The sequence below is a fragment of the Pseudomonas persica genome (genome assembly GCF_900291015.1).
Taxonomy (GTDB): domain Bacteria; phylum Pseudomonadota; class Gammaproteobacteria; order Pseudomonadales; family Pseudomonadaceae; genus Aquipseudomonas.
Genome location: NZ_OLKL01000022.1, coordinates 56084 through 112968 on the forward strand (window position 1 = coordinate 56084; position 56885 = coordinate 112968).

At 63.4% G+C, this 56885-nt stretch carries 51 protein-coding genes, 1 tRNA gene and 1 pseudogene (2 of these 53 running past the window's edge); 26 read left to right on the top strand and 27 right to left on the bottom strand.

What is annotated here, in order from left to right:
- Positions 1-548: the 5' portion of a 3-deoxy-7-phosphoheptulonate synthase gene (locus FQ664_RS11615; RefSeq protein ID WP_025338433.1), read on the bottom strand. Its footprint begins 529 nt before the window's first position; the window shows 548 of its 1077 coding nt (coding positions 1-548); its start codon is at positions 546-548; the stop codon falls past the left edge of the window.
- Between the two features lie 231 nt (positions 549-779).
- Between FQ664_RS11615 and FQ664_RS11620 the strand changes: the two genes are divergently transcribed.
- The 3 genes from FQ664_RS11620 (at position 780) to cysB (ending at position 3452) form a co-directional block, all read left to right on the top strand.
- Complete coding sequence (locus FQ664_RS11620) at positions 780-1727, top strand: putative 2-dehydropantoate 2-reductase (protein ID WP_144172041.1); 948 nt, start codon at positions 780-782, stop codon at positions 1725-1727.
- 124 nt (positions 1728-1851) lie between these two features.
- A complete protein-coding gene (locus tag FQ664_RS11625) occupies positions 1852-2349 on the top strand; it encodes a universal stress protein (RefSeq protein WP_015269711.1) in 498 nt (165 codons plus the stop codon).
- 128 nt (positions 2350-2477) lie between these two features.
- Positions 2478-3452 carry an HTH-type transcriptional regulator CysB gene (gene cysB, locus FQ664_RS11630; protein WP_144172042.1) on the top strand — a complete coding sequence of 325 codons (975 nt, stop codon included), beginning with the start codon at positions 2478-2480 and terminating at the stop codon, positions 3450-3452.
- Between the two features lie 128 nt (positions 3453-3580).
- Here the strand turns inward: cysB and FQ664_RS11640 are convergent, their stop codons facing one another.
- The 5 genes from FQ664_RS11640 to rloA all read right to left on the bottom strand — a co-directional run bounded on the left by FQ664_RS11640 (position 3581) and on the right by rloA (position 9089).
- On the bottom strand, positions 3581-4315 hold the full coding sequence (locus tag FQ664_RS11640; RefSeq protein ID WP_144172043.1) for a phosphoadenylyl-sulfate reductase: 735 nt from the start codon (positions 4313-4315) through the stop codon (positions 3581-3583).
- 176 nt (positions 4316-4491) lie between these two features.
- On the bottom strand, positions 4492-5835 hold the full coding sequence (gene pabB / locus FQ664_RS11645) for an aminodeoxychorismate synthase component I (RefSeq protein WP_144172044.1): 1344 nt from the start codon (positions 5833-5835) through the stop codon (positions 4492-4494).
- 196 nt (positions 5836-6031) lie between these two features.
- The gene (locus FQ664_RS11650) at positions 6032-7012 is read right to left on the bottom strand and encodes an alpha-L-glutamate ligase-like protein (RefSeq protein WP_063914025.1); all 981 of its coding nucleotides are present in this window, start codon (positions 7010-7012) and stop codon (positions 6032-6034) included.
- Entirely contained in the window at positions 7012-8547 is a 1536-nt protein-coding gene (gene rloB / locus FQ664_RS11655) for an osmotic stress tolerance membrane protein RloB (RefSeq protein WP_144172045.1), read from the bottom strand. The genes FQ664_RS11650 and rloB overlap by 1 nt, the downstream gene beginning before the upstream one ends.
- 5 nt (positions 8548-8552) lie before the next feature.
- Positions 8553-9089, bottom strand: coding sequence for a retropepsin-like aspartic peptidase RloA (gene rloA, locus FQ664_RS11660; RefSeq protein ID WP_144172046.1), 537 nt, complete (start codon positions 9087-9089; stop codon positions 8553-8555).
- A 329-nt stretch (positions 9090-9418) separates the two neighbouring features.
- Here rloA and FQ664_RS11665 point away from each other — a divergent pair, with 329 nt between their 5' ends.
- The 6 genes from FQ664_RS11665 to prpD all read left to right on the top strand — a co-directional run bounded on the left by FQ664_RS11665 (position 9419) and on the right by prpD (position 17960).
- Complete coding sequence (locus FQ664_RS11665; protein WP_144172047.1) at positions 9419-10135, top strand: GntR family transcriptional regulator; 717 nt, start codon at positions 9419-9421, stop codon at positions 10133-10135.
- The gene (gene prpB / locus FQ664_RS11670; protein ID WP_144172048.1) at positions 10132-11022 is read left to right on the top strand and encodes a methylisocitrate lyase; all 891 of its coding nucleotides are present in this window, start codon (positions 10132-10134) and stop codon (positions 11020-11022) included. The genes FQ664_RS11665 and prpB overlap by 4 nt, the downstream gene beginning before the upstream one ends.
- A 179-nt stretch (positions 11023-11201) precedes the next feature.
- On the top strand, positions 11202-12329 hold the full coding sequence (gene prpC / locus FQ664_RS11675) for a bifunctional 2-methylcitrate synthase/citrate synthase (RefSeq protein WP_144172049.1): 1128 nt from the start codon (positions 11202-11204) through the stop codon (positions 12327-12329).
- A gap of 169 nt (positions 12330-12498) precedes the next feature.
- A complete protein-coding gene (acnD, locus tag FQ664_RS11680) occupies positions 12499-15087 on the top strand; it encodes a Fe/S-dependent 2-methylisocitrate dehydratase AcnD (protein ID WP_144172050.1) in 2589 nt (862 codons plus the stop codon).
- Positions 15088-15220: 133 nt separating this feature from the next.
- Complete coding sequence (gene prpF / locus FQ664_RS11685) at positions 15221-16411, top strand: 2-methylaconitate cis-trans isomerase PrpF (RefSeq protein WP_144172051.1); 1191 nt, start codon at positions 15221-15223, stop codon at positions 16409-16411.
- A gap of 64 nt (positions 16412-16475) precedes the next feature.
- On the top strand, positions 16476-17960 hold the full coding sequence (gene prpD, locus FQ664_RS11690) for a 2-methylcitrate dehydratase (protein WP_144172052.1): 1485 nt from the start codon (positions 16476-16478) through the stop codon (positions 17958-17960).
- Positions 17961-18135: 175 nt separating this feature from the next.
- Here the strand turns inward: prpD and acnB are convergent, their stop codons facing one another.
- Positions 18136-20745 (bottom strand): bifunctional aconitate hydratase 2/2-methylisocitrate dehydratase, encoded by a 2610-nt coding sequence (acnB, locus tag FQ664_RS11700; protein WP_144172114.1) that lies wholly within the window; start codon positions 20743-20745, stop codon positions 18136-18138.
- Positions 20746-21151: 406 nt separating this feature from the next.
- On the opposite strand from acnB, the gene FQ664_RS11705 reads away from it, so the two are divergent.
- Positions 21152-21631: a DUF1289 domain-containing protein gene (locus FQ664_RS11705; RefSeq protein WP_177342386.1), complete on the top strand. Its 480-nt coding sequence runs from the start codon at positions 21152-21154 to the stop codon at positions 21629-21631.
- Between the two features lie 128 nt (positions 21632-21759).
- Here the strand turns inward: FQ664_RS11705 and queD are convergent, their stop codons facing one another.
- A complete protein-coding gene (queD, locus tag FQ664_RS11710; RefSeq protein ID WP_003256551.1) occupies positions 21760-22116 on the bottom strand; it encodes a 6-carboxytetrahydropterin synthase QueD in 357 nt (118 codons plus the stop codon).
- Between the two features lie 253 nt (positions 22117-22369).
- Here queD and FQ664_RS11715 point away from each other — a divergent pair, with 253 nt between their 5' ends.
- From FQ664_RS11715 to FQ664_RS11740, 5 genes are all read left to right on the top strand, one after another.
- Positions 22370-22681, top strand: coding sequence for a PepSY domain-containing protein (locus FQ664_RS11715; protein WP_144172054.1), 312 nt, complete (start codon positions 22370-22372; stop codon positions 22679-22681).
- On the top strand, positions 22681-22995 hold the full coding sequence (locus FQ664_RS11720) for a PepSY domain-containing protein (RefSeq protein ID WP_144172055.1): 315 nt from the start codon (positions 22681-22683) through the stop codon (positions 22993-22995). Before FQ664_RS11715 ends, FQ664_RS11720 begins: the two co-directional genes overlap by 1 nt.
- Positions 22996-23664 carry a response regulator transcription factor gene (locus FQ664_RS11725; RefSeq protein ID WP_144172056.1) on the top strand — a complete coding sequence of 223 codons (669 nt, stop codon included), beginning with the start codon at positions 22996-22998 and terminating at the stop codon, positions 23662-23664.
- The gene (locus FQ664_RS11730; RefSeq protein WP_144172057.1) at positions 23661-24980 is read left to right on the top strand and encodes an ATP-binding protein; all 1320 of its coding nucleotides are present in this window, start codon (positions 23661-23663) and stop codon (positions 24978-24980) included. The genes FQ664_RS11725 and FQ664_RS11730 overlap by 4 nt, the downstream gene beginning before the upstream one ends.
- 372 nt (positions 24981-25352) lie before the next feature.
- Positions 25353-26507, top strand: coding sequence for an HPP family protein (locus FQ664_RS11740; protein ID WP_144172059.1), 1155 nt, complete (start codon positions 25353-25355; stop codon positions 26505-26507).
- Here the strand turns inward: FQ664_RS11740 and FQ664_RS11745 are convergent.
- A complete protein-coding gene (locus FQ664_RS11745) occupies positions 26481-27347 on the bottom strand; it encodes a LysR family transcriptional regulator (RefSeq protein ID WP_144172060.1) in 867 nt (288 codons plus the stop codon). The genes FQ664_RS11740 and FQ664_RS11745 overlap by 27 nt on opposite strands.
- Before the next feature lie 180 nt (positions 27348-27527).
- Between FQ664_RS11745 and FQ664_RS11750 the strand changes: the two genes are divergently transcribed.
- Positions 27528-29417 (top strand): propionyl-CoA synthetase, encoded by a 1890-nt coding sequence (locus tag FQ664_RS11750; protein WP_144172061.1) that lies wholly within the window; start codon positions 27528-27530, stop codon positions 29415-29417.
- Positions 29418-29536: 119 nt separating this feature from the next.
- Here the strand turns inward: FQ664_RS11750 and zapE are convergent, their stop codons facing one another.
- Positions 29537-30604, bottom strand: coding sequence for a cell division protein ZapE (gene zapE, locus FQ664_RS11755; protein WP_144172062.1), 1068 nt, complete (start codon positions 30602-30604; stop codon positions 29537-29539).
- A 158-nt stretch (positions 30605-30762) separates the two neighbouring features.
- Between zapE and FQ664_RS11760 the strand changes: the two genes are divergently transcribed.
- Positions 30763-31188, top strand: a complete 426-nt coding sequence (locus FQ664_RS11760) for a DUF1810 domain-containing protein (RefSeq protein ID WP_144172063.1) — start codon at positions 30763-30765, stop codon at positions 31186-31188.
- Position 31189: 1 nt separating this feature from the next.
- Here FQ664_RS11760 and FQ664_RS11765 read toward each other — a convergent pair whose 3' ends face one another.
- Positions 31190-31432, bottom strand: coding sequence for a hypothetical protein (locus FQ664_RS11765; RefSeq protein ID WP_144172064.1), 243 nt, complete (start codon positions 31430-31432; stop codon positions 31190-31192).
- A 260-nt stretch (positions 31433-31692) separates the two neighbouring features.
- Between FQ664_RS11765 and FQ664_RS11770 the strand changes: the two genes are divergently transcribed.
- A tRNA-Gln gene (locus FQ664_RS11770) sits at positions 31693-31767 on the top strand.
- 438 nt (positions 31768-32205) lie between these two features.
- On the opposite strand, the gene FQ664_RS11780 is transcribed toward FQ664_RS11770, so the two are convergent.
- The 6 genes from FQ664_RS11780 to FQ664_RS11810 all read right to left on the bottom strand — a co-directional run bounded on the left by FQ664_RS11780 (position 32206) and on the right by FQ664_RS11810 (position 38638).
- Positions 32206-33354, bottom strand: a complete 1149-nt coding sequence (locus FQ664_RS11780) for a M14 family metallopeptidase (RefSeq protein ID WP_144172066.1) — start codon at positions 33352-33354, stop codon at positions 32206-32208.
- Between the two features lie 134 nt (positions 33355-33488).
- Complete coding sequence (locus tag FQ664_RS11785) at positions 33489-34262, bottom strand: AraC family transcriptional regulator (RefSeq protein ID WP_144172067.1); 774 nt, start codon at positions 34260-34262, stop codon at positions 33489-33491.
- A gap of 36 nt (positions 34263-34298) precedes the next feature.
- Positions 34299-35531 carry an MFS transporter gene (locus FQ664_RS11790; protein WP_144172068.1) on the bottom strand — a complete coding sequence of 411 codons (1233 nt, stop codon included), beginning with the start codon at positions 35529-35531 and terminating at the stop codon, positions 34299-34301.
- Between the two features lie 142 nt (positions 35532-35673).
- Positions 35674-36138 carry a nuclear transport factor 2 family protein gene (locus tag FQ664_RS11795; RefSeq protein WP_144172069.1) on the bottom strand — a complete coding sequence of 155 codons (465 nt, stop codon included), beginning with the start codon at positions 36136-36138 and terminating at the stop codon, positions 35674-35676.
- A gap of 369 nt (positions 36139-36507) precedes the next feature.
- Positions 36508-37002 carry a DUF934 domain-containing protein gene (locus FQ664_RS11805; RefSeq protein WP_144172071.1) on the bottom strand — a complete coding sequence of 165 codons (495 nt, stop codon included), beginning with the start codon at positions 37000-37002 and terminating at the stop codon, positions 36508-36510.
- Positions 36986-38638: a nitrite/sulfite reductase gene (locus tag FQ664_RS11810; RefSeq protein ID WP_144172072.1), complete on the bottom strand. Its 1653-nt coding sequence runs from the start codon at positions 38636-38638 to the stop codon at positions 36986-36988. The genes FQ664_RS11805 and FQ664_RS11810 overlap by 17 nt, the downstream gene beginning before the upstream one ends.
- 213 nt (positions 38639-38851) lie before the next feature.
- On the opposite strand from FQ664_RS11810, the gene FQ664_RS11815 reads away from it, so the two are divergent.
- Positions 38852-39928: an ABC transporter substrate-binding protein gene (locus FQ664_RS11815; RefSeq protein WP_144172073.1), complete on the top strand. Its 1077-nt coding sequence runs from the start codon at positions 38852-38854 to the stop codon at positions 39926-39928.
- A 378-nt stretch (positions 39929-40306) separates the two neighbouring features.
- Here FQ664_RS11815 and FQ664_RS11820 read toward each other — a convergent pair whose 3' ends face one another.
- Positions 40307-40522 carry a DUF2970 domain-containing protein gene (locus tag FQ664_RS11820; RefSeq protein ID WP_003256398.1) on the bottom strand — a complete coding sequence of 72 codons (216 nt, stop codon included), beginning with the start codon at positions 40520-40522 and terminating at the stop codon, positions 40307-40309.
- Between the two features lie 77 nt (positions 40523-40599).
- Positions 40600-44307 carry a methionine synthase gene (gene metH / locus FQ664_RS11825; RefSeq protein ID WP_144172074.1) on the bottom strand — a complete coding sequence of 1236 codons (3708 nt, stop codon included), beginning with the start codon at positions 44305-44307 and terminating at the stop codon, positions 40600-40602.
- Positions 44308-44487: 180 nt separating this feature from the next.
- Here metH and FQ664_RS11835 point away from each other — a divergent pair, with 180 nt between their 5' ends.
- The 5 genes from FQ664_RS11835 to FQ664_RS11855 all read left to right on the top strand — a co-directional run bounded on the left by FQ664_RS11835 (position 44488) and on the right by FQ664_RS11855 (position 49981).
- The gene (locus tag FQ664_RS11835; RefSeq protein ID WP_144172075.1) at positions 44488-46788 is read left to right on the top strand and encodes a fatty acid cis/trans isomerase; all 2301 of its coding nucleotides are present in this window, start codon (positions 44488-44490) and stop codon (positions 46786-46788) included.
- A gap of 208 nt (positions 46789-46996) precedes the next feature.
- Positions 46997-48028 carry an acyltransferase family protein gene (locus tag FQ664_RS11840; protein ID WP_144172076.1) on the top strand — a complete coding sequence of 344 codons (1032 nt, stop codon included), beginning with the start codon at positions 46997-46999 and terminating at the stop codon, positions 48026-48028.
- 58 nt (positions 48029-48086) lie between these two features.
- The gene (nfuA, locus tag FQ664_RS11845; RefSeq protein ID WP_003250416.1) at positions 48087-48671 is read left to right on the top strand and encodes a Fe-S biogenesis protein NfuA; all 585 of its coding nucleotides are present in this window, start codon (positions 48087-48089) and stop codon (positions 48669-48671) included.
- A gap of 218 nt (positions 48672-48889) precedes the next feature.
- On the top strand, positions 48890-49498 hold the full coding sequence (locus FQ664_RS11850) for an SCO family protein (RefSeq protein ID WP_144172077.1): 609 nt from the start codon (positions 48890-48892) through the stop codon (positions 49496-49498).
- Positions 49499-49981, top strand: coding sequence for a copper chaperone PCu(A)C (locus FQ664_RS11855; RefSeq protein WP_144172078.1), 483 nt, complete (start codon positions 49499-49501; stop codon positions 49979-49981).
- A gap of 61 nt (positions 49982-50042) precedes the next feature.
- Here FQ664_RS11855 and FQ664_RS11860 read toward each other — a convergent pair whose 3' ends face one another.
- Positions 50043-50270, bottom strand: coding sequence for a hypothetical protein (locus FQ664_RS11860; RefSeq protein ID WP_023381060.1), 228 nt, complete (start codon positions 50268-50270; stop codon positions 50043-50045).
- Between the two features lie 370 nt (positions 50271-50640).
- On the opposite strand from FQ664_RS11860, the gene FQ664_RS27780 reads away from it, so the two are divergent.
- Entirely contained in the window at positions 50641-50775 is a 135-nt protein-coding gene (locus FQ664_RS27780) for a hypothetical protein (RefSeq protein WP_256675920.1), read from the top strand.
- Between the two features lie 13 nt (positions 50776-50788).
- Positions 50789-52014: pseudogene (locus FQ664_RS11865) on the top strand (MFS transporter).
- A 36-nt stretch (positions 52015-52050) separates the two neighbouring features.
- Here the strand turns inward: FQ664_RS11865 and FQ664_RS11870 are convergent.
- The 7 genes from FQ664_RS11870 to FQ664_RS11900 all read right to left on the bottom strand — a co-directional run.
- Entirely contained in the window at positions 52051-52884 is an 834-nt protein-coding gene (locus tag FQ664_RS11870) for an AraC family transcriptional regulator (RefSeq protein WP_144172079.1), read from the bottom strand.
- A complete protein-coding gene (locus tag FQ664_RS11875; protein ID WP_144172080.1) occupies positions 52881-53195 on the bottom strand; it encodes an AzlD domain-containing protein in 315 nt (104 codons plus the stop codon). The genes FQ664_RS11870 and FQ664_RS11875 overlap by 4 nt, the downstream gene beginning before the upstream one ends.
- Entirely contained in the window at positions 53192-53884 is a 693-nt protein-coding gene (locus tag FQ664_RS11880; protein ID WP_144172081.1) for an AzlC family ABC transporter permease, read from the bottom strand. The genes FQ664_RS11875 and FQ664_RS11880 overlap by 4 nt, the downstream gene beginning before the upstream one ends.
- 92 nt (positions 53885-53976) lie before the next feature.
- Positions 53977-54672: an SEL1-like repeat protein gene (locus FQ664_RS11885; protein ID WP_144172082.1), complete on the bottom strand. Its 696-nt coding sequence runs from the start codon at positions 54670-54672 to the stop codon at positions 53977-53979.
- 138 nt (positions 54673-54810) lie between these two features.
- Complete coding sequence (locus tag FQ664_RS11890; protein ID WP_144172083.1) at positions 54811-55893, bottom strand: hypothetical protein; 1083 nt, start codon at positions 55891-55893, stop codon at positions 54811-54813.
- A gap of 38 nt (positions 55894-55931) precedes the next feature.
- Complete coding sequence (locus FQ664_RS11895; RefSeq protein WP_144172084.1) at positions 55932-56558, bottom strand: LysE family translocator; 627 nt, start codon at positions 56556-56558, stop codon at positions 55932-55934.
- A gap of 2 nt (positions 56559-56560) precedes the next feature.
- On the bottom strand, positions 56561-56885 hold the 3' end of the coding sequence (locus FQ664_RS11900) for a YqcI/YcgG family protein (protein ID WP_144172085.1). It continues 464 nt past the right edge of the window; 325 of the gene's 789 nt are visible here — the last part of the coding sequence; its start codon lies beyond the right edge, outside the window; it ends in the stop codon at positions 56561-56563.

A 56885-nucleotide genomic window follows, 5' to 3' on the forward strand; every position in this document is an offset into this window, starting at 1 on the left:
GCCGAGGACAGGCCCGAAGCCATCTCGCGGTGGGTCTGGGATTCGGTGGTGCGGGCGCCGATGGCCGACCAGCTGATCAGGTCTTGCAGGTACTGCGGGGAAATCGGGTCGAGCGCTTCGGTGGCGGTCGGCAGGCCCATTTCGGCCAGGTCCAGCAGCAGCTTGCGGCCGATGTGCAGGCCGTCCTGGATCTTGAACGAGTCATCCAGATACGGGTCGTTGATCAGGCCTTTCCAGCCGACAGTGGTACGTGGTTTTTCGAAATATACACGCATGACCAGGTACAGCGTGTCGGACACTTCCTCGGCCAGCACTTTCAGGCGCTCGGCATACTCGTGGGCGGCCTTGATGTCGTGGATCGAGCAAGGGCCGACCACGACGAACAGGCGATGGTCCTTGCCGTCGAGAATATTGCGCACCACTTCACGGCCGGCAGTCACGGTCTGCAGGGCCTTGGCGCTGAGGGGGATTTCCTTCTTGAGCTGATCGGGGGTGATCAGGGTCTCGTTGGAGGCAACGTTCAAGTCATCGATCGGTAAATCAGCCATCGTGTTACTCGTCAGGTCACGGTGCCGGCCGCCAACTATCCCCGTGCGGCCCAGCAGCAAGAATAATCGCAGCGGGGAGCCGAACCTTAGCGCGTTACAGGTGGCGCGACAATGGGCTGGGCCCAGTCCGTGTGGGGTTTTTCCAAGATGGCAGGTGTTTGCCGCGCATGGGCTGCCCAGCGCTGCACAACCTGTGTAATAAAGAGGGCTGACTTTTACCTGGAGATCGGCATGCATCCACACGCACCACGTATCGGCATCATCGGCAGTGGCGCCATCGGTGGCTTCTATGGGTTGATGCTGGCCCGGGCCGGCTTCGATGTGCATTTTCTGTTGCGCAGCGAGTACGGGGTTGTTCGCGAGCAGGGGGTGGCGCTGGACAGTGCCGTGCATGGCACCTTGCAGATGAAGGTGCAGGCTTATGCCAGTGTCGCCGACATGCCGCTCTGTGACTGGTTGCTGGTGGGGGCCAAGACCACCAGCAATGACCAGCTGGCGCCGCTGATCGTGCAGGCAGCCGCACCGGGCGCCAAGGTGGTGCTGCTACAGAACGGTCTGGGCATGGAGGAACAGTTGCGCCCGGCCTTGCGCAGCGACATGCACCTGCTCGGCGGCCTGTGTTTCATCTGCGTCAACCGCCAGGCGCCAGGTGTGATCCGCCACCAGGCGCTGGGTGCGGTCAACCTCGGCTACCACAGCGGGCCGGCCAGCGACGGTGGTGTCGCGCTGGTCAATGAAGGTGCGGGGCTGTTCCAGGTCGCGGGCATCGACTCGCAGGCCATGCCCAATCTGGCCCAGGCACGCTGGCAGAAGCTGGTGTGGAACGTGCCCTACAACGGCCTGTCAGTGCTGCTCGGCGCCAGCACCGCGCCGCTGATGACCGACAGCCATAGCCGCGCCCTGATCCAGGCCTTGATGGCCGAGGTGGTGCAGGGCGCGGCGGCGTGTGGCCATGTGTTGCCCGAGGGTTATGCCGAGCACCTGTTCCAGGTGACCGAGCGCATGCCCGACTACTGGCCTAGCATGTACCACGACCATGTCTACAAGCGCCCGCTGGAGCTGCGGGCCATCTATGCCGAGCCGTTGGCGCAGGCGCGTGCGGCAGGCTGCCGCTTGCCGTGCATGGAGATGCTGTACCAGGCGCTGGCTTTCATCGACCGTGGCGAGCTGCCCTGCTAAGGGTGGCTTTGGCCTGGCCGGGGCTCTCCAGCCCGCGCCAGCAGCACGCCGGACGGCAAAGCGCGTGTCCGGCGCGCTGCTAAGCTGAAGCTTGCTCTGCCGCAGCGGCAGTCGAGGAGGTCGAATGATTCACTCCATGCTGTACGCCACCGACCTCGGTGTCTACGCCCCTTTTGTCATGCAACACGCGCTGGCGCTGGCGCGCACATTCGGCGCCGAGTTGTATGTGATCCACGCAGTAGAGCCCATGGGCCAGTTCGCTGAATCTCTCCTGCAAAGCTACCTCGATGAACAGACGCTCGACCAGCTGCACAGCCAGGGGGTGAACACGGTGATGGCCAATATCGAGCAGCGTGTGCTGGAAAATTTTCGCGACGAACTGGGTGAGGAGGCCGATCTGGCGGTGATCAAGGCCGTGCGGGTACGTCAGGGCGATCCGGCGCAGGTGATCCTCGACCAGGCGCAGCGGCTGAGCGTCGACTTGCTGATTTTCGGTAGCCACAGTGCTGGCGCCGGCGTGGATGTGCCATTGGGACGCACGGCGGTAAGGCTGCTGCAGCTGTCGCCAGTGCCGGTGTACATGGTGCCGCTGGCGCAGCATTTGGGGCGTAGGAAAGCATGAAGATGGCCGTAGGCTATTTCCGGGGGCATGTAACAAAATAGTTCTAGATTTATTTCCGAAACCACTAATATAGTTATATATCGTCGCTGCCTGCTGCCGCGGACTCATCGCTGAACCGAGGGGAACCTATGAAGCTTCAACAACTGCGCTACATCTGGGAAGTGGCGCACCATGACCTCAACGTCTCCGCGACGGCGCAGAGCCTGTATACCTCCCAGCCAGGTATCAGCAAGCAGATCCGCCTGCTCGAGGATGAACTGGGTGTTGAAGTCTTTGCCCGTAGCGGCAAACACCTGACCCGCGTCACCCCGGCCGGTGAGCGCATCATCAATACCGCCGGCGAAATCCTGCGCAAGGTCGAAAGCATCAAGCAGATTGCCCAGGAGTTCTCGAACGAGAAGAAGGGCACGCTGTCCATCGCCACCACCCACACCCAGGCGCGTTATGCCTTGCCGCCGGTGATCAGCAGCTTCATCAAGCAGTACCCGGAAGTGTCCTTGCACATGCACCAGGGTTCGCCCATGCAGATTGCCGAGATGGCCGCGGACGGTACCGTCGACTTCGCCATCGCCACCGAGGCACTGGAGTTGTTCGGCGACCTGATCATGATGCCGTGCTACAAGTGGAACCGCTGCGTGGTGGTGCCGCAGGGCCATCCATTGACCAAGCTGCCGAAGCTGACCCTGGAAGCGGTTGCCGAATACCCGATCGTTACCTACGTGTTCGGTTTCACCGGGCGCTCGAAGCTGGACGAGGCATTCAACCACCGCGGCCTGACGCCGAAAGTGGTGTTCACCGCGGCTGACGCCGACGTGATCAAGACCTATGTACGCCTGGGGCTGGGCGTGGGGATCGTCGCCAAGATGGCGGTGGACACCAAGCTCGACAGCGACCTGGTGGCGCTGGATGCCAGCGAGCTGTTCGAAGCCAGCATCACCAAGATCGGCTTCCGTCGTGGCACCTTCCTGCGTGGCTTCATGTGCGACTTCATCGAGAAGTTTGCCCCGCACCTGACCCGTGAAGTGATGGCCAAGGCCATTCAGTGCCATAACAAGCAGGAACTGGAAGAGCTGTTCGAAGGCGTCGAACTGCCGGTGCACTGATCCGGAATTGCAGGGGCCTCACGGCCCCTGTGGGAGCGGGTTTACCCGCGAAGAAGGCGACGCGGTGTATGGCACCGGCTTCGCCGGTGTTCGCGGGTGAACCCGCTCCCACAACCACTCCGGCTATCTCAAGCCTTGCTGATAAGGTTGCCAGCGTGCAACCCGCATTCCTTCTGCGTCGACTCTTCCCACCACCAACGCCCTTCGCGCTCATGCTGGTTTGGTAGCACCGGACGGGTGCAGGGCTCGCAGCCAATGCTGATGAAGCCGCGCTCATGCAGGCTGTTGTACGGTAGCTCCAGCATGCGGATATAACCCCACACTTCCTCGCTGGTCATCTGCGCCAGCGGGTTGAACTTGTACAGGGTGCGCTCGGGTGTGGAGAAGGCGCTGTCGATTTCCACTGCCGCCACCTGGCTGCGGGTGCCCGGGCTCTGGTCGCGGCGCTGGCCGGTGGCCCAGGCACTCACGGTGGCCAGCTTGCGGCGCAGCGGCTCGATCTTGCGGATGCCGCAGCATTCGCCGTGGCCGTCCTTGTAGAAGCTGAACAGGCCCTTTCCCTTGACGAGCGGGTCGAGCTTGGCGCGATCGGGGCTGAGGATTTCGATCGGCAGGTTGTACTGCTCGCGGACCTGGTCGATGAACCGGTAGGTCTCCGGGTGCAGGCGGCCGGTGTCGAGGCTGAACACCTTGACCTGCTTGTTCAGCTTCCAGGCCATGTCCACCAGCACCACGTCCTCGGCGCCGCTGAAGGAGATCCACAGGTCATCACCGAAGTGCTCGAAGGCAAGCTTGAGGATGTCCTGCGGGGACTTGTTGGCATAGGCCGCGGCCAGGGCGGCGGCGTCGAAGGGTTGGCTCATCAGGCGGTTTCCATCGTGGCTGTGGCGCTGTGCGCTCGTAGTAAGGTGATGGTAACAAAAAATGGCGGGGTAGACGGGCCGATCTCGGTGGTGCCTGCTTCGCGGGTACAGCGCAGCCCTTCAGATATGCACAGAACCTGTGGGAGCGGGTTTACCCGCGAAGAATCCACCACCTATCACAAGCCCTGCAGCGTCTCCATCAACACCCGCACCTTGGCAATCGACTCTTCATACTCGGCCTGCCACTCGGAGTCGGCCACCACCGCGCCGCCACCCCAGCAACTGACCTGCCCACCCTTGACCAGCAGGCTGCGGATGGCAATCGAGCTGTCCATCTCCCCGCGCACATCCACGTACAGCAGCGAGCCGCAGTACAGCGCCCGGCGCGCCGGCTCCAGTTCGTCGATGATCTGCATGGCGCGGATCTTCGGCGCGCCGGTGATCGAGCCGCCGGGGAAGCTGTCGCCGATCAGATCCAGGGCGTCCTTGTCGCCGGCCAGCCGGCCGGTGATGCTGCTGACCAGGTGGTGCACGTTGGGGTAGCTCTCCAGGCTGAACAGCTCCGGCACCTTCACCGAGCCGATCTCGCAGGTGCGTCCCAGATCGTTGCGCAACAGGTCGACGATCATCAGGTTTTCCGAGCGATCCTTGGGGCTGTGCAGCAGCTCCTCGGCATTGCGCGCGTCCTCAGCCGGGTTGCTGGCGCGCGGGCGGGTGCCCTTGATCGGCCGGGTTTCCACCTGGCGCTGGCTGACGCGGATGAAACGCTCGGGCGAAAAACTCAGCAGGGCGCTGCCGTCAGCCAGTTGCTGGTAGCCGGAGAAGGGTGTGGGGCAGGCTTTGCGCAGGGCCTGGTAAGCGTGCCACGGGTCGCCCTGGCAGGGCGCGCGGAAGCGCTGGGTAAGGTTGATCTGGTAGCAGTCACCGGCCTGGATGTAGCGCTGTACCTGGTCAAAGGCAGCTTTGTACTGCTCGGGCTGCAGGTCGCCGGCCATCGGTGCAAGTAGCTGGAAGCTGCCGCTTTCAGCGTTGTCGACACCTTCGAACAGGGCGATCAGGCGTTCGCGTTCGCTGCCTGACAGGCTCGGGTGGAACACCAGTTGGCTGGTCATGCGCTGATGGTCGGTGACCAGCGCCCAGGCATACAGGCCCAATTGCGCGTCTGGCAGGCCGAGGTCGTCCACGGCCAGGCTGGGCAGGTGCTCCAGGCGGCGGCCGAAGTCATAGCTCAGGTAGCCGAGCAGGCCGCCAGCGAACGGCAGTTCGCTGCCTGCGGGCAGCTGCGCGTGGCCCAGTTGCGCCAGGCTGGCGCGCAGGCGCTGAAGGAAGGCGCGGCCATCTTCGTCGGGGTGCGCCTGCAAGTGTTGTAGCGGCCAGGCGCTGAGCAGGTCGAAGCGGCCGCGCTCGGCGCCGGGGCGGGCGCTGTCCAGCAGGATCGCACCGGGGGCCTGGCGCAGGCGGGCGAAATAGGCGGCAGGGTCGGGCTGGTAGGGCAGGGGGTGGAGCGTACAGGTCGGCATCAGTGTGGACGGCGATGTAAAAGCGAGGAGGGCGATTGTAGACCTGTGCAGGAAATGCGCCTAGCACTGGGCGCGACATTCAACATTGTGTTAAGCCCCAATCGCCGGCAAGCCGGCTCCCACGGGTACGTCACAAGCCTTCAGGGTAGTGATATTCCTGTGGGAGCCGGCTTGCCGGCGATTGGGCCTTGAAGGGTCAGCGCGGATGCACGTGCCCGAACAACCCTTGCGATACCCGCACGCGCTGTTCGGCATCCTCGCTAATGCCATCCTTGGCCAGCGCTTCGATGTGCGCTTCGATGGCGTGGGTGCGCTGGGTCAGGCCGCAGTCGTTGGCGATCTGGATGTTCAAGCCCGGGCGGGCGTTGAGTTCCAGAATCAGCGGCCCCTTGTCCTGGTCCAGCACCATGTCGACACCGATGTAGCCCAGGCCGCACAGCTCGTAACAGCCGGCGGCCAGCTTCATGAAGCCGTCCCAGTTCGGCAGTTGCACGCCATCCACCGCGTTGGTGGTGTCCGGGTGCTTGCTGATGATGTTGTTCAGCCAGGTGCCGCGCAGGGTCACGCCGGTGGCCAGGTCGACACCCACGCCGATGGCACCCTGGTGCAGGTTGGCCTTGCCGCCCGACTGACGGGTCGGCAGACGCAGCATGGCCATCACCGGGTAGCCCATCAGCACGATGATGCGGATGTCCGGCACGCCTTCGTAGCTGATGCTCTTGAAGATCTGGTCGGGGGTGACCCGGTACTCGATCAGCGCGCGGTCGCGGTGGCCGCCCAGCGAGTACAGGCCGGTGAGGATGCTTGAGATCTGGTGCTCGATTTCCTCGTGGCTGATGATCTTGCCCGACACCGTGCGGTAGCGGTCCTCGAAGCGGTCGGCGATCACCAGGATGCCGTCACCGCCGGCGCCTTGCGCCGGCTTGATGACGAAATCGCTGCGCCCGCCGATGATCTGGTGAAGCTTCTCGATCTCTTTTTCGGTCTCGATGATGCCGTACATTTCCGGCACATGGATGCCGGCCGCCAGGGCGCGCTCCTTGGTAATGATCTTGTCGTCGACGATCGGGTACAGGTGGCGCTTGTTGTACTTCAACACGTAGTCCGCGTTGCGCCGGTTGATACCCATGATGCCCCGGGCCTCCAGGGCTTTCCATGTCTTGATCAGGCCAAACATCAGGCGTCAGCCTTCTTCAGGAATGCCTTGAAGCGCACGAGCTCGGTCAGGCGGTAGCCACGGTAGCGGCCCATCGCCAGCATGAAGCCTACCAGGATCAGCAGCACGGCAGGGAAGGTGAACACGAAGTAAACCAGCTCCGGCACCATCATCAACAGGTGCGCCAGGGAGGCGGCGAACAGGGTGCCGATGGCCACTTTCATGGCATGGCCGCCGCCACGCTCTTCCCAGGTGATGGACAGGCGCTCGATGGTCATGGTCAGGATCACCATCGGGAACAGCGCTACCGACAGCCCGCGCTCCAGGCCCAGCTTGTGGCTGAACAGGCTGATGGCTGCGATCAGCACCACGACGAAGGTCAGTACCACCGACAGGCGTGGCAGCATCTGCAGCTTCAGGTGTTCAAGGTACGAGCGCAGCGACAGGCCCAGGGCGGTGATTACCGTGAACAGCACGATACCGAAGCCCAGCTGGGTCTCGCGGAAGGCCAGGGCGATCAGCACCGGGGTGAAGGTACCCAGGGTCTGCAGGCCGACCAGGTTGCGCAGCACCAGGATCACCAGCACGCCGATCGGGATCATCACCATGATCATGAAGGTTTGCTGGGTCTGCAGCGGCAGGCCGTACAGCGAATATTCGAGGAAGTCGGCGTCGGTATTCTCGTCGGTCAGCTTGGCCAGGCGGATGGCGTTCATCTCGCTGTTGTTCATGCTGAAGGTAACGTTGGCCTTCTTGCCGCCATCGACGGTGATCAGGTTGTCGTCACCGGTCCACCACAGCAGGCGATCGCTGGGCAGGCCCTGCTCGCCGGTGTCCGGGTTGAAGTACAACCAGTCGCTACCGTTGAAGCTGCGCAGCCACAGTTCCGGGGTTTGCGGGGTGTCGGCCACCAGGCGGATGGTGTGCACCTTCTCCATCGGTACGTGGGCGATCGACAGCAGCAGGTCGATCACCTGGGCCTTCTTCATGGCCGTGGTGTCGCCGGCCAGCAACAGCTTGACGTTGTCGTCGTTGAGGTTGTTGACCCGCTTGATGGTCTCGCTGACGAAGGTCTCGACGTCGGCCGAGTGCTGGCGGATCGGCGCCATCAGGGCCTCGGCGGCGATCTTCTCGGGGCCTTCCACTGCCAGGCTGTCACGGAAGGTCGGGCCTTTGACCGTGGTCTTTTCTTTGCTGTAGCGCTTGGTCAGCACCAGACGGTAGTAGAGGGTCTGGTTACCGCTGGCGCGGCGGGCCGACCAGGTGACCTTGCGGTTGCCGTCGGCACGGTTGACGCTCACCCCGTAGTTGTTGGAGATGAAGCTCTCGTTGAGGCTGACGTAGTCGCGGTTCAGTGGGGGCACGAACATCTGCACCTTGACCGGGTCCTTGGTGCTGGCCACGAACTCGACCTTGGCGTCGATGTTCCACAGGTCGTCGGTTTCATCCTCGGTTACCGGGATGCCGAGTACGAAGATCTGATAAGCCGTGACCGCCACGCCCAACAGCACCAGCACGGTGATCAGGACTTTCAGATGGAGGGTAAGAGAGCGCATCGGGATTACTCTGCTTTGGGAGCGTCGGTGGCACAGGCAGGTTTGCCGGCCGCATATTTAAGGCTTGGGTCGACCAGCGCGTCGAAGTGCTTGAGCGCCTCGGAACCGATCAGCAGCGGGAACTGGAAGGCGCTGCGGTCGGTGAGGTTGACTTCGATGGTGCGCAGGGCCTGGCCCATGCAGATTTCAAGTTCGATGACCGGGCGTGCGGTGTAGGCCTTGCCCGATTCGGCATCATAGTCGCCGGCCCGGCGCTTGATCTTGCTTACGCGTGCCAGCGGGCGTTCGATGGGGTGCGAATGGGCGGCGTCGATCGCCAGGTAGAAGCGCACCCAGCTTTCGCCGTTGCGCTTGAAGCGCTTGATGTCGCGGGCGCTGAGCGACGCGGTCTTGGCACCGGTGTCGAGTTTGGCGGCCACTTCCAGGTTCAGGTCGCCCAGGCGTGCATATTCGTTGAGACCGTACACGGTCTTGCCCGCGGCCTGGCCAAGGGCCGGCAGCAGGGTGAGGCAGAGCAGCAATGGAACGGGTGTAAGTCTCATATTCCTGGCGCGATGCAGTGCAAGGTTCGGGGCTATTTTCAGAGCCATGTTCAGAGCCGTGTTCAGGGCAAGGCGACTGGCAGCGACTGCGCAAGCTTCCTCGTTCATCTGTCAACAGCATGAATGGATGACAGACAGGCTATCCATACTCCAACGGAGGCGCGGCATTCTATCACGCCGACGTCTTGACGCCAGCGGTGCGCGATCTGACAGCGGCGGGCCGACGTTAGTTCGCTCTTAGACGATTGTCGACAATATTCATTTTGTCTTTGACTGCTGCGGTCGAATTAGCTAATTTCTGGCAAAGAGATTTGCTAGGTGTCGACAATATGCAGGAAGTATCCACCCTGGGCCCAGCGCTGGCAGACGAAACGGAAACCTTGTCCGAAAACGTCTTCCGGCGCATCCAGGCGGCCATCGTCAAAGGTGATATCGCCCCCGGCAGCAAGATCTCCGAGCCGGAGCTGGCACGCACCTATGGCATCAGCCGCGGGCCGCTGCGCGAGGCTATCCACCGCCTCGAAGGCCAGCGCCTGCTGGTGCGCGTGCCGCATGTGGGGGCGCGGGTGGTGTCGCTCAACCACGCCGAACTGATCGAACTGTACGAAATTCGCGAATCGCTGGAAGGCATGGCCTGCCGCCTGGCTGCCGAGCGCATGAGCCAGGCCGACATCGACGAACTGCGCCGGGTGCTCGACACCCACGAGCGCGATGCCGCATTCCAGGCCGGCCAGGGCTATTACCAGCAGGAAGGCGACTACGACTTCCATTACCGGATCATCCAGGGCAGCGGCAACCAGACCCTGGTCAAGATGCTCTGCGGCGAGCTGTACCAGCTGGTGCGCATGTACCGCATCCAGTTCTCGGCCACGCCCAACCGGCCACGCCAGGCTTTTGCCGAACACCACCGTATTCTCGACGCCATCGCCGACCGTGACGGCGAGCTGGCCGAACTCCTGATGCGCCGCCACATCGGCGCGTCCAAGCGCAATATCGAGCGTCACTACCTGGACGCCCACAACAACAGCCCACGAGGTGAGAAATGACTGTGAAGAGCACCCCCGGTCAGCGTTTCCGCGACGCCGTTGCCGCTGAACATCCGCTGCAGGTGGTTGGCGCCATCAACGCCAACCATGCCCTGCTGGCCAAGCGCGCCGGCTTCAAGGCCATCTACCTGTCCGGTGGCGGCGTCGCCGCAGGTTCCCTGGGCCTGCCGGATCTGGGCATCAGCGGCCTGGACGACGTACTCACCGACGTGCGCCGCATCACCGACGTGTGCGACCTGCCGCTGCTGGTGGATGTCGACACCGGTTTCGGTGCCTCGGCCTTCAACGTCGCCCGTACCGTACGCTCGATGAGCAAGTTCGGCGCTGCCGCGATCCATATCGAGGATCAGGTTGGCGCCAAGCGCTGCGGCCACCGTCCGAACAAGGAAATCGTCAGCCAGCAGGAAATGGTCGACCGTATCAAGGCCGCAGTCGATGCCCGTACCGATGACAGCTTCGTGATCATGGCGCGTACCGACGCCCTCGCCGTCGAGGGCCTGAATGCTGCGCTGGATCGCGCCGCCGCCTGCGTCGAGGCCGGTGCCGACATGATCTTCCCGGAAGCCATCACTGAACTGCAGATGTACAAGACCTTCGCCGACCGGGTGCAGGCACCGATCCTGGCCAACATCACCGAGTTCGGCGCCACGCCGTTGTACACCACCGAAGAGCTGGCCTCGGTCGACGTGTCGCTGGTGCTGTACCCGCTGTCGGCGTTCCGTGCCATGAACAAGGCGGCCGAGAACGTGTACACCGCGCTGCGCCGCGACGGCACGCAGAAGAACGTGATCGACACCATGCAGACCCGCATGGAGCTTTACGATGCCATCGGCTATCACGCCTTCGAGCAGAGCCTCGATGCGTTGTTTGCCCAGAAGAAGGGCTGAAGGTCAAAGAATTGCGTTGGAGCGGCTGGCCCCTTCGCGGGTGAACCCGCTCCCACAAGTACGGCGTGATATTCGATGCCTTTGGAACCCTGTAGGAGCGGGTTTACCCGCGAAGGGGCCGGCTCAGGTTTCAACGATTAGCCAGACTTCCAAAACAAGTTCAAGAAAGGAGAAACACCATGGCCGAAGCAAAAGTACTCAGTGGCGCAGGCCTGCGCGGCCAGGTGGCCGGCCAGACCGCGCTGTCGACTGTGGGCCAGGCCGGTGCCGGGCTGACCTACCGTGGTTACGACGTGCGTGACCTGGCCGCCGGTGCCGAGTTCGAAGAAGTCGCCTACCTGCTGCTGTACGGCGAGCTGCCGAGTAAGGCCGAGCTGGCCGACTACAAGCGCAAGCTCAAGGGCCTGCGTGACCTGCCGCAAGCCCTGAAGGAAGTGCTCGAGCGCATCCCGCGCGATGCCCACCCGATGGACGTGATGCGCACGGGCTGCTCGGTGCTGGGTACCCTGGAGCCCGAACTGACCTTCGAAGCCCAGCGCGAGAAGACCGACCGCCTGCTGGCGCTGTTCCCGGCGGTGATGTGCTACTGGTACCGCTTCACTCACGACCGCGTGCGCATTGACTGCACCAGTGACGAAGACACCCTCGGTGGCCACTTCCTGCACCTGCTGCACGGCAAGAAACCGAGCGCGCTGCACGTCAAGGTCATGAACGTGTCGCTGATCCTCTACGCCGAGCACGAGTTCAACGCCTCGACCTTCACCGCCCGCGTCTGTGCCTCGACCCTGTCCGACCTGTACTCCTGTGTTACCGCCGCCATCGGTTCGCTGCGCGGCCCGCTGCACGGTGGTGCCAACGAGGCAGCGATGGAACTGATCGAGCGCTTCCAGAGCCCGCAGGAAGCCACTGCCGAGCTGCTGCGCATGCTCGAGCGCAAGGACAAGATCATGGGCTTTGGCCATGCCATCTACAAAGAGTCCGACCCACGTAATGAGGTGATCAAGGGCTGGTCGAAGCAGCTGGCTGACGAAGTGGGTGACAAGGTGCTGTACCCGGTTTCCGAGGCCATCGACAAGACCATGTGGGAGCAGAAACGCCTGTTCCCGAACGCCGACTTCTACCATGCCTCGGCGTACCACTTCATGGGCATCCCGACCAAGCTGTTCACCCCGATCTTCGTCTGCTCGCGCCTGACCGGCTGGGCGGCGCACGTCTTCGAGCAGCGCGCCAACAACCGCATCATCCGCCCGAGCGCCGAGTATGTCGGTGTCGAGCAGCGCCAGTTCGTGCCGATCGAACAGCGCTGAGTCATAGATCGCTGGGGCTGCTGCGCAGCCCTTTCGCGACACAAGGCCGCTCCCACAGGGACGGCGCAGTACCTGTGGGAGCGGCCTTGTGTCGCGAAAGGGGCGCGTAGCGCCCCCGAGGCCTGAGCCGCACCTGCCCCCGAATACCGTGACCGAGCCTGATAAAGATATGAACACTGCATTCCGCAAGCACCTGCCAGGCACCGACCTGGACTACTTCGATGCCCGCGCGGCGGTCGAGGCAATCAAGCCCGGCGCCTACGATGGCCTGCCTTACACCTCTCGCGTACTCGCCGAAAACCTGGTGCGCCGCTGCGACCCGGCCACTCTCGACGCCTCGCTGGGCCAGCTGATCGAGCGCAAGCGCGACCTCGACTTCCCGTGGTTCCCGGCGCGCGTGGTGTGCCACGACATTCTCGGCCAGACTGCGCTGGTCGACCTCGCCGGCCTGCGTGACGCCATTGCCGACAAAGGCGGCGACCCGGCCCAGGTCAACCCGGTGGTGCCGGTACAGCTGATCGTCGACCACTCGCTGGCCGTCGAGTGTGGTGGTTTCGACCCGCAGGCCTTCGAAAAGAACCGCGCCATCGAAGACCGCCGCAACGAAGACCGTTTCCATTTCATCAACTGGACCAAGAAGGCGTTCAAGAACGTCGACGTGATCCAGCCGGGCAACGGCATCATGCACCAGATCAACCTGGAGAAGATGTCGCCGGTGATCCACAACGACCGTGGCGTGGCCTACCCGGACACCTGCGTCGGCACCGACAGCCACACTCCGCATGTCGACGCCCTGGGCGTGATCGCCATTGGCGTGGGTGGCCTGGAGGCCGAGAACGTGATGCTCGGCCGTGCCTCGTGGATGCGCCTGCCGGAAATCGTCGGCGTCGAGCTGACCGGCAAGCTGGCGCCGAACATCACCGCCACCGACCTGGTGCTGGCCCTGACCGAATTCCTGCGCAAGCAGAAAGTCGTCGGCGCCTACCTGGAGTTCCACGGCGAGGGTGCCCGTGCCCTGACCCTGGGCGACCGCGCCACCATCTCCAACATGGCCCCGGAGTATGGCGCTACTGCGGCGATGTTCGCCATCGACCAGCAGACCATCGACTACCTGCGCCTGACCGGCCGCGAAGAGCAGCAGGTCAAGCTGGTGGAAACCTATGCCAAGACCACCGGCCTGTGGGCCGACAGCCTGGGCGGCGCCGTCTACGAGCGCACCCTGGGCTTCGATCTGTCGAGCGTGGTGCGTAACATGGCCGGCCCGTCCAACCCGCATGCCCGCGTCGCTACCAGCGACCTGGCGGCCAAAGGCATCGCCGGCAGCTGGGAAGAAGTGCCGGGGCAAATGCCTGATGGCGCGGTGATCATTGCCGCCATCACCAGTTGCACCAACACCAGCAACCCGCGCAACGTGATTGCCGCAGGCTTGCTGGCGCGCAATGCCAACAAGCTGGGCCTGGCCCGCAAGCCGTGGGTCAAGTCGTCGCTGGCGCCTGGCTCCAAGGCCGTGCAGCTGTACCTGGAAGAGGCGGGGCTGGAGAAGGAGCTGGAGCAGCTCGGCTTTGGCATCGTCGCCTTCGCCTGCACCACCTGCAACGGCATGTCCGGCGCCCTGGACCCGGTGATCCAGCAAGAGATCATCGACCGTGACCTGTATGCCACTGCCGTGCTGTCGGGCAACCGCAATTTCGACGGGCGTATTCACCCGTATGCCAAGCAGGCCTTCCTTGCCTCGCCGCCGCTGGTGGTGGCCTACGCCATCGCCGGTACCATCCGCTTCGACATCGAGAAGGATGTGCTGGGTGTGGTCGACGGCAAGGAAATCCGCCTCAAGGACATCTGGCCCAGCGATGAAGAGATCGACGCTGTGGTGCGTGCTGCGGTCAAGCCGGAGCAGTTCCGCAAGGTGTACATCCCGATGTTCGCCATCGAGGAAGACCGTGGGCCGAAGGTGGCGCCACTGTACGACTGGCGCCCGATGAGCACCTACATCCGCCGCCCGCCGTACTGGGAAGGTGCCTTGGCCGGTGAGCGTACCCTGCGCGGCATGCGCCCGCTGGCAGTGCTGCCGGACAACATCACCACCGACCACCTGTCGCCGTCCAACGCCATCATGCTCGACAGCGCTGCCGGTGAGTACCTGGCGAAGATGGGCCTGCCGGAGGAGGACTTCAACTCCTACGCTACCCACCGTGGCGACCACCTGACCGCCCAGCGCGCCACTTTCGCCAACCCCAAGCTGTTCAACGAAATGGTGCGCCAGGAAGACGGCAGCGTGAAGCAGGGCTCGCTGGCGCGTATCGAGCCGGAAGGCAAGGTCACTCGCATGTGGGAGGCGATCGAGACCTACATGGAGCGCAAGCAGCCACTGATCATCGTCGCCGGTGCCGACTACGGCCAGGGTTCGTCCCGTGACTGGGCGGCCAAGGGCGTGCGCCTGGCCGGTGTCGAGGCGATTGTCGCCGAAGGCTTCGAGCGTATTCACCGTACCAACCTGGTGGGCATGGGCGTGCTGCCGCTGGAGTTCAAGCCGGGCACCGACCGCAAGACCCTCGGCCTGGACGGCAGCGAGACCTATGACGTGCTGGGCGCGCGTACGCCGCGGGCGACGCTGACCCTGGTGGTTACCCGCGCCAACGGCGAGCGCCTGGAAGTACCGGTGACTTGCCGCCTGGACACCGCCGAGGAAGTGTCGATCTACGAGGCCGGCGGAGTGCTGCAGCGCTTTGCCCAGGACTTCCTCGAAGCGACCGCCTAATCAAGAGCAGCGCGGTCCTCTGTGGGAGCGGGTTTACCCGCGAATGCGTCAGCAGATACAACATTGTTTTCTGATCGGACGCTTTCGCGGGTGAACCCGCTCCCACAGGGGCTGCGCAAGACAGGAATTGAACATGGCACATGTACCGCAAGTAAAAATCCCCGCCACCTACATCCGCGGTGGTACCAGCAAGGGCGTGTTCTTCCGCCTGCAAGACCTGCCTGAACAGGCGCAAATCCCCGGCCCGGCCCGCGATGCACTGCTGCTGCGGGTGATCGGCAGTCCCGACCCGTACGGCAAGCAGATCGACGGTATGGGCGGTGCCACTTCGAGCACCAGCAAGACCGTGATCCTGTCGCAAAGCATCAAGCCTGAACACGATGTCGACTACCTGTTCGGCCAGGTCAGCATCGACAAGGCCTTCGTCGACTGGAGCGGTAACTGCGGCAACCTCTCCGCCGCGGTCGGTTCGTTCGCCATCAGCAGCGGCCTGGTCGACCCCGCGCGCATTCCGCGCAATGGCATCGCCACCGTGCGCATCTGGCAGGCCAACATCGGCAAGACCATCATCGCCCATGTGCCGATCACCGAAGGTGAAGTGCAGGAAACCGGCGACTTCGAGCTGGACGGGGTGACCTTCCCGGCCGCCGAGGTGCAGCTGGAGTTCCTCGACCCGGCGGCTGACGAAGATGGCGACGGCGGGGCGATGTTCCCCACCGGCAAGCTGGTCGATGACCTCGAGGTGCCGGGTGTCGGTACGTTCAAGGCGACCCTGATCAATGCCGGTATCCCGACCATCTTCGTCAACGCGGCGGATATCGGCTACACCGGCACCGAACTGCAGGACGCCATCAATGGCGACCCGCAAGCGCTGCTGCGCTTCGAGACGATTCGCGCCTATGGCGCCGTGCGCATGGGCCTGATCGAAAACGTCGACCAGGCTGCCGGGCGTCAGCACACGCCGAAAGTGGCTTTCGTCGCGCCGCCGAGCACCTACACTGCGTCCAGTGGCAAAGCGGTGCAGGCGGGTGATATCGACCTGCTGGTACGGGCCTTGTCGATGGGCAAGCTGCACCATGCAATGATGGGGACGGCCGCGGTGGCTATCGGTACCGCGGCGGCCATTCCGGGCACGCTGGTCAACCTCGCCGCGGGCGGGGGCGAGCGCAGTGCCGTGCGTTTCGGCCACCCCTCGGGCACCCTGCGGGTGGGGGCCGAGGCGCGCCAGGTGAATGGTGAGTGGACAGTGACCAAGGCAATCATGAGCCGCAGTGCTCGCGTGCTGATGGAGGGCTGGGTTCGCGTGCCTGGCGATAGCTTCTAACGCACCATTGGCGCTCGGCTTCAAGAGAAGGCTGCACAGCAGCCCCAATTCACAGGAGCTGCATATGAGCGCCAACGTAGACCTCAACGCCCGCCCGGACTACGACCGGGTGCTGCAAATCCTCGCCGATTACGCCCTTACGTACCGGGTCGAATCCGCCGAAGCCCTGGACACCGCGCGCAACTGCCTGATGGATACCCTCGGCTGCGGCCTGCTGGCCCTGCGCTTCCCCGAATGTACCAAGCTGCTCGGCCCTCAGGTGGAAGGCACGCTGGTGCCCAATGGCGCCCGCGTCCCCGGCACTGCCTACCGCCTCGACCCGGTCAAGGCCGCCTGGGATATTGGCTGCACGGTGCGCTGGCTGGACTACAACGATACCTGGCTGGCCGCCGAATGGGCTCACCCCTCGGACAACCTCGGCGGCATCCTGGCGGTTGCCGATCACCTGTCGCAAAAGCGCGTGGCCGCAGGTGAAGCACCGCTGCTGATGCGCGATGTGCTCGAAGCCATGGTCATGGCTCACGAGATCCAGGGCGTGCTGGCGCTGGAAAACGCCTTCAACCGCGTTGGTCTCGACCACGTGATACTGGTCAAGGTGGCCTCCACCGCCGTGTGTGCCAGGCTGATGGGGGCCAACCGTGAGCAGATGCTGAGTGCCTTGTCCCACGCCTTTGTCGACGGCCAGGCGCTGCGTACCTACCGCCATGCGCCCAACGCCGGTTCGCGCAAATCGTGGGCCGCCGGTGATGCTTCCAGCCGTGGCGTGCGTCTGGCCGATATTGCCCTGCGTGGCGAGATGGGCGTGCCGGGCGTGCTCACCGCGCCACAGTGGGGCTTCTACGACGTGCTGTTCAGCCACACCAACAAGGACCTGGCACTCAAGCCTTCCGCGCAGCAAGAGCTGCGGGTGCCGCAAGCCTTGGGTAGTTACGTGATGGAAAACGTACTGTTCAAGGTCAGTTTCCCTGCCGAGTTCCACGCCCAGACCGCCTGCGAGGCGGCGGTAACCCTGCATCCACTGGTGCGAAATCGCCTGCACGAAATCGACCGTATCGTCATCACCACCCAGGAGTCGGCTATTCGCATCATTTCCAAGAGCGGTTCGCTGGCCAACGCCGCCGACCGCGATCACTGCCTGCAATACATGGTGGCGGTGCCGCTGATTTTCGGTCATTTGGTGGCCGAGCAATATGAAGACACCTTCCATGCCAACCACCCAAGCATCGACCGCCTGCGCGAGAAGATGGAGGTGGTGGAAGACCCGTGCTTCAGCCGTGAGTACCTGGAGCCGGACAAGCGCTCGATTGCCAACGCGCTGCAGGTGTTCTTCAAGGATGGCAGCAGTACTGAGCAGGTGGTAGTGGAATACCCGATCGGGCATCGCCGGCGGCGAGGGGAGGGCATACCGTTGCTGGAGGCCAAGTTCAGGGCCAACCTGGCGACGCGCTTTGCGCGGCAGCGGTGCGGGGCGATTCTTGAGGTGTGCAAGGATCAGCAGAGACTGGAACAGATGGCAGTGCACAGGTTCGTGGACCTGTTTGTAATCTGAGTTGGCCTGTGCCGGCCCCTTCGCGGCTAAAGCCGCTCCCACAGGGACCCCGCAGGCCTTGAAAACTGTGGGGTCCCTGTGGGAGCGGCTTTAGCCGCGAAGAGGCCGGCACAGGGCAAACAAAAAAAGCCCCGGCATCGCTGCCGGGGCTTTCTTTTACATCTTACAACTCAGCTTACGCCTGAACCACCGGGATCTTGGCGTTGGCTGCCGCTTCGCGGAACTCGGCGATCTGGTCGAAGCTCAGGTAGCGGTAAACGTCGGCAGCCATGCTGTCGATGTCTTTCGCGTACTGCATGTACTCTTCGACGGTCGGCAGCTTGCCGATGATCGAAGCGACAGCAGCCAGCTCGGCCGATGCCAGGTACACGTTGGTGGCGTCGCCCAGACGGTTCGGGAAGTTACGGGTCGAAGTGGAGACCACGGTCGAACCGGTCTGCACACGTGCCTGGTTACCCATGCACAGCGAGCAGCCTGGCATTTCCATGCGCGCGCCGGCCTTGCCGTAGATGCCGTAGTAGCCTTCTTCGGTCAGCTGGTGAGCGTCCATCTTGGTTGGCGGAGCCAGCCACAGACGGGTCGGGATGCCGCCCTTGACCTTGTCCAGCAGCTTGCCGGCAGCGCGGAAGTGGCCAATGTTGGTCATGCACGAACCGATGAACACTTCGTCGATCTTCTCGCCCTGTACCGAGGACAGCAGGCGGGCATCGTCCGGGTCGTTCGGCGCGCAGAGCACAGGCTCTTTTACGTCGGCCAGATCGATTTCGATGATTTCGGCGTATTCGGCATCAGCGTCGGCCGACAGCAGCTCAGGCTTGGCCAGCCAGGCTTCCATGGCCTGGGCACGGCGCTCCAGGGTGCGGGCATCACCGTAGCCTTCGCCGATCATCCAGCGCAGCAGGGTGATGTTGGACTGCAGGTACTCGGCGATGGCCTTTTCCGGCAGCTTGATGGTGCAACCGGCAGCGGAACGCTCGGCCGAGGCGTCGGACAGCTCGAAGGCTTGTTCGACGGTCAGTTCGTCCAGGCCTTCGATTTCCAGGATGCGGCCGGAGAAGATGTTCTTCTTGCCCTTCTTCTCGACAGTCAACAGGCCCTTCTGGATGGCGTAGTAAGGGATGGCGTGGACCAGGTCACGCAGGGTGATGCCTGGCTGCAGTTTACCCTTGAAACGCACCAGCACGGATTCTGGCATGTCCAGCGGCATGACGCCGGTGGCGGCGGCGAAAGCCACCAGGCCGGAGCCGGCCGGGAACGAGATGCCGATCGGGAAGCGGGTGTGCGAGTCGCCACCGGTACCCACGGTGTCAGGCATCAGCATGCGGTTCAGCCAGCTGTGGATGATGCCGTCGCCCGGGCGCAGCGACACGCCGCCACGGGTGCGGATGAAGTCTGGCAGGGTGTGGTGGGTGGTGACGTCGATCGGCTTCGGATAGGCCGCGGTGTGGCAGAACGACTGCATCACCAGGTCAGCGGAGAAGCCCAGGCACGCCAGGTCTTTCAGCTCGTCGCGGGTCATCGGGCCAGTGGTGTCCTGGGAGCCGACGGTGGTCATCTTCGGCTCGCAGTAGGCACCTGGGCGCACACCCTGGCCTTCCGGCAGACCGCAGGCACGGCCGACCATTTTCTGTGCCAGGGTGAAGCCCTTGCCCGAATCGGCAGGCTGCTCTGGCTTCTTGAACAGGTCGGAAGTACCCAGGCCCAGCTCGGCGCGGGCTTTTTCGGTCAGGCCACGGCCGACGATCAGTGGGATACGGCCGCCAGCGCGGACTTCATCCAGCAATACTTCGGTTTTCAGCTCGAAGTTGGTGACCAGTTCGTCGCTACCGTGGCGGCGCACTTCGCCCTTGAACGGGTAAACGTCGATGACGTCGCCCATGGCCAGGTTGGTGCAGTCGAATTCGATCGGCAGGGCGCCGGCGTCTTCCATGGTGTTGTAGAAGATCGGGGCGATCTTGGTGCCGAAGCAGAAGCCACCGGCGCGCTTGTTCGGCACGTACGGGATGTCGTCGCCGAAGAACCACAGCACCGAGTTGGTGGCGGATTTACGCGAGGAACCGGTACCGACCACGTCACCGACGTAGGCAACCGGGAAACCCTTGGCCTTGACGGCTTCGATCTGGGCCAGCGGGCCGACCGAACCAGGCTGCTGCGGCTCGATGCCGTCACGGGCCATTTTCAGCATGGCCAGGGCGTGCAGCGGGATGTCCGGGCGCGACCAGGCGTCCGGGGCAGGGGACAGGTCGTCGGTGTTGGTTTCGCCAGGCACCTTGAACACGGTCAGGGTGTACTTGTCGGCGATGGCCGGACGCGAGGTGAACCACTCGCCTGCAGCCCAGGATTCCAGCACGGCCTTGGCGTGAGCGTTGCCGGCCTTGGCCTTTTCGGCCACATCGTGGAAGGCATCGAACATCAGCAGGGTGTGCTTGAGCTGTTCGGCCGCGACGGCGCCCAGTTCGGCGTCATCCAGCAGTGCGACCAGCGTTTCGATGTTGTAGCCGCCCTGCATGGTGCCCAGCAGTTCGGTGGCGTGCTTGCGGTCGATCAGTGGCGACTTGGCTTCGCCCTTGGCGACGGCGGAGAGGAAAGCGGCCTTGACGTAGGCAGCTTCGTCGACTCCTGGCGGTACGCGGTTGGTGATCAGGTCTACGAGGAAGGCTTCTTCGCCGGCCGGCGGGTTTTTCAGCAGCTCGACCAGGCCTGCAGTTTGTTCGGCGTTCAGCGGCTGGGGCACGATACCCAGGGCGGCACGCTCTTCGATGTGTTTGCGGTAGGCTTCAAGCACAGTTATTTCCCTCATCAGTGGTCCCTAAAGGGGGTCCGGGACGCTCATCCAGCATTCAATGCACCCATGCGCTGCCACGGCTTTGTGGGCCGCCCAGCCAGAGTCGCAAAGAATCCTTACAGAAGCTGCTTTCAAAGTTTTACGCCTGCAGAACGGGGAGCTGATGAGGGCTGGCACGGGCATGCGAGGGATGCATGGCCCGGGCCAACGCCGTTCTACCGGATGAACTGTGCTCGTGACGCTTTGAAAACAGCTTCCAACGGACATTGTTGCCTTTGAAAAGGCCGGTTGATTCTACGGCAAAAAAAGCCCGAAGGTAAGGCGGCGAAGATGACTTTAACGAGTGACCCTGGTTAGACAAAGGGCTAACATGGCCCCGTGTTCCACCGCCAAGCTGTTGTTTTTCATGTCCAACAAGTCCATCAAGACCCCTTGCGTCGGCCTGTGCTCCACGGTGTACGGAGACACGGTGTGCCGTGGCTGCAAGCGCTTCCACCACGAGGTGATCAACTGGAACGGCTACGACGATGCGCAGAAGCGCGCCGTGTGGCTGCGTCTGGAGCAGTTGCTGGTGCAGGTGATGATGGCCAAACTGGAAGTGTTCGACAAAGGCCTGCTGCGCCAGCAACTGGAGCAGCGTTCCATCCGCTTTGTCGAGCAGCAGTCGGAGTATTGCTGGGCCTACCAGCTGATTGCCCGTGGGGCGCGGATGATCCGTGACCTGGAAGCTTACGGTATGGTGCTGCTGCCGGAGTTTCGTGACTGGGAACTGCCGCAGTTGCGCGACGCCATCGACCGCGAGTTCTTCTTGCTGTCCGAAGCGCATTACCAGCGCTATATCGCCCCCGGCTTCCTGCGCGATGCCTTGGAGGCGGGGCAAGGCTGAAGCCTTGTAATGATTCTGCCGACCTCTTCGCGGGTAAACCCGCTCCCACAGGTACAGCACTGCGCTCGAGTGCAGAGGGAACCTGTGGGAGCGGGTTTACCCGCGAAGAAACCAGCAAATGACTTGAATCAGTCGCCGGTATATTCGCAACCGCTGGTGCAGGTTTCATGGATGCGCACCTTCGACAACTCCGGCAGCAGCGGCTTGACCTGGTCCCAGATCCACTTGGCGATCACTTCGCTGGTGGGGTTTTCCAGGCCAGGGATGTCGTTCAGGTAGTTGTGGTCCAGTTGCTCGTAGATCGGCTTGAAGATTGCCTTGATCTCGGCGAAGTCGCGGATCCAGCCAGTATGCGGGTCGAGCGGGCCGGTCAGGTGCAGACCGACCTTGAACGAATGGCCGTGCAGGCGGCCGCACTTGTGCCCGGCAGGGACATGGGGCAGGCGGTGGGCTGATTCGAATGTGAACTCTTTGAAAATTTCCACGCGGGTTTAGCTCTTTATGAATCAAGAATGCGCGCAGTTTACCAGTTCGCCTTGATATCTTCAGCGCCTATCAGATCGGGCGGCGCCCGATCTGAAAGTCACCACCTCTCCTGCGCCATGCACCTGGCCGCTCATCGCCTCATTGCACACCGGCTGGGCTATCATGGCGCCAGTTGTTTTCAGGTTGAATTAAGGACCGGTGGTTAATCTTAACCCCGTAGACAACTTGCACAGTTCTCAGGAGAGAAGAACGATGAAACCATTGACTGCCCTGTTCACCGTAGCCGCTGCCCTTGCCTTGGGCGCCCATTCCGCCATCGCCAAGGACGTGCAGCCCGACGAAGTGGTCAAACTGGTCAACGCCAAGACCGTCAAGTCGCTGGACGAACTCAAGGCCGCCGCCGTGGCCAAGCACCCGGGTGCCACCGTCACCGACTCCGAGCTTGAAGACGAGTACGGCCGCTACATCTACAAAGTCGAGCTGCGCGACACGCAGAACGTCGAATGGGACGTGGCGCTGGACGCCAAGACTGGTGAAGTGTTGAAGGACGAGCGGGACAACTGATGACCCACGTACCGCGGCCGGCGCGCTACCTCGCGTTGGCGCTACTGGCGGTCTGCTCCCTGGCCGTTGCCCGCGACCTCGACCAGGACGAAGCTCTGGAACTACGCCAGAAGGGCATCATCCTGCCGCTCGAACACCTTTTGGAAACCGCCCTGGGGCGTCACCCCGGGGCGCGTTTGCTGGAAGCCGAGCTGGAAGAAGACGATGACCGCTACGAATATGAAGTCGAACTGCTGACGGCTGAAGGCGTGGTGCGCGAGATCAAGCTCGACGCCAGCAGCGGCGCCCTGCTCAAAGACGAGGAAGACGACTGAATGCGCCTGTTGCTTGTCGAGGACAATGTGCCGCTGGCCGATGAACTGACCGCCGGCCTGCAGCGCCAGGGTTACGCCGTGGACTGGCTGGCCGACGGCCGTGACGCGGTGTACCAGGGCCAGAGTGAACCTTACGACCTGATCATCCTGGACCTCGGCTTGCCGGGCTTGCCAGGCCTGGAGGTGCTGGCCCAGTGGCGCGCTGCCGGCCTGGCCACGCCGGTGTTGATCCTTACCGCCCGTGGCTCGTGGGCCGAGCGTATCGAAGGGCTGAAGGCCGGGGCCGATGACTACCTGAGCAAACCCTTCCACCCCGAAGAACTGCAGCTGCGCATCCAGGCGTTGTTGCGCCGTGCCCGTGGCCTGGCCAACCAGCCGACGCTGGAAGCGGCCGGCCTGCAGCTGGACGAAAGCCGCCAGTGCGTGAACCGTGACGGTATGGATATCCAGCTGACCGCCGCCGAGTTCCGCCTGCTGCGCTACTTCATGCTGCATCCGCAGCAGATCCTGTCCAAGAGCCACCTGGCCGAACACCTCTACGACGGTGAAACCGAGCGCGACTCCAACGTGCTGGAAGTGCACGTCAACCACTTGCGGCGCAAGCTGGGCCGCAGCGTTATCGAGACCCGCCGCGGACAAGGCTACATCTACGCCGGGAGCGCCGCGTGAAGTCGATCCAGGCGCGCCTGAGCCTGGGCCTGGTGGCGGTGCTGGTGGTGGTCGGCCTGGTGCTGGCGCAGCTGACCTTGTGGCTGTTCGAGGTCGGTCTGCAGCGCTATCTGGAAAACGGCCTGCGCAAGGAAAGCGAAAACCTGCTGGTGGCCCTGGTGCGTGGGCCTTCCGGCCTGCAGCTGGATGAGCGGCGGATCTCGGCCGCCTACCAGCGGCCGTTTTCCGGCTATTACTTCCGCATCGATTTCGATAGAGGCAGCTGGCGTTCCCGCTCGCTGTGGGATCTGGACATGCCCAAACCTGCCGCGCCGGGCCTTTCCGACCGCCACGAGCTCGGCCCGGAGGGCCAGCAACTGCTGGCCCTGCGGGCCGACTACCGGCGCCTGGGCCAGGACATCTCGATCAGCGTGGCACAGGATTATTCGCCGGTGCGCGAAGGTTTCCGGCGCCTGCAACAGATCGGCCTGGGCATGGGCCTGGTGGCGCTGATCCTGGTGCTGGTGTTGCAGCGCATCACCGTGACCCGATCGTTGCGGCCATTGGAGCGGGCCCGCCAGCAGATCGCCCAGTTGCAGCAGGGCCAGCGCTCGCAGCTGGATGCCGAAGTGCCCAGCGAACTGGCGCCGCTGGTGGGGCAGATCAACCATTTGCTGAGCCATACCGAAGACAGCCTGCGCCGCTCGCGCAATGCCCTGGGCAACCTGGGCCATGCGCTGAAGACGCCGCTGGCGGTGTTGCTGAGCCTGGCCTCCAGCGAGCGCCTGAAGGACCTGCCTGATGTTCGCGCGCAACTGCGCGAGCAGCTGGAGCAGATTCAGCAGCGCCTGACGCGTGAGCTGAACCGTGCGCGCCTGGCGGGGGATGCGCTGCCTGGTGCGCAGTTCGACTGCGACGTCGAGCTGCCGGGGTTGCTGGGGACACTGGGCATGATCCATGGCGAGGGCCTGCTGCTGGCCAGCGATGTGCCGCTCGGGCTGCTGCTGCCGTGGGACCGCGAGGACTTCCTGGAGCTGCTCGGCAACCTGCTGGACAACGCCTGCAAGTGGGCCGACAGCGAGGTGCGAGTGGGTATTGCGCCACATGCCGAGGGTTACCAGGTGTGGGTCGATGACGATGGCCCCGGTATCCCCGAGGGCCAGCGGCAACAGGTGCTGGAGCGCGGTTCGCGGCTGGACGAGCAAGTTGACGGGCACGGCCTGGGACTGGGTATCGTGCGCGATATCGTCGAGGCCTGGGGTGGGCGTCTGGCGCTGCTGGATAGCCCTCTGGGCGGGTTGCGGGTGAGCATCGAACTGCCGCGCAAGGCGCGGTAGTACCGGGGCCCTGTGGGAGCGGGTTTACCCGCGAACACCGGCGAAGCCGGTGCCATGCACCGTGTCGCATTCTTCGCGGGTGAGCCCGCTCCCACAGGTTGTGCGGCGCGCTTGAGAAATTTGCTCTCTGCGCTACGGCGCAGCTCAAGCCCCTAGGCCATATCACCACTGCAAAAAAATTGCAGTACAGCCGCATTTTTTTGAATTAGCCCAATCTCACCCCGCCCGGCAAAATTCCCCCCACGAAACCCTGCGGTTTCCATCTCTCCACGGACGGAGCCCCTTGTGCTATTGCAACCGCAATACGAGGCCCAGGCCACCTCGGCTGGGCTTTCTTTTTAACCAGAAAAACTACAGATTCCGATTACCTACATGTCTGCCTCGCGTTCCGAAAGCCGTCTACGGCGGCTGTTGCCAGCGTCACTGAATATTCCCCCCAAAGAATGGTTGCGTGCCGGTATCGGCGCGCTGCTCGGCCTGTTCCTCGCCGGCTGGCTGACCAGCATGGCCTATGGCCCCAGCGTTGCCTTGCACCTGCTCGGCCCGCTGGCGGCTTCGGCCGTACTGGTGTTCGCGGTGCACTCCGGCCCGTTGGCCCAGCCCTGGCCGGTGCTGGGCAGCTACGTCCTGGCCGGCGCGGTCGGTCTGGCCATGCGCCAGGGTTTTGGCCAGGAGCTGTGGGTGGCGGCCGCCGCCCTGGGCATCTCGATCCTGGTGATGTGCCTGCTGCGTTGCCTGCACCCACCGGGTGGCGGCGTGGCGGTGAGTGCCGTACTGGCCGACTCCGGGCTGACCGCCATGAGCGACCACCTGCTGGAGCCGGTGCTGCTCAACGCGCTGATCCTGGTAACGGTGGCGATCCTCTACAACCGCCTCACCGGCGTGCGTTACCCGAAAGGCGTGGTGCCGCGCAAGGACCTACACCACACCCATGACCCGCTGCCCAGCGAGCGGGTCGGCATCCGCAGTGAAGACCTGGATCAGGCCCTGGAAGAACTGGGCGAGTTCGTCGACGTCACCCGTGACGAACTGGAACGCATCATCCTGGCCACCGAGCAACACGCCCTGCAGCGCAGCCTCGGCGGTGTCACGGCCGCGTCGGTGATGTCCCGCGACGTGCAGTTCGCCACGCCCGATACCACCCTGGAGCAGGCCTGGAAGATGCTGGCCAGTCACCACCTGAAAACCCTGCCAGTGCTGCAGCAGGGCAAGCTGGTGGGCATCGTCAGCCTCAGCGACCTGGTCGGCCCGGCCATGCAACGTGGCCGCTTCAGTTGGCGCGGGTTGTTCGGCCGCAAGGCAGTGCGCATGGAGCAAGTGATGAGCCGCCGGGTGATCAGCGTCAGCAGCCAGCACCCGCTGGAGCGCTTGCTGCCATTGCTGTGCGAACAGGGCCTGCATTGCCTGCCGGTGCTCGATGCCGACCAGTTGGTGGGGGTGATTACCCAGACCGACCTGATCGCCGGCCTCAAGCGCCAGCTGCTCAGCAAAGCCGAGGCTTCAGATAACCGGGTCCCAGCGTTGTGACCAGTCGCTGGCACCGGCGGCCACCTGCCGGCGCAGGATGGCGAAGGCTTGTTGCAGGGCTTCGCTGTCGCGTTTGCGCGGGTATACCAGGAAGGTCGGGTAGGTGAACTCCGGTGCCTGCGGTACCCGCTCGAACACCCCGCTGTCCAGATAGGCCTGCACCACCCGCGTGCGGAAGTAACCACTGCCGCCCTGGTCGAGGATGAACTGCAAGGCCAAAGGGCCCAGGTTGAAGCTCAGCGCCGGGCGCGCGCAGTCGGGCAGGGCGGCATCGTGCTGGCGACGGAAGGCCTCGCCCCAGTCGATATAGATGTACGGGGCTGGCTGGTCGACCCGGCGCACACGGATCAGCTTCTCCTCCATCAACTGCTCCACCTGCAGGCCCGGGCCGTAGGTCGGCTGGTAGACCAGCGCGGCGTCCAGCAGGCCCATCTCGACCTTGCGCAGCAGCGATTCGCCGTCGCTCACCTCGCTGCGGATGGCATGGCTGGGCAGCTCGCGGTGCAGGGCACTGACCCAGTCGAGCATCATCGGGTTGCCCAGGCTCACCTCACCGCCCACGTGCAGCACTTGCTGGCAGCCTTCGGGCAGCGGCAGGTCGCGGCGCGCCGCTTCCCAGGTTTGCACCATCTGGTTGGCGTAACTGACGAATGCCTCGCCATCGCTGGTCAGGCTGGCGCCGTTGCGGCTGCGCACGAACAGCTGGCAGCCCAGTTGCTGCTCCAGGCGCTGCACCCGTGCGGTGATCGCCGTCTGTGACACGAACAGGCGTTCGGCGGCGGCGACCAGGCTACCGCAACGCACGATTTCCAGGAAGGTACGGGCCTGATCGATGTCCATGAGCTGCTCGGTGGCTGAAGGGGTGGCCTATTCTAGAGGCTTTGCACCGTTGTGGGGCGTTTTTGCGTTGTCTGCAAATTTGCAGGTCGGTTGTGACTTTAGTCCCATGGCGGCGCGGGTGTAGCGGTCCATACTCAAGTTTCGCCCTTCAATAACAACAAGTACCGGGTTTCTTTCGATATGAGCTACCAGCACAGCTACGCCCACTCCATTTCCGACCCTGCCGCGTTCTGGGCGGAACAGGCCGCGCACCTGGCCTGGCACCGCAAGCCTGCCCTCACGCTGCAAGACAATGCCGACGGCACCCACCGCTGGTTTGCCGATGGCCGCCTGAACAGCTGCTACCTGGCCCTCGATCACCAGATCGAGCAGGGCCGTGGCGAGCAGCTGGCGCTGATCTACGATTCGCCGGTGACCGGCGTGCAGCAGGCCTACAGCTACCATCAACTGCGTGACGAAGTGGCGCGTCTGGCCGGCTTGTTGCGCCAGTTGGGGGTGAGCAAGGGCGATGGCGTGGTCATCTACATGCCCATGGTGCCGCAGGCGGCCATGGCCATGCTGGCCTGCGCGCGGATTGGCGCAGTGCACTCGGTGGTGTTCGGTGGCTTTGCCGCCAACGAGCTGGCCTTGCGCATCGACGATGCCCGGCCGACGCTGCTGCTGACGGCGTCCTGCGGGCTGGAGTTCGACCGGGTAATCGAATACAAGCCGCTGGTCGACCGTGCCCTGCAACTGGCCCGCCACCAGCCGCGCAACGTGCTGGTGCTGCAGCGCCCGCAGGCGCGTGCCGAACTGCAGGCGGGCCGCGACCTGGACTGGCAGGCGGCATTGGCCGGCGCCGAGCCGCTGGCCCCGGTCGAGCTGGATGCGGGCGATCCGCTGTACATCATGTACACCTCGGGCACCACCGGCAAACCCAAGGGCATCGTGCGGGAAAACGGCGGCAATGCCGTGGCGCTGTGCTATGCCATGCGCCATATCTACGGCATGCAGGCCGGCGATGTATGGTGGGGTATTTCCGACGTAGGCTGGGTGGTTGGCCATTCACTGATCGTCTATGGGCCGTTGATGAGCGGCTGCACCACGGTGTTCTACGAAGGCAAGCCGATTCGCACCCCGGACGCCTCGGCCTACTGGCGGGTGGTGGAGCAATACAAGGTCAACGCGTTGTTCTGCGCGCCCACTGCAATGCGCGCCATCCGCAAGGAAGACCCGGACGGTGAGCTGATCCGCAAGCATGACCTGAGCTCGTTGCGCCAGTTGTTCCTGGCTGGCGAGAAACTGGACTCCAGCACCCACGAATGGCTGGAACGGGTCAGTGGCAAACCGGTGCACGACCATTGGTGGCAGACCGAAACCGGCTGGCCGGTCACCGCACCCTGTGTAGGGCTGGAAGGCAGTGCGGCGAAACCGGGGTCGAGCAACCGGGCGGTGCCGGGCTACCACGTGCGCGTGCTGGATGACGAGGGGCACCTGCTGGGGCCGAACCACCAAGGTTCGATCGTCATCGCTCTGCCATTGCCGCCCGGGTGCAGCCAGACGCTGTGGGGCGACCACGAGCGTTACCTGCAGGCTTATCTGCGGACCTACCCAGGGTATTACCACACTGGCGATGGCGGCTACCTGGACGAGGACGGCTTCGTCTACATCATGGGGCGCACGGATGACGTGATCAACGTGTCCGGGCACCGGCTGTCCACTGGCGAGATGGAAGACCTGGTGGCGCGCCACCCGGCGGTGGCCGAGTGCGCGGTGATTGGCGTGCATGACGAGATCAAGGGGCAGGTGCCGTTGGCCCTGGTGGTGCTCAAGGACGGCGAGTGCATTGCCGAGGCGCAGTTGCTGGTGGACCTGGTGGGCAGCGTGCGCGAGGAGATTGGCGCACTGGCCTGCTTCAACCGGGTGCGACTGGTGAAGCGGTTGCCCAAGACCCGCTCGGGGAAGATCTTGCGTGCGGTGCTGCGCAAGATTGCCGACGGGCAGGACTATGTACCGCCATCGACCCTGGATGATCCGGCGGTGCTGGGGGAGATCGAGGCGGTGCTGGCGGATTTGCCCAGAGCTGGCTGATGGCTTGCCGGCCCTTTCGCGGGTAAACCCGCTCCCACAGGATGTCACAGGCCTTGAAAGCTGTGCCTACCTGTGGGAGCGGGTTTACCCGCGAAGAGGCCGGTCCTGTCAATACAGCTCTAAGGCCCTGCCTGATGCAACTGCAACAATCGGCTGCGCGTGCGCATCAGGTCGGCAAGCGGCCCGCCCAGACTCTCTTCCAGCGGCCGCTTGCCTATCACTATCACTTGCTTGTCCTGGTCATACAGCACATCCACCAGGTTGACGAAGCGCTGCTGCGCGGCCAGTGAACATTCCGCCAGATCATCCAGCCCATCGATGATCCACTCATCGTACTGTCCGGCCAGCACCAGATAGTCGATGACCGCCGTGGCCTTCTCGCACAGGTCGTCAAAGGCAAACACCACCCGGCGGCCATCGATGGCCAGCGCGCGCAACGGGCGTTTATTCACGTCGAGCATTACCGGCTGAGCGTCCGGTACCCTCAGCACCTGGCGCTGTGCCATATTTCCCGGCCATACATAGTGGCCCTGGGTAAAGCGCTGATGCTCACGGTTGGCCGGCAATCTGCGGAAATCGGTGTCGCCAGCCACTTCGAGCACTTCCATCGCGCTGTTGATCAGGTGGATCACCGGCAGGAAGCGCTCGTGGTACAGCGGGTTGGGCAACAGCCCTTCGGGCGCATAGTTGGAGGTCACCAGCAAGAACACGCCACGGGCGAACAGGGCGTTGAACAGGCGGGTGAGCAGCATGGCATCGCCAATGTCGTGCACATGGAATTCATCGAAGCACAGCACCTGGCAATTGCCCACCAGCTCGTCGAGGGTCGCGCCCAGTGCGTCGTCCAGCGCCCGGTGGCGGTGCATGCCCTGGTGCAGGCGGGCAAAGAAATCATGGAAGTGCAGGCGCCGCTTGGCCTGCACTGGCACGGCCTGGAAAAAACCATCGAGCAGCCAGCTCTTGCCGCGGCCCACCGAACCGTACAGGTACAGGCTGCGCGGCTGGCCTTGTTCGAGCTGCACCAGTTGTTCGGCCATGCAGTGGATGACCCGGCGTTGGCCGTCGCTAAGCTGGTAACCGCGGCTGCGTGCCTTGTCCTCGAACCAGCCGGGCAGTTCGCTCTGGTTGGCGGCGCCGCGCAGGCGTTGGCCAAGCTGGCGTAGCGGGGTAGGGATCCAGGCAGACAAATGCAAAGCTCCTTGGACGATGGCGGGGTAGCGTGCAGCTTGCCCGAGGGTGGCGATTTTGACTAATACGGAAAGTGCGCGGCAATGATCGTCTGACGAGATAGGTGGGTCATGCAGGCGTACAGTAAAGGCTGCAACCGATGCGAGGAGGGGCGAGCATGCACACCGACTTTGATCTGGAGCGCTTCGTCGAGGCGCAGAACCGGGTGTACGACCAGGTGATGCAGGAGCTGCAGGCCGGGCGCAAGCGCAGCCACTGGATGTGGTACGTGTTCCCGCAGCTCGATGGCCTGGGCCACAGCGCCATGGCCGAACGTTATGCGCTGGCCGGTATCGACGAGGCCCTGGCTTACCTGGCTCATCCGTTGCTTGGCCCGCGCCTGGAAGCCTGCGTGACCGCACTGTTGCAGCACAGCGACAAGAGTGCCGGTGAAATCCTCGGTAGCCCCGACTACCTGAAGTTGCGCTCGTGCCTGACCTTGTTCGCCCGGGCGGCGCCCGGCAACCCGTTGTTCCAGCTGGCGCTGGTGCAGTTCTACGACGGTGAGCCGGACGCGCTGACCCTGGCCATGTTGCCGGGTTAGCTCAGGCCTTGTGCTCCAGTTGGCGCTCGATCATGTACTTCACGGCCAGCCGGCGTTCCTTCAGGTGGCGCAGGTCTTCATCCTCGAAGTTGCCAGCCGAGATCGACTCGGCGGCCAGCACCTGGTTGTCGATGTCCATGTACTCGTCCAGCAGCCGGTCCAGCGCCTTGTCCTCCTGACGGCGTTGCTGGACGATTTCCCGCGGGTAGTGCAAGTCCTGGTAAAGATCGTGAGAGACAGGCATGGGGTCCTCCTTGGTCAATGCAGTTGGCTCATCTGATTGGAAGGGAGGAATGCGATTGTGTTGAAGCCAAGCGGCCGGAAAACGACGGATGGTCGCTGCGCCAACCGCGAAAATGACTAACTCGCTGTTTTTTGGTAATTTTTTTTCATCAGGGGGTTCACAGAGCGAAAGTTTGTTGTTAAAGTGCCGCGCATTCCAAGACAACAACCCGGTTGTCACTCAGTTGGAATTGTCAGAGCAGCAAACGCTGCATCCGATACAGGGGCGTCGCCAAGCGGTAAGGCAGCAGGTTTTGATCCTGCCATGCGTTGGTTCGAATCCAGCCGCCCCTGCCATTTTCCTGCTTCAAACGTATCTCGGTCCGGTGCTTGGAAAGACAAGCGCTGGGCTTTGTCGTTTCCGCCTTTTGCATCCGTCATGCAGCCCTTTCCCCCGTTTTATCGCTAATACAAAAATATGGCATGATGCCAGTGCCGTGATGCCCTGTTGGGCCTCATGCTCGGCGCTTGCATCGGGCATGACGGGGCACAGGCTACACCGCCGGCGGCGACCTGTGCCGACAGTGTGATTCTGGATGTGCGGTTCTGAGTGCAGGATTGCAATCGGGCGAGGGACCTTGCGGGAGCGGGCTTGCTCGCGCATACCGGCGCAGCCGGTGCCATGCACCGCGTTGGATTCTTCGCGGGCACGCCCGCTCCCACAGGGATTTCACTGCTCTCGAGGGAGACGCTGTACCTGTGGGAACCGGCTTGTCGGCGATGAGGCCGTCTCAGTCAACGCAAATCGTCAACCATCTTCGCCAATGTCTCCAGCACCGCCCCCGCCAGCGCCTTCGAGCGCGCCCCCGACCAGCCGGTTACCGCATCTGGCGCGTCGTCATGGTCCTTGAACGGCATTTCCAGGGTCAGTGACAGGCAGTCATGCGCCATCCCCACCGCATTGCAGGCCAGCGTCGTGTTGGCTTGCCCCGGTTCATCGCGGGTGTAGCCATGCACGGTCTGGAAGTCGCGAGTCAGGCTGCACAGGGTACTGCGGAACTGCTCTTCCAGCTTGGCCAGCCGCGGCGTATAGCCCGGGTTGCCCTCGCAGGCCGCGGTGAACACATGGGGAATCTCCTCATCGCCATGCACGTCGATGAACGCATCCACGCCGTATTGCTTCATCTGTGCCTGGGCGAAAAACACCTCGGGGCTGAGCTCGACGCTGGCGTCCTGCCAGGCACGGTTGAGGTCCTTGCCTTTGAAGTTGGTGCGCAGGTGGCCGAGGAAGGCACCATCGGGGTTCATGTTGGGGATCAGGTACAGGTCGGCCTTGGCCAGCAACTGCTGGATCATCGCGTCGTTGGCCTGCAGGCGGTCGATCACGCCTTCCATGAACCACTCGGCCATGTGTTCGCCCGGGTGTTGCTGGGCAATCAGCCACAGCTTGCGCTTGCCAGCGGCACCATCACCGGCACGTAGCAGGGGGATATCGCGGCCCTGTACGCTGCGGCCATTGGCGAGCAATTCGACCCCTGGCAGTTGCCGGGCACGTTCGATCAGCTGGTTGTGGCGCGCGCGCGGGTAGGGCTCGAAGTAGGCGAACCAGATGTGCTCCTGCTCGGCCTTGACCTCGAACGACAGTGCTGTGCCATCGAACTGGCTGGGGACGCGGAACCAGGTTTGCTGATCGTAGGAGGCCACGGCGTTGTAGCCGCTCCAGGCGTTCTTGTAGGAGGAGCCGGAGGCGTTGTCGAGGCTGAAGCGATGGGCCTGGCCTGGCGTCAACCCGCTGACCTTGAAGTGGAACCACTGGTAGTGGCCGCTGTGGGTGTCCGGGCGGATGGCCAGGTGTACCTGGGTCGGGTTGCTGGCATCCAGCACCTGGATGTTGCCGGAGTCGAAATCGCAGTCGATCTGCAGGGGGGACAGCGTCACGCTCATGTGCCGGGCTCCTTCTGGGGCTTTGTCGTGAGGGTACTGTACACGGCTTGGCGGGGTTGTTGCGTGATTGCTTGTGATGCCCGTGAAGAGCCTGCAAGCCCTGACACAACGCTGGCTCTCATGTCGCAGCCCGGCTATTTGAAGAACTGACTCGGCGTGATGCCGAACTGGCGCTTGAACATGCTGGCGAAGGCACTTGGGCTGTCATACCCCAGCGTCCCCGCCACATCGATGATCCGCTCGCCCAGGGCGATCCGCTCCAGGGCCTGCATCAGTCGCGCCTGCTGGCGCCACTGGCCGAAGGTCATGCCGGTTTCCTTGCGGAACAGGCGCTGGATGGTCTTCTCGTCCACCCCCAGCTGCTGGCCCCAGTCAGCCACGGTGGCGTTATCGTCAGGCCGCTCATGCAATGCCGAGCAGATCGCCTGCAGGCGCTTGTCGCCGGGCTGCGACAGCTTCAGTGGCAAGGTCGGCAGCACGCAGATCTCGTCGAGGATCAGGCGCATCACCCGGGCTTCACGCGAGTCTTCGGCAAATGGTGCGGTAAAGCCTACGGAGGCCTTGATCAGTTCGCTGAGCAACGGCGAGATGCTGATGGCCTTGCTCTGCACGGGCAACTGCACTGCCGCGTCGGTGCGCACGAACACACTGCGCATCTTCACATCGCCCACGCAGCGGATCGCGTGCACCTGGCCGCAAGGCATCCAGACGCCGCGGCTGGACGGCACGGTCCAGCGCTCGTTCCCGGACTCGACGATCATCAGGCCTTTGATGGCATAGATCAGTTGATGCTTGGCATGGCTGTGGGGCTCGATGAACCAGTCAGTCGGGTAGTCCGTCGCACGGCTACCCACTTCCCAGGTCCACTCATCGACCTCCACCAGTAATTCACGCTGCGGCTTTAGCATTTCGACCTCTTGTACAGGCAGCCTGGCACGCCCACTTTAACAGCAGCGGCTGGGGCGGGCTTGCGCGCGGGTCGCCGGCAGCAGTGCGGTGGCCAGCCCCAGCAGCGGCAAGAACGAGATGATCTGGTACACCCACTCGATGCCATGCCGGTCGGCCAGTTCACCGAGCCCGGCGGCGCCGATGCCGCTGATACCGAACATCAACCCGAACATCACCCCTGACACCATGCCGACCCGGCCCGGCACGGCCTCCTGGGCATATACCACCAGGGCGGCGAAGGCCGAGGACATTACCAGGCCGATGGCTACCGCCAGTACCGCCGTCCAGGCCAGGTTGGCGTAGGGCAGGGCGAGGGCGAAGGGCGCCACGCCGAGGAACGAGACCCAGATCACCGCCTTGCGCCCGATACGGTCACCCACCGGGCCTCCGGCGAAGGTGCCCAGTGCCACGGCCGTGAGGAACACGAACAGGTACAACTGGCTGTGCTGCACGCTCAGGCCAAAATGCTCGATCAGGTAGAAGGTGAAGTAGTTGGTGAACGAGGCGATGTAGACGAACTTGGCGAACATCAGTACGGCTATAACCCCCACGGCGCGCCACATGGCGCCACGCGACAGGCCAGGTGCCTGCTGGCCGGCGAAGGTCTTGAGCCGGGTCTGGCCGTGGCGCACGGTCCAGCCGGTTACCCGCAGCAGCACGAAGACCGCCAGTGCGGCCACCAGCATGAACCAGGCAATGGCCGGCTGGCCGTGCGGAATGACGATGGCAGCGGTCAGCAGCGGACCGAGGGCCGAGCCTGTGTTGCCGCCGACCTGGAAGGTCGATTGCGCAGTGCCGAAGCGCCCACCGGAGGCCATCCTGGCCACTCGCGAGGCTTCGGGGTGGAAGGTCGCCGAGCCTACGCCGACCACCGCCGCGGCCATCAGCAGCATTTCATAGCTGTCGGCGAAGGCGAGCAGGGCGATGCCCACCAGAGTCACCAGCATGCCAGCCGGCAGCAGGTAGGGTTGCGGGTGCTTGTCGGTGTACAGGCCGACCCAGGGTTGCAGCAGGGACGCGGTAACCTGGTAGACCAGGGCGATCCAGCCGATCTGGGCAAAGCTCAGCGCGAAATCGTTCTTGAGCATCGGGTAGATCGACGGCAGCACGGCCTGGATCAGGTCGTTGAGCAGGTGGGCGAATGCGGCAGCGCCGACGATGCGGACCAGAAAGCCCTGGGGTTGGTCTTCAGGTGTGGTGGTGGCCATGGAGGCGGCGGAGGTCGTCATGGGCAAGGTTCTTCTGTGGCAAGGGAGCAAGGCATTGCCGCAGCAGGTTAGCCAGTGCCCAGGTTGCCTGTCTCACGCCGAACAGGCAGGTACTGTCGTGTTTCGGACATCTCCAACGAGGCTGCGGCTTTATTGGGGCAGATCAGAGCCCCAGTTCGCTGAGCCCGGGGTGATCATCCGGGCGCCGGCCCAGCGGCCAGTGGAACTTGCGCTCGGCTTCGCTGATAGGGTGTTCGTTGATGCTCGAATGGCGGTTCTGCATCAGCCCGTCGTCGGCAAATTCCCAGTTCTCGTTGCCATAGGCGCGGTACCACTGGCCGCTGTCGTCGTGGTACTCGTAGGCATAGCGTACGGCAATGCGGTTACCGGTGAAGGCCCACAGCTCCTTGATCAGGCGGTACTCCAGTTCATGGTTCCATTTGCGCGTCAGGAACGCCTCGACCGCGGCACGGCCGCGGGGGAACTCCACGCGGTTACGCCAGACGGTGTCGACGGTATAGGCAAGCGCGACCTTGGCCGGGTCGCGGCCGTTCCAGCCATCCTCGGCCAGGCGGACCTTTTCGATGGCGCTTTCGCGGGTGAAGGGCGGCAGGGGTGGGCGGGACATCGGGGTACTCCTCAGTCGATTGGCTTGTACGAGAGTAGTAGCCGATGGCCGAACAGAGAATGGATGTACCTGGCACTTCATAATTGCAGGGTGTGGAACAATCGGCGATGGCCTGGCCGGTGAGGCGGAAGGTGCCGAGGCCGAAGGTTGGAATGCTCACGGATCTGCTGCGGGGTTGTGACTGTGTTGCTGGAATATCGGGTTAGTCCTGTGCCGGCCTCTTCGCGGGTAAACCCGCTCCCACAGGGATCGCACCGCTCTTGAGTACGGTGCGGTCCCTGTGGGAGCGGGTTTACCCGTGAAGAGGCCGGCACAGCAAAACGAAACGGCCCGCCATGAAGGCGGGCCGTCAGGCATTGCAGAGAACGATCAGCGGCGGCGGAACAGCGGCAGCGGCTCGTCGGTGGCGGCCTGGTAGGTCACCGAGAAGTCTTTCAGGCTTTGCAGTGCGTCTTCCGGGTCCTTGTCGGCACGGATGGCGAACGCGTCGAAGCCGCAGCGGGCCATGAAGAACAGCTGGTCGCGCAGCACGTCGCCAATGGCACGCAGTTCGCCCTTGAAGCCGTAGCGGTCACGCAGCAGGCGCGCATTGGAGTAGCTGCGCCCGTCGGTGAAGGCCGGGAAGTTCAGGGCGATGACCTGGAAATGCTGCACGTCTTCGCCGATTTCTTCCGCCTGCTCGTCACTGTCCAGCCACACGCCCAGGCCGCCGTCGCGGGCCTTGAGCACGTGGGCATGGTCACGCCACATCTGCAGCGGGACAATGTAGTCGTCGCAGTTGGTCAGCTCGTCGAACGAGGTTTCCTTGGGCAGCAGGTGCCAGGTTTCGTCGACGATCTGGTTGTTCTTAATGATTCGCTGCATAGACGCGTTCCTTGAAGGGGTCGATGCCGATACGCTGGTAGGTGTCGATGAAACGCTCTTCCTCGGTACGTTGCTCGACGTACACGGCGATCAGCTTCTCGATCACATCGGCCATGTCGTCCTGGGCGAAGGACGGGCCGAGGATCTTGCCCAGGCTCGCTCCACGCGCGGCATTGCCGCCCAGCGACACCTGGTAGAACTCCTCGCCCTTCTTGTCCACGCCGAGAATGCCGATGTGGCCCACGTGGTGGTGGCCGCAGGCGTTCATGCAGCCGGAGATGTTCAGGTCGATCTCGCCGATGTCGAACAGGTAGTCCAGGTCGTCGAAGCGGCGCTGGATGGATTCGGCGATCGGGATCGACTTGGCGTTGGCCAGCGAGCAGTAGTCACCACCCGGGCAGCAGATGATGTCGGTCAGCAGGCCGATGTTCGGGGTGGCGAAGCCGTTTTCACGCAACTCCAGCCACAGGGCGTGCAGCTGGCGCTGCTCGACGTCGGCGAGGATGATGTTCTGCTCGTGCGAAGTGCGCAGGAAGCCGAAGCTGTAGCGTTCGGCCAGATCGGCCACGGCGTCCAGCTGCTTGTCGGTCAGGTCGCCCGGGGCAACGCCGGTGGGCTTCAGCGACAGGGTCACGGCCACGTAGCCAGGGCGCTTGTGGGCGCGGGTGTTGCGCGAGCGCCAGCGGGCGAAGCCTGGGTACTCGGCGTCCTGGGCGGCGTAGTCGACGTTGTCCAGGGCCAGGTAGGCCGGGTCGACGAAGTGGCGCGATACACGCTGCACTTCGGCTTCGGTCAGGGTGGTGCTGCCGCCACGCAGGTGGACCATTTCGGCCTCGACCTTCTCGGCGAACACTTCCGGGGTAAGGGCCTTGACCAGGATCTTGATCCGCGCCTTGTACTTGTTGTCACGGCGACCGTAACGGTTGTACACGCGCAGGATGGCGTCGAGGTAGCTGATCAGGTCCTGCCACGGCAGGAACTCGTTGATGAACGAGCCCACCACCGGGGTACGGCCCAGGCCGCCGCCGACCAGCACACGGAAGCCCAGTTCGCCAGCGGCATTGCGCACCGGCTCCAGGCCGATGTCATGCACTTCGATGGCGGCGCGGTCTTCCTGCGAGCCGTTGATGGCGATCTTGAACTTGCGCGGCAGGTAGGCGAATTCCGGGTGGAAGGTGGTCCACTGGCGGACGATTTCGCACCACGGGCGCGGGTCGACGATTTCGTCTGCGGCCACACCGGCGAACTGGTCGGTGGTGGTATTGCGCAGGCAGTTGCCGCTGGTCTGGATCGCGTGCATCTGCACGGTGGCCAGTTCGGCGAGGATGTCCGGGATGTCTTCCAGTGCCGGCCAGTTGAACTGCACGTTCTGGCGGGTGGAGATGTGGGCGTAGCCCTTGTCGTAGTCGCGGGCGATCTTGGCCAGGGTGCGGACCTGGGTGGCGTTCAACTGGCCGTACGGCACGGCGACACGCAGCATCGGCGCGAAACGTTGGATATAAAGGCCGTTCTGCAGGCGCAGAGGGCGGAATTCTTCTTCGCTCAGTTCACCGGCCAGATAGCGGCGGGTCTGATCACGGAACTGCTTGACGCGGTCCTCGATGATCCGCTGATCGTACTCGTCGTATACGTACATAAAAGTCCTGTCTCAGGCATGCAGCTATTCGCGCGCACGGCCGCGCACTCCGCTTCGGAGCCGGGGAACGATAGCAGGTTGCGTTTATGCGCTAAAGTGATGTTTTTGCATATGAAAAGAACCAAATGGACTATGTGAGATTGACTGCCATTTGTACGCTGGGCGTGGCCTGGCGTTTATAATCCGACATTTGCCTCGCAGAGATGTAACCCCATGCTCAAGGCGTTGTGCCAAAGCTTGTGTCTTGCCTTGCCGCTGGCGGCGAACGCGCAGCCGGTTTCGGTGGTTTTCCTCAACCCGGGGCTTTCTACCGAGACGTTCTGGACCAGCTATACCCGCTTCATGCAGGCCGCCGCGGACGAGCTGGGCATGACCCTGCGTGTGGAATACAGCGAGCGCCGCGCCGACCTGGTGCTGACCCAGGCCAGGGCGATCCTGAACGGCCCGCAGCGACCTGATTACCTGGTGCTGGTCAACGAGCAGTACGTGGCGCCAGAGATCATGCGCCTGTCACGTGGCTCCGGGGTCAAGCTGTTCCTGGTCAACAACGGCCTTACCATCAGCCAGGTTCGCAGCATCGAGGCTCAGCCAGACAAGTATGCCGAGCCACTGGGTACCTTGATGACCAACGACGAACAGGCGGGCTTCCACATGCTGCGCCAGATGGTTGCGCAATTGCCCCGCGACAGCGGTCCGGTGGACCTGGTGGCTTTTGCCGGGATCAAGACCACCCCGGCCTCGCAGCTGCGCGAGGAGGGCATGCGCCGCGCCCTGGCCGACTTCCCCCAGGTGCGCTTGCGCCAGGTTGTATACGGCGGCTGGAACCGCCAGCGCGCCTACGAGCAGGCGCAGCAGCTGCTGGAGCGCTACCCGGCCACCCGGCTGGTGTGGTCGGCCAATGACGAGATGGCCTTTGGTGCCATGCAGGCGTTCGAGGAGGCGGGGCGCAAGCCGGGGCAGGATGTGCTGTTCAGCGCCGTCAACAGCTCGCCCGAGGCCTTGCGCGCGCGCATCGACGGGCGCCTGAGCGTGCTGATGGGCGGGCATTTCACCCTCGGCGGTTGGGCCATGGTGATACTGCACGATGACGCCAAGGGGCTGGTGGTGAACCGTGACGGCCTGCGCGAGCACCGCACGCCGGTGCTGCAGCCGATCGACCAGGCCAAGGCAAAGCGTTGGCTGAAACTGCTGGAACGGGCTGACTACGGCGTCGATTTCCAGCATTACAGCGCCGAAGGGCGGCCTTCCGGTTATCAGTACCCATTTCTGACGTCACCGATCAATTATTGAAAGACCCTGCTTGAGGGAAGGGCATTGCTCGTCTTAACTGCTGGTGGCGAAGTGCATTCCCATAACCACTACAAGAGGCAATGCAATGGGAAACTCAACCAAAGTCCGCAAAGCTGACAGCAGCGTCGATGCCTGGGCGATCCTCTGCCTGATCGTTCTGGTGGTGGTCACTGCCGTGTATTGGGTCAGCCACCAGTAGACTTGTCTTCAAGACCATGATGCAGCCAGGGCGCCTGCGGGAGGGAATCCCGCAGGCGTTTTTGCTTTGCCTGTGCCGGCCCTTTCGCGGGTAAACCCGCTCCCACAGGTACTGCACAGGCCTTGAGAGCTGTGGTGTCCCTGTGGGAGCGGGTTTACCCGCGAAGAGGCCGGCACAAGCTAGCGAGCAAGGTGCAGGGCCAACTGCACCAGGCCGATCAGCACGGCGATGAACACCAGGGTGAACAGTGTCCCCAGCGCAATGAAATGGCTGGCCTTGCCGTGGGTGAAGTCGCGGGCGCGGTTCTTGCCGCTTTGCACGCCGAAGGCGGCGGCAAGGATGCTGTGCAGCATCTGCCAGAAGGTAGGGGGTTTGCCCTGGCTGGAATCGTCCATGGTGGCTCCTGAAGAAATCAGAGGCAATCAGGGACAGTGTAGGTGGCTATTGGGGCTGCGCAGCAGCCCCAAAGGTTTTAGCTGTCGTACCCGAGGTTAGGCGCCAACCAGCGCTCGCTGACACTCACATCCTGGCCCTTGCGCACGCTGTAACGCTCGATCTGGTCCTTGTCGACCTTGCCCACGGCAAAGTACTGCGCCTGTGGGTGGGCAAAGTACCAGCCGCTGACCGCCGCCGCCGGGAACATTGCGAAGTGATCGGTGAGGAACACGCCGCTCGGTCCGGTCTCGCCGATGGCGGTGCCATCGAGCAGGCGGAACAGGGTTTCCTTCTCGGTGTGGTCCGGGCAGGCCGGGTAGCCTGGGGCCGGGCGAATGCCGCGGTACTGCTCCTTGATCAGCGCCTCGTTGTCCAGGTGTTCGTCGCGGGCATAACCCCAGTACTCTTTGCGCACCTGCTCGTGCAACCATTCGGCACAGGCCTCGGCCAGGCGGTCGGCCAGGGCCTTGACCATGATCGAGCTGTAGTCGTCGCCCTTGTCCTGATAAGCCTTGGCCACTTCTTCGGCACCAATGCCGGCGGTGGTGATGAAGCCGCCGACATAATCGGTGACGCCACTGGCCTTCGGTGCGACAAAGTCGGCCAGCGACCAGTTGGGCTTGCCGTCCGGCTTGATGGTCTGCTGGCGCAGGTGGTGCAGGGTGGCCAGGGCCTGGCCGTTGTCGCCATAGACTTCGATGTCGTCATCGGCCACCTGGTTGGCCGGCCAGAAGCCGAACACTGCGCGGGCGCTGATCAGTTTTTCGTCGATCAGCTTGTCGAGCATCTCGCGGGCATCCTTGTACAGCGCCGTCGCAGCCTCGCCGACCACTTCGTCGGTGAGGATACGCGGGAACTTGCCGGCCAGGTCCCAGGAGATGAAGAACGGGGTCCAGTCGATGTACTCGGCCAGGGTGCGCAGGTCGATGTCCTGCAGCACCTTGACGCCGGTGAAGGAGGGCACCGCTGGCTGGTAGCCGGCCCAGTCGTACTGCGGCTTGGCGGCGATAGCCTGGGCGTAGCTCAGGCGCTCGGTACGGGCGCTGCGGTTGGCGGTGCGCTCGCGTACTTCCTCGTATTCCTGGCGGGTCTTCTCGACGAAGCCGGCTTTCAGCTCCCTGGACAGCAGCTGGGTGGCCACGCCCACCGCACGCGAGGCGTCGGTGACGTAGACCACGGCGTCGTTGCTGTACTTGGGCTCGATCTTGACCGCGGTGTGCGCCTTGGAGGTGGTGGCGCCGCCGATCATCAGCGGCAACTGGAAGCCCTGGCGCTGCATTTCGCGGGCAACGTGGACCATTTCGTCCAGCGACGGGGTGATCAGGCCGGACAGGCCAATGATGTCGCACTTCTCGTCGCGGGCGGTTTGCAAAATCTTCTCGGCCGGCACCATCACGCCAAGGTCGACGATGTCGTAGCCGTTACAGCCCAGCACCACGCCGACGATGTTCTTGCCGATGTCGTGCACGTCGCCTTTTACCGTGGCCATCAGGATCTTGCCCTTGGCTTGCGGCTTGTCGCCTTTTTCGGCTTCGATGAACGGGATCAGGTGTGCTACCGCCTGTTTCATCACGCGGGCCGACTTGACCACCTGGGGCAGGAACATCTTGCCCGCGCCGAACAGGTCGCCGACCACGTTCATGCCATTCATCAGCGGGCCTTCGATCACCTCGATCGGGCGTGCGCACTGCTGGCGGCATTCTTCGGTGTCTTCGACGATGAACGCGGTGATGCCCTTGACCAGCGCGTGCTCCAGGCGTTTTTCCACCGGCAGTGAGCGCCACTCTTCGTTTTCCACTTCCTTGGTTGCGCCGCCGCCCTTGTAGTCGTCGGCGATGGCCAGCAGGGCGTCGGTGCCATGCGGGGTACGGTTGAGTACCACGTCCTCGACCTTTTCACGCAGTGCAGCCGGGATCTCGTCATAGATCTCCAGCTGGCCGGCGTTGACGATACCCATGCTCAGGCCGTTCTGGATCGCGTGATACAGGAACACCGAGTGGATCGCTTCACGCACCGGATTGTTGCCCCGGAACGAGAACGACACGTTGGACACACCGCCCGAACTCAGGGCATGGGGCAGGTGGTCGCGGATGTAGGCACAGGCCTCGATGAAATCGACGGCGTAGTTGTTGTGCTCTTCGATGCCGGTGGCGACGGCGAAGATGTTCGGGTCGAAGATGATGTCTTCCGGCGGGAAGCCCACTTCATTGACCAGGATGTCATAGCTGCGCTGGCAGATTTCCTTCTTGCGCGCGGCGGTGTCGGCCTGACCGACCTCGTCGAAGGCCATCACCACTACGGCAGCGCCATAGCGCTTGCACAGGCGGGCGTGATGCTTGAACTGCTCGACGCCTTCCTTCATGGAAATCGAGTTGACGATGCCCTTGCCCTGGATGCACTTCAGGCCGGCTTCGATCACTTCCCACTTGGACGAGTCGATCATGATCGGCACGCGCGAGATGTCCGGTTCGCCGGCGATCAGGTTGAGGAAGCGGACCATGGCGGCCTGGGAGTCGAGCATCCCTTCGTCCATGTTGATGTCGATCACCTGGGCGCCGGCCTCGACCTGCTGCAGGGCGACTTCCAGGGCTTCGGTGTAGTTCTCTTCACGAATCAGCCGGGCGAACTTGGCGGAGCCGGTGATGTTGGTCCGCTCGCCGACGTTGACGAACAGCGACTGGCGGTCGATGGTGAACGGCTCCAGGCCCGACAGACGGCAAGCCTTGGCGATTTCCGGAATCTCGCGCGGCTTGTACTTGGCCACGGCCTCGGCGATGGCCTGGATGTGGCCCGGGGTGGTGCCGCAGCAGCCGCCGATGATGTTGAGGAAACCGCTGGCGGCGAATTCCTCGACCACCACGGCCATTTCCGCCGGGGTTTCGTCGTATTCACCGAAGGCGTTCGGCAGGCCGGCGTTGGGGTGGGCCGAGACATGGGTGTCGGCTTTGGTCGCCAGTTCCTCCAGGTACGGGCGCAGGTCCTTGGCGCCAAGGGCGCAGTTCAGACCGACGGAAATCGGCTTGGCGTGGCGCACCGAGTTCCAGAATGCTTCGGTGGTCTGGCCCGACAGGGTGCGGCCGGAGGCATCGGTGATGGTGCCGGAGATCATGATCGGCAGTTCGATGCCGTCTTCCTCGAACACCTGCTGCACGGCGAAGATCGCCGCCTTGGCGTTGAGGGTGTCGAAAATGGTCTCGATCAGCAGCAGGTCGGCGCCGCCCTCGATCAGGCCGCGGGTGGCCTCGATGTAGTTTGTTACCAGCTCATCGAAGGTGACGTTGCGGTAGCCGGGGTCGTTGACGTCAGGGGAAATCGAACAGGTGCGGCTGGTCGGGCCGAGTACGCCGGCAACGAAGCGCGGCTTGTCCGGGGTTTCCAGGGTCTTGGCGTCGGCCACCTGGCGGGCGATACGGGCGCCCTCGACGTTCAGCTCGTAGACCAGCGACTCCATGCCGTAGTCGGCCTGGGAAATCTGCGTGGCGTTGAACGTGTTGGTTTCGAGAATATCGGCACCGGCATCCAGGTAGGCTTTCTCGATGGCAGCGATCACATCCGGGCGGCTGAGCAGCAACAGGTCGTTGTTACCCTTGACATCGCTTGGCCAATCGGCGAACCGCGTGCCACGATAGTCGTGTTCCTCGAGACGGTAGCTTTGGATCATAGTACCCATGCCGCCGTCGAGGATCAGGATGCGCTCTTTGAGTGCGTTCTGGAGTGCTTGGAGACGAGCGCTGCGGTCGGACATAGGAACTACCTGGTCGGGCAAATATCAGAGGGTGCTGATCATAACAAAGCTGCGCGGTTTTTAGGTGTATCGCCCATTTGCATGAAAACTGCTCATGTTGGCGCTCGCTGGCAACCCACGGCACCCAAGGCGACCAGGCAACAATTCGTGATGGCTTTCAAGAACCAGGACTTTCCGCACATGGTGCATCGTATCCTTGCCGGCGCCTTCGCCCTGCTCATCAGCGGCGTGGTGTTCGGGCAAGCCCTCCCGTCGAGCCCGGCTATCTCCTACACCCGGGACATTCAACCAATCTTCACCGAGAAATGCGTGGCCTGCCATGCCTGTAACGACGCCGCCTGCCAGCTCAAGCTGGAAAGCCCCGAAGGTGCAGTGCGCGGGGCCAGCAAGGTCCCGGTGTACCAGGGCGAGCGCAGCACGGCGGTGCCCACCACGCGGCTGTTCTACGACGCCCACAGCGAAGGCGAGTGGCGCAAGAAGGGCTTCTACTCGGTGCTCGACAACCAGGGTAGCCAGGCCGCGCTGATGGCGCGCATGCTCGAACTGGGGCACAAGACCCCGCTCACGCCCAACGCCAAGCTGCCCGAGGAAATCGTCCTGGGCCTGAGCCGTAACAACATGTGCCCGTTGCCGCACGAGTTCGATGCCTATGCCGGCGCCCACCCCAAGGAGGGTATGCCGCTGGCGGTGACCGGGTTGACCGACAAGGAATACGACACCATGCGCCGCTGGCTGGTCGCCGGCGCGCCGGTGGAGTACCAGCCGATCAAGCCGAGCGCCGCTGAGGCCAAGCAGATTGCCGACTGGGAAGAACTGCTCAACCGCCCCGGCTCCACCGAGGCACTGGTCGGCCGCTGGTTGTACGAGCACCTGTTCCTGGCGCACATCTACTTCGTCGGTGGCGAGCAGGGCCACTTTTTCCAGTGGGTACGTTCGCGTACACCGAGCGGTCAGCCGGTCGACCTGATCGCCACGCGCCGCCCCAACGACCCGCCGGGCACCGACTTCTATTATCGGCTGGTCCCGGTGCAGGGCGTGATCGTGCACAAGACGCACATCACCTTCCCGATGGGGCCGCAGAAGCTCAAACGCATCAAGCAACTGTTCTACGCTGGCGACTGGCACGCCGCCGCGCTGCCAGGCTACGGCCCACGCCACCGGGCCAACCCGTTCGAAACCTTCGAGGCGATCCCGGCGGTGGCGCGCTACCAGTTCATGCTGGATAACGCCGAGTACTTCGTGCGCACCTTTATCCGTGGCCCGGTATGCCGTGGGCAGATCGCCACCGACGTGATCCGCGACAACTTCTGGGCGCTGTTCCAGGAGCCGGCCCACGACCGCTACATCACCGATGCCAAGTACCGTGGCGAGGCCACGCCGCTGCTGGCCATGCCTGGGCAGATCGATGACGTGGGCAGTGTGCTGAGCCTGTGGCACGCCTACCGTGACAAGCGCAACGAGTACGAAAAACTGCGCCGCGAAGCCTATGCCGACATGCCGGCGCCGGGCTGGGCGACGCTGTGGGCCGGTAACGACAACGCGTTGCTGAGCATCTTCCGCCACTTCGACAGCGCTTCGGTGAGCAAAGGCCTGATCGGTGATGTGCCGCTGACCGTGTGGTTGTTCGACTATCCGTTATTCGAACGTACCTATTACCAGCTGGCGGTCAACTTCGATGTGTTCGGCAACGTCTCGCACCAGCTGCAGACACGCCTGTACTTCGACCTGATCCGCAACGGCGCCGAGGTCAATTTCCTGCGCCTGATGCCGGCCGACCAGCGCAAGGCGATCCTCGGCGACTGGTACCAGAACAGCGGCAAGGTGAAGATGTGGATGGATTATGAAGACATCGACACCGACACCCCGAGCGGTATCCGGCTCGACCCGCGCAACCCCAAGCGTGACTTCGGCCTGAAACTGTTGCAGCGCACCGGCAGCCTGAATGCCGCGCCTGACCCGATCAACCGCTGCCAGGGGGCGTTCTGCTCACGGCCGCAGATGAGCGAAGAGTTCCGCAACGCCGAGCAGTCGCTCAGCCGCCTGGTGTCGCGCCCGGCTGCCGGGTTGAAGGTGATCAACCAACTGCCCGAGGCGACCATGCTGCGCATCGCAGGGCAGGGCGGCCAGCGCCAGGTGTACAGCCTGCTGCGCAACCGCGCGCACAGCAACGTGGCGTTCCTGCTGGGCGAGGCGTACCGCTACCAGCCGGGGCTGGATACCCTGACCCTGTACCCGGGCGTGCTCAGCAGCTACCCCAATTTCATCTTCAACATCCCGGCCAACGATGTGCCGGAGTTCGTCGAGGACATGGAGTATGCGAAAGATGACCCGGCCAGGTTCGAGCGTATCGTCATGCGTTGGGGCGTGCGTCGCAGTCACCCAGAGTTCTGGCGCTACTTCCATGACCTGAACAGCTTCATCAAGGAGACCGAGCCGGTCGAGGCGGGCGTGCTGGACATGAACCGCTACGAGAACCTCTGATCGGTTGGGCTGACCTTTCCGATTACCCTGCGGTCGGACCAGGTGGGTGGTCCGGGGGCTGCTTTGCAGCCCAATCGCCGGCAAGCCAGCTCCCACAGGGGCCGCACATGCCTGAAGGCTACGCAATGCCTGTGGGAGCTGGCTTGCCGGCGCTGGAGCGCAACGCGCTCCCAAAGGCCTCAATGCACCGGCAAGCGCAGGGTACTCCATGCTGTATTCGCTTCAGGCACTGCGGGCGTTCGCCGCCTGGGTGGTGGTCTGCCACCACTTCATGCAGATCTTCTTCGACTTCCATGCCTCCGGCCCCATCGGCCAACTGCTCACCGACCGTGGCGCCACAGGCGTCGACATATTCTTCGTCATCAGCGGGCTGGTCATCTACCTGTCGACCCGCGACAAAGCCATCGAACCGCGCCAGTTCCTGCTCAACCGCGCGCTGCGTATCGTTCCGACCTACTGGTTCTATACGGCACTCATGGCAGCGCTGCTGCTGGCCTTCAGTCAATGGATGCCGCATCAGGCGTTCGATTGGCGACACCTGCTGCTCTCGCTATTGTTCATCCCGGCCGAAAATCCTGGTGGCTATGGCCTGTACCCGACCCTGAACGTGGGCTGGACGCTGAACTTCGAGATGTTCTTCTACCTGCTGTTCGGCCTGGCTTTCCTGGTGCGTCAGCGTCACCATCTGCTGTTGGTTACCGCTGCGCTGCTGGTCGGCGAAGTGCTAGGCCGGCTGGGGGTGCTCAGCCGCTTCTACAACAACGACATCATCTACGAGTTCCTGCTGGGTATCGGCCTAGGCGTGATCTACCGCCGTGGCCTGATTCGCGAGGGCTTGTGGCTGCCGCTGGCGCTGTTGGCGGTGGCGGGCTATGCGCTCTACCACCTGGATGCCTCCCGGCGCCTGCTGCACTGGGGCGTGCCGAGCGCCATGATCGTGCTGGCGTTCGTCTCCCTGGAGCCCTGGTTCAAGGGGAATCAGCTACTCAAGGTTTTGGGCGACTGTTCGTACTCGGTCTACCTGATCCATGTGCTGGTCCTCTATGCGGGCTGGTTTGCCAGCGAGCACCTGGGCTTGAACCCCTATCTGGTGTTCGCCCTGTGCGTGCCGTCGATTGGACTAATGTCGTGGTTCAGCTACCAGTGGCTGGAGCGCGGCCTGTACCGGCGCATGCAGGCCTGGCTGGCGGCGCCACGCGGGGTGGCCCCTGAATATGCGCTTTCCCGAGTCAAATACTAGGACTTTGTTCGAGGGCCGGGTTGGCGTACACTTGGCCGCAAGTCTGTGAGGAACCTACATGAGCGCTATAACCATTACCGACGCCGCCCATGACTACCTGGCTGATCTGCTCTCCAAGCAGAATACGCCTGGCATCGGCATTCGCATTTTCATTACCCAGCCGGGCACCCAGTATGCCGAAACCTGCATCGCCTACTGCAAGCCGGGCGAAGAGAAGCCTGACGACACCGCCGTGGGTCTGAAGAGCTTCACCGCATACCTGGACGCGGTCAGCGTGCCGTTCCTGGAAGACGCACTGGTCGACTACGCCACCGACCGCATGGGTGGCCAGCTGACCATCAAGGCGCCGAATGCCAAGGTGCCGATGGTCAACGAAGACAGCCCGATCAACGAGCGTATCAACTACTACCTGCAGACCGAGATCAACCCCGGCCTGGCCAGCCACGGCGGCCAGGTGAGCCTGGTGGATGTGGTCGACGACGGCATTGCCGTGCTGCAGTTCGGTGGTGGTTGCCAGGGTTGTGGCCAGGCCGACGTGACCCTGAAGGAAGGCATCGAGCGCACCCTGCTTGAGCGTATTCCCGAACTGAAGGGCGTGCGTGACGTGACTGACCACAGCCAGAAAGAGAACGCCTACTACTGATGTAGAGGCAGGCAACGACCGCGCAACCTGGTCAGGCCTTAGCAACAAAGTGTTACTGTTTCAACCCCTGCGACAACAGGCCGCAGCCCGTATTCAAAGGGCTGCAGCTGATCCTCGCCTTCGTCGGGTAGAACCCCTCGGGGTGTCGTGCCAGAATGCCCCGGTTTTTCGACCGGCCCGTCCCGAGGGTCGGCATCCTCCCTTTACAGGATGGTTTCATGAATGATCTTTTGACCCGGCGCGCGGTTGTCGCCGGCATGGGCGTTCTCGGGCTTGGCCTGCTGGCAGGCTGCAGCCCGGCCCGGGGGCTCGAGTTCAAGTACGGCAAGAACATGAGCAACGAAATCCTTGGGCGCAAGTTCAGCCTCAAGGACACCCAGGGCAACGTGCGCACCCTGTCGAGTTTCTACGGCAGCATGCCGATGATCTTCTTCGGTTTCACCCAGTGCCCGGCGGTGTGCCCGACCACCTTGGCGCGTGCGGCGCAAATCCGCCAGTTGCTGCGCGGCCGCGATCGCGACCTGTTCCAGGTGGTGTTGATTACCCTGGACCCGGAGCGCGACACCCCCGAAGTGCTCGATGCCTACGTCAAGGCGTTCGACCCGTCGTTCACCGCGCTGACCGGCACCCCCGAGGAGATCGCCGCGGTGGCCAAGGAATTCAAGGTGTTCTACGAGAAGGTCCCGGCCGGTGACACCTATACCGTCTCTCACTCGTCCACCAGCTACGTCTACGACACCCGTGGCACCCTGCGCCTGAACCTGGGCCATTCCCTGACTGCCAAGGAATGCGCCGAGGACCTGGTCACCCTGATGGAGATCTGCTGAATGTCGATGCATCCGATCAAGCACGGCCTGGCTGCCCTGGTCCTGATGGGCCTGGCGCTACCGGCCCTGGCCCAAACCACCGTGAGCGATGCCTGGGTCCGTGCGACTGTGCCGCACCAGCAGTCCACCGGTGCCTTCATGACCCTGACCGCCAGCAGCGACAGCGAACTGGTGGGCGTGGCTTCGCCAGTGGCCAAGACCGTGCAGGTGCACGAAATGACCATGAACGGCGACGTGATGGGCATGCGTGAGGTCAAGGCGGTCAAGTTGCCAGCCGGCAAGGCGGTGACCCTCGACCCGAATAGCCTGCATGTGATGCTGATGGGCCTGAACAACCAGGTGAAGGAAGGCGACAAAGTGCCGCTGACCCTGACCATCGAGGATGCCAAGGGGACCAAGGAAACCCTGGACGTGCAGGCCGACGTGCGTGCGCTCAACGCCGAGGCGGGCGGTGGGCATGATCACATGCACATGAAGCACTGACAGGCTGAACCCTTTGCGGGCGCTTTGCGCCCCATCGCGCACAAGGCAGCCCCCGGTTCAATCAGCTGCGAAACCTGGGCAGCGGCCTGTCGAGGGTCAGCGAGGTCAAGGTCTTGCGGACCTGGGCCTCGTCGGCCTCCAGGGCCTTGAGACTTGCGCGGATCTTGCCGGCGGCGGGCATATCGCCCTGCCGGTCGATCCAGTCGGCTATCTCCTTGCAGGCACTGCTCAGGCAGGCCTGGCGCTGGTTCATCAGCGACAGGAGGGTGGTGAGCTCTCTTTCGGACATGGCAGGATCCTCCATTCAACCCTGTCAGTGTAGCAGAGGGCTGGCGGGGCTCGGCTGCCTTTGCATGAGTCGCTGAGCGCAGCGGAAAGTGGCTGCGCTGGAGGCGCAGTAATGACTCGTAACTTTTAAACAGCATGTTTAAAGCCGATGGCGTTGCGTTGGGTGCGACATGAGGTTCGCTTTTGAAAAGCACTGTGCTGAATCGCTCTATTTCGCCGCGTGCAAGTTGCGAGCATGTCTGTGCTCAACAGTGAGCGTATGTAGGAGTATTCCCAGGCTCTGATTTGCACCTGTCACGGGAACTGGTGCTGTTACAATTTGGGTGTTGAGTGTGCTTCCCGGCGAGTCTTAGATTGCGATGGCCTGAGCAATGCAAGGGCAATTCCAGATGTTCTACCTGATGCCGGCAAGTGAGCAGGACATTCTCAGGAAGCTGGTTTTCGAGCGACTTGATGTGCCTGGGCGGGACATCACCGAGCACGAGCTGATCTATGCCGCTGGCTGAGGAAACATGGATTATGCAAGCGTTGAGTCTTGACTACGGAACACGAGCGCTGGCGTTGGGGTATGGTTTTTCAAAATGTGGTGAATTTGCCTTCGAAGCCGCGTTCGCCGTGGCAATCGTGTCCATGACCGATGCTGATTTGCTGTTGATCGGCATCGCCTATTTTTTCGTTACTTGCCGAGTTTAGTGTTTTCTCCGTTGGGTGGCTGGTTGGCGGATAACGCCGACAAGAAGAGAACCTTGTTAGCAGTCGAGGTTGCCAAAGGCACTCTGGCACTTGCCTTCTTTGCCTTCTTTGCCTTGTTCAGCCTGTTCACACCGGTATTACCCGCATTGGTTGGCCTCGCGATGGTCATGACGGCGCTCGAATGCCTTTATGTGCCAACGTTCCGCGCGTACTTTCCGGACATTGTCGCAAGGGACCAGTTGGCCTCGGTCAACAGCGGCGTCCAGGTGATCGAGGATGCTGCCTCGATTATCGGCCCGCTGGTTTTTTCAGTATGCGTGTTATTGCTGTCTCGCGAAGCAACTTTCTTGTTTTTTGCGACATGTCTGGTGTTGTCGGCCATTTCCATCGCGACCTTGGGGCCTGCCAGGCAAGGCGTCCGGCAGGCATTCGATGGGCGTACCATAGTCCGCGATGCTGCGCGCAGTGTAAGCCTGCTAAGGGCCAGCAATGCGCCGTTGTTTGCCATTATTGGTTGCACCACGCTCTGCGCGATGTTTGCCACGTCGGTGATTCGCTTCATCCTTCCGGCTTCGGTGCTTGAACACTTCGCTTCTGAAGCGGCGGTTGGTTACGTATTTTCACTGCTTGCAGCGGGCACCGTACTGGGTGGCGTGCTCTACACGCGCTGCAATCCGAACACAACCGCACGGTTGGTACTGCGTTACTGGCTGTTGTACGGCGCATTGTTTTTGGCCGCAGCAGTGGCGCTGCAATTCAACAGCTGGCTGTTTCTGCTGGTCCTGTTTATGGTCGGCTTCATCGGTGCATTTGTCGATATCGCTATAGTGACCAACATCCAATGCTTGTCGAGTGAGCACGAAGTTGGCAGGAACTTTTCCCTCTATTACTTCACGGCCGTCATTGGTGATGCCGTTTCAGGGTTGGTTGCCAGTTTGGTGTTTGTGCTTGCGGGGCCGGCAACCTTTATCTGGATGACGTTGATGTTGTTCATTGCGCCAGTGCGCTGGAACCTGAAAGGAAATGCCCATGACACCGACAATCGTATATAGCATGGTGCTCGATGTGGGTCGCCCAGGCGTCGCAGCTCAGCCTTGCAGACAGGCATTGCGATAGGCCCCCGGCGTCACCCCGTAGGCCTGCTTGAACTGCCTGCTCAAATGGCTCTGGTCGGCAAAGCCCAGGTCGAACGCCACCTCCGAGGCAGCCCCGCCACGCTTGAGCATTTCCCGCGCACGGGCCAGGCGCCGCTGCTTCAGCCAGGCATGCGGCGGCAGGCCGGTGGCCTGACGGAACACTCGGGCGAGATGGAACGGCGACAGGTTGACCGCCGCGGCCAACGCTTCGAGCGAGGGCGGGTCGGCCAATTGGCTTTCCAGCAGCTCACGGGCGCGGGCCACTGCCAGCGGTTCGTGGCCGGGGGCGGCAGGTTCGGCGCATTGCCCGTGCCGTTGCACCAGGGCCAGCACCGCCTGGCGCCAGGCGGTCTGCTGCTGCAGGGCACTGGCGCCGGCTTCGGACAGCTGGTGCAACTGGCTGAAGGCAATCGCCAGGGCCGGGTCGTGGATCACGCTGTCCTTGAAGCTGGGCATACCGTGGCGGCCCAGTTCCAGCTCGTCGAGCACACCGGTTACCCGCTCATGTTCCGGGTAGAAACCACGGTAGCGCCAGCCCGCTTCGTGGGCAGTAGCGCCGGTGTGCAGCTCGTCGGGGTTGATCAGCACCATGCTACCGACCGGCGCCAGGTGCTCGCTGCCGCGATGCCAGAAGCGCTGGGCGCCCGACTCGATCACGGTGAACACATAGCCTTCGTGCACATGTGGGGCGAAGCGCTGCTGGAAGTAGCGCGCGTGCAGCATCTCGACGTCACCCAGTGCCGGCGCCTGCCAGAGGTGTGTCTGCTCGCGCAGGGGCGTGCTCATGCCAGCCAGCTGCGCAGGAAGAAGAACATCAACATGCTCACCAGCATGCTCAGCAACACGCTGCGGGTCAACAGCACCAGGGCGATGGCCACCAGCGAACCCAGCAGGTAGGGGTTGAGCAGGCTCAGGTTCAGCTGGTGGTCGGGCATGAAGATGATCGGGCCGCAGATCGCGGTGAGCATGCCCGGCACGGCAAAACCGAGGAACTGCCGGGCGTTGGAGCTCAGGCGCAAGGGCAGGCGCGGCTCCAGGAACGCATAGCGGTTGAGGAACACGATGGCGCCCATGGCAAAAATCAGGATCCAGGTCATGCGCGGGCTCCGGCGAATTTCTGGCAGACGAAACCGGCGCTCATGCCCAGCAGGCCTGCGGCCACCAGGGCGGTTTCCCAGTGCCAGTAGCTGAACAGCACCGAACAGAACAGCGACACCGTCACGCACACCAGCGTGGCCAGGTTGCGCACCAGCGGCGCGATCAGGGCGACGAAGGTGGCGACGATGGAGAAGTCCAGGCCAAACTGGTCCAGGTGCGGAATGTTCTGCCCCAGCAAGATGCCGGCCAGGGTGAACAAGTTCCAGGCGATGTAGAAGGTCAGGCCCACGCCCAGGGCGTACCAGCGGTTGAACTGCTGCTGGTCGTACTGGCTGGTCAGGGCGAAGAACTCGTCGGTCAACAGGAAGCCCAGGCCCAGCCGCCAACGCAGCGGCTGGCTGGACAGCACCGGACGCATCGTCAGGCCATACAGCAGGTGCTGCGAGGTCAGCAGCAGGGTGGTCAGCAGGATCGACGCCAGGTTGGCGCCGCCCTTGAGCATGCCGATGGCCACCAGTTGCGCGGCACCGGCGAAGACGATTGCCGACAGCCCTTGCCCCTCCCAGGCGCTGAGGTTGGCCTCGATGGCCATGGAGCCGGCCAGCAGGCCCCAGGGGGCGACGGCCAGGGACAACGGGAGAATGGCGATGGCGCCGTGGAGGAAGGCTTGGCGGGCGATGTGGGGCATGGTGGCTGCAGTGCGTGTCCGTGGCAGGCCAGCATGCCAGACGGGGCGGGGGATGGCTTGAACGATCTTGCTGGTCTTGCTGCCTGCAAGGGCTAGGGATGGCTGGTCAGGTGCTGCTGCGCCGTCACGCAGCCGTTGGTGTCCACCGCTTTCTGCAGCAGGCTCTGACGGTGCTGCGGGTCGAGGTCGCCGAGTAGGCGGTATACCTCGGCCTGGTAGTCACGCTGGCGCCCCCACTGCATCTCCAGACCCTGTGGCCGGCTGCGGTTGCAGGCCAGGCGCGTGGCCGGTTGCGGGTAGTAGGGGGCGTACACGGTGGCCATGTTGGGGATGGCCTCCAGCGCAGTGCGGTACTCGCTGCTGACGTTGTAGGGCGGGCACCAGGTGGCGATGGCTGGCGCCGGTGCGGCAAAGCCCTGTTTGAGGCTGGCTTCGAGCAGCGGGCAGGCGGCATCCGGGATTTGTGCGGCGGGCAGGTAGGTCATGTAGTACAGCGCCAAGCGGTACTGTGCGACCGGGTGGCCCAGCTCCACCGACTTTTTCAGCAAAGCGACCGCTGTCGGCAGGGTGTGGGCCATGGCCTGGCCCTGGCGGCTGAGCTCCGGGTCGCCGCCCACGGCCGTGCGCAGCGTGCTGGCGCTGTCGTCCTGGCTGTCGGCTTGCTCCAGCAGCGGCAAGGCCTGGCGGTAGAGCAGGTCGGCATGGGGGTCGATGCGCACATCCAGCGCGTGCGCGGCCAGCGGCATCAGGGCGATCAGCAGTGGGGGCAAGCGAAGCATGCGGCTCACAGGCAAGCCCCACGGTGTGCCAGGTACTGATGGACGGCTTCGATGTTCATGGCGGTCAAGCGTGCGCCTCGGGCAGATCGGAACGACGGCATATTCTAGCCACCCAAGGGGCCTGGCCGGAAGACCACCCGGCAATTGTCAGACGAGCTTGATCGGCGTGACCTTGCGCTGGGCATGTTTTTCCTGGGCAAGGCCAAGCTTGGCGGTAATGACCTTGGCCAGGGCATTGTTGCCCAGGTCGTTCAGGTGCAGGCGATCGATGAACAGGTCGGCCCCGAACACCGGCGAGCTGCTGAGCATGCAGTTCATGTCGTAGCAGGGGACCGGGTCGGCCTGGCTTTTGATACGGCGGAAGAAGGCCGAGTGCAACTGGCTGTCGAACGCGCCGTCCAGTAGCCGGTCGAAATTCGCCGGTTGCCGCTGCAGCGCGTCCAGCATCGTCTGCTCGCCAGCGGGCAGGCTATCCCGACACCAGGGCAGCAACGGCTGCAGGATGAAGGTGAGGGTGGAGTGGCTGTCTGCCAGCAGTCGATCCCATTGGCGCAAGGTCCGGCCAATGTTGTCGGCGGCACGCGCCAGGCGCTTTTCCGGGGGCGACAGCGGCCAGGTGGCAGGCGTTGCGACCGGGGGCGCGGCCAAGGCCTGGCCGATACGCCGCCACAGCGATTGCCGGCGGGGCGCCGCAGTGGGCTGCATGCCTTCGCTGAAACTGTTGAGAAAGTCCTGGTAGGCCTTGGCGTGCTGCGGGTCGTTCAGGCTGGCGAGGACTTCGCAAAGGGCTTCGTGGGCCAGGCTGTTGAGGCCGCTGAGTACCACCACATGGCCGAGCTGGCCAAGGCGGTGCTGATGGGTCAGGAACATCAGCAGCTCCTGGCTGGCATTGAGCCCGCAGCCGGCCAGGCTCAGCCAGACTTCGCCGGTGAGCATCGACAGGTGCGAGGCCACGGTGTTTTCGTCGGAGCTTGCGCCGATGCCCAGGGCGGTGGAGCCGCCAACCAGCAGGTTGATGCGTGATGCACTACCGCGCTCGGCTGCCGAAAAGCGTTTGCCGGCGCAGTGGCTGTAGCGCAGGCCCAGGGCGTCGGTGTTGATGGTACGTGAGCGGTAGCCGGTTTCGTGCACGTGCACAGTGTGCGGGGCACGCCGGCTGCCCAGCAGCAGGAAACGCTGGTAGTCCTGTTGCAATGGCGAAGGCGACGGGCTCGTGTCACTCGCGGTCATGGTCTCTCCCTCATATTGCAGCACGCACTTTGCATCATTCAGGCCGCCAGTTCCTTGAGGTTATACAGCAGGCCGGCGGCGGCGATCAGCAGCAGGGCGACGCCGGAGGCCAGGCTGATCATGCGGTTGCTGCGCTGCGAGGCGATCTTGCCGATGGCGAAGATGTAAAGGCTGAGCACAGCGAAATCGATGACCACCCACAGCAGCGACAGCACCACCATGCTCTTGCCGAACGACTCGGTTATCTGGATGAACTGCGGGAAGAAGGCGATGAAGAAGATGATGTCCTTCGGGTTGGAAATGCCCACCATGAAGCCTTGCAACAACCCGCTGCGCCCCGGCTTGGTAAGCTCGCCCGGTGCCTCGGCTGCAGGCGCCTGCAGGGCGTCCCTGAGAGTGCTCACGGCGGTGTAGCCGATGAACAGGCAGCCGAGCAGGCTCATGGCACTGAGCCAGGCCTTGTCGATGGCGGCGCTGGTGAGAATGATCCAGGCCGCCGCGCCGATCAGCACCAGTGATGCCCAGTTGGTGCCGACAGCGGTGAACATGGCCTTGCGTGAGCCAGAGGCGGCCGCGGTGTTGACGATCAGTGCCACAACCGGGCCGGGGGTGGCGATCAGTAGCAGGACAGTAAGGGCATAGGTAGCGGTGAGTGCGGCGTTCACGGTCAGGTCTCGATCAGTATGTCGGGGGATGCCGGTTGTGCGGCATGGGCGTGGAATGGGCAGCGGGACGGGTTGAGCGACCCGGCCTCCTGCAGTTGGTACTGCTTCCACTCGTAGTTGTCGGCCTCGCCGAAGAAGCCAAGGGAGTCGGGCATGACGCCGTCGTTGTAGTGGTGCACGCGCTCGCGGATGCGTTCGCGGATGCGGTGGCCGCTTTCGGTGTTGGCGTTGGCTACTTCGTCGAAGTTCGCCCGCGGGTTGATGACGAAGGTGATGTGCGCCCCCAGGTTGCGGCTTTTCATCTGCTGGTGGCCGGGAAAATTCATG

Bases quoted from the DNA above. Each gene is read 5' to 3' on its own strand.
- FQ664_RS11620 (WP_144172041.1), top strand. From the start codon at position 780: ATGCATCCACACGCACCACGTATCGGCATCATCGGCAGTGGCGCCATC.
- FQ664_RS11625 (WP_015269711.1), top strand. From the start codon at position 1,852: ATGATTCACTCCATGCTGTACGCCACCGACCTCGGTGTCTACGCCCCT.
- cysB (WP_144172042.1), top strand. From the start codon at position 2,478: ATGAAGCTTCAACAACTGCGCTACATCTGGGAAGTGGCGCACCATGAC.
- FQ664_RS11640 (WP_144172043.1), bottom strand. From the start codon at position 4,315: ATGAGCCAACCCTTCGACGCCGCCGCCCTGGCCGCGGCCTATGCCAAC.
- pabB (WP_144172044.1), bottom strand. From the start codon at position 5,835: ATGCCGACCTGTACGCTCCACCCCCTGCCCTACCAGCCCGACCCTGCC.
- FQ664_RS11650 (WP_063914025.1), bottom strand. From the start codon at position 7,012: ATGTTTGGCCTGATCAAGACATGGAAAGCCCTGGAGGCCCGGGGCATC.
- rloB (WP_144172045.1), bottom strand. From the start codon at position 8,547: ATGCGCTCTCTTACCCTCCATCTGAAAGTCCTGATCACCGTGCTGGTG.
- rloA (WP_144172046.1), bottom strand. From the start codon at position 9,089: ATGAGACTTACACCCGTTCCATTGCTGCTCTGCCTCACCCTGCTGCCG.
- FQ664_RS11665 (WP_144172047.1), top strand. From the start codon at position 9,419: ATGCAGGAAGTATCCACCCTGGGCCCAGCGCTGGCAGACGAAACGGAA.
- prpB (WP_144172048.1), top strand. From the start codon at position 10,132: ATGACTGTGAAGAGCACCCCCGGTCAGCGTTTCCGCGACGCCGTTGCC.
- prpC (WP_144172049.1), top strand. From the start codon at position 11,202: ATGGCCGAAGCAAAAGTACTCAGTGGCGCAGGCCTGCGCGGCCAGGTG.
- acnD (WP_144172050.1), top strand. From the start codon at position 12,499: ATGAACACTGCATTCCGCAAGCACCTGCCAGGCACCGACCTGGACTAC.
- prpF (WP_144172051.1), top strand. From the start codon at position 15,221: ATGGCACATGTACCGCAAGTAAAAATCCCCGCCACCTACATCCGCGGT.
- prpD (WP_144172052.1), top strand. From the start codon at position 16,476: ATGAGCGCCAACGTAGACCTCAACGCCCGCCCGGACTACGACCGGGTG.
- FQ664_RS11705 (WP_177342386.1), top strand. From the start codon at position 21,152: ATGTCCAACAAGTCCATCAAGACCCCTTGCGTCGGCCTGTGCTCCACG.
- FQ664_RS11715 (WP_144172054.1), top strand. From the start codon at position 22,370: ATGAAACCATTGACTGCCCTGTTCACCGTAGCCGCTGCCCTTGCCTTG.
- FQ664_RS11720 (WP_144172055.1), top strand. From the start codon at position 22,681: ATGACCCACGTACCGCGGCCGGCGCGCTACCTCGCGTTGGCGCTACTG.
- FQ664_RS11725 (WP_144172056.1), top strand. From the start codon at position 22,996: ATGCGCCTGTTGCTTGTCGAGGACAATGTGCCGCTGGCCGATGAACTG.
- FQ664_RS11740 (WP_144172059.1), top strand. From the start codon at position 25,353: ATGTCTGCCTCGCGTTCCGAAAGCCGTCTACGGCGGCTGTTGCCAGCG.
- FQ664_RS11745 (WP_144172060.1), bottom strand. From the start codon at position 27,347: ATGGACATCGATCAGGCCCGTACCTTCCTGGAAATCGTGCGTTGCGGT.
- FQ664_RS11750 (WP_144172061.1), top strand. From the start codon at position 27,528: ATGAGCTACCAGCACAGCTACGCCCACTCCATTTCCGACCCTGCCGCG.
- FQ664_RS11760 (WP_144172063.1), top strand. From the start codon at position 30,763: ATGCACACCGACTTTGATCTGGAGCGCTTCGTCGAGGCGCAGAACCGG.
- FQ664_RS11765 (WP_144172064.1), bottom strand. From the start codon at position 31,432: ATGCCTGTCTCTCACGATCTTTACCAGGACTTGCACTACCCGCGGGAA.
- FQ664_RS11780 (WP_144172066.1), bottom strand. From the start codon at position 33,354: ATGAGCGTGACGCTGTCCCCCCTGCAGATCGACTGCGATTTCGACTCC.
- FQ664_RS11785 (WP_144172067.1), bottom strand. From the start codon at position 34,262: ATGCTAAAGCCGCAGCGTGAATTACTGGTGGAGGTCGATGAGTGGACC.
- FQ664_RS11790 (WP_144172068.1), bottom strand. From the start codon at position 35,531: ATGACGACCTCCGCCGCCTCCATGGCCACCACCACACCTGAAGACCAA.
- FQ664_RS11795 (WP_144172069.1), bottom strand. From the start codon at position 36,138: ATGTCCCGCCCACCCCTGCCGCCCTTCACCCGCGAAAGCGCCATCGAA.
- FQ664_RS11805 (WP_144172071.1), bottom strand. From the start codon at position 37,002: ATGCAGCGAATCATTAAGAACAACCAGATCGTCGACGAAACCTGGCAC.
- FQ664_RS11810 (WP_144172072.1), bottom strand. From the start codon at position 38,638: ATGTACGTATACGACGAGTACGATCAGCGGATCATCGAGGACCGCGTC.
- FQ664_RS11815 (WP_144172073.1), top strand. From the start codon at position 38,852: ATGCTCAAGGCGTTGTGCCAAAGCTTGTGTCTTGCCTTGCCGCTGGCG.
- FQ664_RS11820 (WP_003256398.1), bottom strand. From the start codon at position 40,522: ATGGACGATTCCAGCCAGGGCAAACCCCCTACCTTCTGGCAGATGCTG.
- metH (WP_144172074.1), bottom strand. From the start codon at position 44,307: ATGTCCGACCGCAGCGCTCGTCTCCAAGCACTCCAGAACGCACTCAAA.
- FQ664_RS11835 (WP_144172075.1), top strand. From the start codon at position 44,488: ATGGTGCATCGTATCCTTGCCGGCGCCTTCGCCCTGCTCATCAGCGGC.
- FQ664_RS11840 (WP_144172076.1), top strand. From the start codon at position 46,997: ATGCTGTATTCGCTTCAGGCACTGCGGGCGTTCGCCGCCTGGGTGGTG.
- nfuA (WP_003250416.1), top strand. From the start codon at position 48,087: ATGAGCGCTATAACCATTACCGACGCCGCCCATGACTACCTGGCTGAT.
- FQ664_RS11850 (WP_144172077.1), top strand. From the start codon at position 48,890: ATGAATGATCTTTTGACCCGGCGCGCGGTTGTCGCCGGCATGGGCGTT.
- FQ664_RS11855 (WP_144172078.1), top strand. From the start codon at position 49,499: ATGTCGATGCATCCGATCAAGCACGGCCTGGCTGCCCTGGTCCTGATG.
- FQ664_RS11860 (WP_023381060.1), bottom strand. From the start codon at position 50,270: ATGTCCGAAAGAGAGCTCACCACCCTCCTGTCGCTGATGAACCAGCGC.
- FQ664_RS27780 (WP_256675920.1), top strand. From the start codon at position 50,641: ATGCAAGGGCAATTCCAGATGTTCTACCTGATGCCGGCAAGTGAGCAG.
- FQ664_RS11870 (WP_144172079.1), bottom strand. From the start codon at position 52,884: ATGAGCACGCCCCTGCGCGAGCAGACACACCTCTGGCAGGCGCCGGCA.
- FQ664_RS11875 (WP_144172080.1), bottom strand. From the start codon at position 53,195: ATGACCTGGATCCTGATTTTTGCCATGGGCGCCATCGTGTTCCTCAAC.
- FQ664_RS11880 (WP_144172081.1), bottom strand. From the start codon at position 53,884: ATGCCCCACATCGCCCGCCAAGCCTTCCTCCACGGCGCCATCGCCATT.
- FQ664_RS11890 (WP_144172083.1), bottom strand. From the start codon at position 55,893: ATGACCGCGAGTGACACGAGCCCGTCGCCTTCGCCATTGCAACAGGAC.